Below are 55,556 nucleotides of genomic sequence, written 5' to 3' on the forward strand. Positions count from 1 at the left end.
CGGAGATGCCGAACCCGGCACCGCCCAGGATGATCGCGCCGGCAGCGGCGAGGGAGACCGTGGTCTTGGTGAACTTGCGCATGAGTGAGTCCTTCTGCTTGTCGCGCTCGACGCGCATCTGCTGTGTGCACGCCGAACACACCCCGCATGTGGGTGGAGAACCAGCTGGTTGAGGCTGGTGAGCGCTCCGGGTGTTTCCCGGCCTGTGATGGTGATTCGGTACCCCTCGCCGAACGGATTGGAAGGAGTTCTCCCGATCTGTCCGGAGCCGTCGTCCGTACCGTGGGGCGCATGGCCACTGAGCACCTGCCGACCACCGACCGGATCCGCGCGATCGACGCGTGGTGGCGTGCGGCGAACTACCTCACCGTCGGGCAGATCTACCTGCTGGACAACCCGCTGTTGACGCGCACGATCGAGCCCGACGACGTCAAGCCGCGCCTGCTCGGGCACTGGGGCACGTCCCCCGCGCTCAACCTGGTCTACGCGCACTGCAACGCGCTCATCGCCTCGTCGGCGCGGCAGATGCTGTACATCTGCGGCCCCGGACACGGCGGTCCGGCGATGAACGCGAACGCCTGGCTCGACGGCACGTGGCAGGAGCTGTACCCGGGCACGACCCTGCAGCAGTTCTTCCGCCAGTTCTCGTTCCCCGGCGGCATCCCCTCGCACGCGGCGCCGGAGACACCGGGGTCGATCAACGAGGGCGGCGAGCTGGGGTACTCCCTGGCCCACGCGTACGGCGCCGCGCTCGACAACCCGGACCTGGTCGTGACGTGCGTGGTCGGCGACGGCGAGGCCGAGACCGGGCCGCTCAGTGGCTCGTGGCAGGCGCACACGTTCCTCGACCCGGTGGCCGACGGCGCCGTGCTGCCGATCCTGAACCTGAACGGCTGGAAGATCGCGAACCCGACGATCCTGGCGCGCATCCCCGCCGAGGACCTGACCGCGTACTTCCGCGGCCTGGGGTACGACCCGATCATCGTCGACTCCGCCCGTGTCGGCGACGACCCGTTCGCCGTGCACGCCCTGTTCGACGGCGCGCTCCGCCGGGCGCTGGCCGCCATCGACGACATCCAGGCCGCCGCACGTGGCCAGGCCGCTCGGGCCGCCGCGGGCGAGATGGCCGGTGCATCGGACCTGCGACCACGCTGGCCGATGATCGTCCTGCGCACGCCGAAGGGCTGGACCGGACCGAAGGAGGTCGACGGTCAGCGGGTCGAGGGCACCTTCCGCGCGCACCAGGTGCCGCTGCCGGCCGTCCGGCAGAACGACGAGCACCGTCGGCAGCTGCAGGAGTGGATGGCGTCGTACGGCCCGGCCGAGCTCTTCGACGAGGACGGCACCGGCATCGGGCTGCTCGAAGCGATCCGCCCCGAGGGCGACCTGCGCATGAGCGCGACCCCGCACGCCAACGGTGGGCGGATCCGGACCGCGCTCGACCGTCCCGGGCTCGACGAGTTCCGGGTCGAGGCCGGGTCCGAGGCGTCCTCCACCGGCACGCTCGGCCCGTGGCTCGCCGCACTGGCCGGGCGGAACCCGTCGTCGTTCCGCCTGTTCGGTCCCGACGAGACCGTGTCGAACAAGCTCGACGCCGTGTTCGACGTGACGAACCGGGTCTGGCGCGCCGGCAACGACCCCGAGGACGAGCACCTGGCCCCGACCGGCCGGGTCATCGAGGTGCTGTCGGAGCACCTGCTCGAAGGCCTGCTCGAGGGCTACGTGCTGTCCGGGCGTCACGGGATCTTGAACACCTACGAGGCGTTCGCCCACATCATCGACTCGATGGTCGGCCAGCACGCCAAGTGGCTCGAGTCGTCCCAGGGCATCGACTGGCGGGCCCCCGTCTCGAACCTGACGATCCTGCTGTCGTCGCACGTCTGGCGGCAGGACCACAACGGCTTCTCGCACCAGGACCCCGGGTTCCTGGACGTCGTCGCATCGAAGCAGCAGGACCTCGTCCGCATCAAGCTGCCCGCCGATGCCAACACCCTGCTCGCCGTGACCGCACACGCGATGGAGACGACCGACCGCATCGAGGTGATCGTCGCCGGCAAGCACCCCGAGCCCGTGTTCCTGTCGCTCGAGGACGCGATCGCGCATGCGGACGCCGGGGTGGGCGTGTGGGACTGGGCCGGCACCGAGGAGCGCGTCGGGCACGTCGACGTCGTGCTGGTCAGCGCCGGTGACGTCCCCACGGTGGAGACGATCGCGGCCGCCGACATCATCAACCAGCTGGCGCCCGAGGTCGGCATCCGCGTCGTCAACGTCGTGGACCTGCTGTCCCTGGGTGACACACGCAAGCACTCGCACCCGATCTCCGACGACCGCTACGACGAGCTGTTCCTGCCGGGCACGCCCGCCGTGTTCGCGTTCCACGGCTACCCGTCCCTGGTCCACCAGCTGACCTACCGACGGCACGGTCACGACGACCTGCACGTCCACGGGTTCCTGGAGCAGGGCACGACGACGTCGCCGTTCGACATGCTGATGCGCAACGAGATGGACCGGTTCGCGCTCGCGCACGACGCGCTGACCCGGGTGGATGCGGACCGGTACGCGCGGCTGATCGCCCGGCTCGCCGAGGCACGTGACGCCGCCCGGGCGTACGCCTACGAGCACGGCGAGGACCACCCGTCCGTCGGTGGCTGGCAGTTCTCGGGGTGGCCGCAGGACGAGCCCGCCGCGGACGGGACCGGTGGGGACCCCGGCGAGGGAGAGACCGAGGCGGCGGCTCCGGGGAACTAGTCCTCCACCGATCACCAGGCCCGGTGCGGTCTCCACAGACCGACCGCCGGCCCGTCGGCAGTGCCGTCCCGTCCGCGATGCTGTCCGCATGGACGGGGCGGGGATCGGGTGGGCGAGCGTGCTCGTGTCGGTGTTGAGCGCGTGCGCCGCGGTCGCTGCGACCGTCGTGACGCTGCGCGAAGGCCGCGCGATGCGGCGGAATACGGAGTTCTTGGCGCACCGCGACCAGTGGTGGCAGCGTTGGTCGTGGGTCACGGAACGGGCTCTGTCGGACCAGGCTGATCGCCGTGCGGCCGCCGCGCTGCTGGCGGACGCCCTGGCCACGCGTACCTGGACCACCGATGACGACGAGTGGATGTACGACGCGCTGCGATGGCTCGCAGAGCATCGTCAAGAACGGAAGGACCAAGCATGATCTCGGACAAGTCCGACGCGGAGTTCCAACTCAGCCTCTGGCGGGCGGAACTGTGCATCCCGCGCCTGCTGGCACACCCGCACTACGGCCCGCTGATGCGCGCCAAGGGCAGGGATGTCGAGCTGGCCGAGCTCCGGGCCGAATGGCGCGAGCGCCAGGAGCGCGCTCGCGCTCGGGCGCTCGTGTACGAAGCGTCGTTCGCGGACTGACCGGCACCACGGCGCCCTGGTCTGGCACGCTGGGAACGTGTCCGACCTCGTGATCCCGGCCCCGGCCCTCCCGACCGTCCCGACCAGCACCGGCGGGCGGTTCCCCGTGCGCCGCGTGTTCTGCGTCGGGCGCAACTACGCCGCGCACGCGCGCGAGATGGGCCACGACCCTGACCGCGAGCCGCCGTTCTTCTTCACCAAGCCGGCCGACGCGGTCGTGACCGACGGCGCGGACACGCCCTACCCGTCGATCACCCGGCAGCTCGAACACGAGGTCGAGCTCGTGGTCGCGATCGGCTCCGGTGGCAGCGACATCGCAGCCGCACAGGCACTCGACCACGTGTGGGGCTACGCCGTCGGACTCGACCTGACCCGCCGTGACCTGCAGGCCGAGGCCAAGCGGCTGGGCCGACCGTGGGACATGGCGAAGGGATTCGACGCCTCGGCGCCCGTCGGCACGATCGTCCCCGCGGCTTCGGTCGATCCGACGCGGGGCGCGATCGACCTCGACGTCGACGGCGAGCGCCGACAGCACGGCGACCTCGGCGACCAGATCTGGTCGGTCGCCGAGGTCATCGCCGAGCTCTCCCGCGCCGTGCGACTCGAACCGGGCGACCTCGTGATGACCGGGACGCCCGACGGTGTCGGCGTCGTCACGCGGGGTGCGGTGCTCCGCGGCACCGTGGCCGGGGTCGGGAGTGTCAGCACCCGTCTGGTGTGAGCAGATGTCCCGGGTGTTGCGCGCCGCTGTGAGCGCTCGGAGGGACGCGGGGTATCCGTTGACCAGACGCCGTGCCGGGATCGCGGTGTCCTGATCGGTGTCGGCGGGGTCGAGGGCGACCGTCGCGCGTGCACCGGAGACGAGGTGCGACGTGCTGGACCACGACCTGCTGGCGACGTCCTGGACCTGGGACGGCGACGAACCGATCGACGAGCGTGTCCGCGCGGTCGGTGACGCCGGGTTCGCGGGGATCTCCCTCGCGCTCGACGACCTGCACGAGGTCCGCGCGACGATCGGATTCGCCGAGCTCCGCCGCATGCTCGACGGCGCCGGCATCGTCTGGGTGCAGCTCGGCACCCTCGGCACCTGGTGGACCTGTCCGAACCGGACGACCAGTGCCGATGCCGAGCGCGGTGTGATCCTCGAAGCCGCGGCGTCGCTCAGTGCGTGGCAGGTCGTGGCGCGTGCCGACGTGACCCTGCCGGGCGTCTCCCCCGCGGCGATGCTCGACGACTGGGCAGCGTTGGCCCGGCAGGCCGAGGGCGTCGGTGCGCAGCTCGTGCTCGAACCCGAACCGTGGTCGAACCTGCCGACGGTGGAGCGAGCGTCGCGGTTCATCACGACCGCGGGCGCCGGCGGGCTGCTGCTCGACGCGATGCACGCGCTGCGCGGCGGTTCCACGCTCGCGTCGATCCGTCAGGGCGTGGCCCCGGCGACCCTCGCTGCGGTCGAGCTGAGTGACGGGCTGCTCGCCACCCCGGCCGGCATGACCTTGGCGGAAGAGTCGCGATCCGCCCGGTACCTGCCCGGCGCCGGAGCGTGGGACCTGCCCGGCTTCGTCCGGATCGCGCGGGAACTCGGCCACGACGAGCCGTGGGGTGTCGAGGTCCGGACGCCGGCGCACCGCGCGCTGCCCGTCAGAGACGCACTGCGGATGGCCGCGGCCGCCACCCGGGCGGTGCTCGACGCTGCCGGCGCGTACGGCGCGCCCGTCATGCCGGCCATGCCGAGGACTCCGGCCCCGACGTCCGCCGTCGACTTCGAGCCGGTGCACCGTCCCCGTCGTGAGACCGGTTCAGGTGCTCCCGCGTAACGTCCGGCCCATGAGCGAACAGGCACCCACCGGGGACGACGGACTCCTGCGCGAGTCCCAGCAGGCGATCGACGAGGCCAAGGCCGCGGCGGCCGAGGTCGTCGGGCCCGACGGGGTCGGATCGGACGAGGACACCCCGGCCGAGGTGGACCTGGTCGACGACGGCCTGCCTGCCGCCGCCCGTGCCGAACCCGCGGACGGTCCGGCTCCCGCAGCCTGACCGGTCCCGGTCGGCGCCGAGATCGGTTCAGACGATCTCCACGATCCGCACCACGACCGACGACGGCCGTGTGCCGATGTGGTGCTCGACGGTCGTGACGACGGCGTCGCGGACGGCCCGGGCGCTCTCGATCGCCGACGTCGACGCGGCGACCGCGGCCACCACCCGGACCCGGACGCCCTCGGCGCGGTCCTCGACCAGGACCGCCCCGCCACCCCGCGGCAGGTCGAGCACGGAACGGACGTCGCGCACGAGCACCGCCAGGCTCGGCCCCGGCGGGATCACCGACAGCACGCTGGGGACGGCCAGGACCGCCTCGGTCACGGTCCGCGAGACGGCACGGGTGTCGACGGTCACGATGCGCTCCCCGGGTCGAGGACGTCGGCCACGCGGACCGTCAGTGCCCGCACGGTGAAGGGCGCGTGCACGTCGAGCGCTGCCGCGACGACGACGCGCAGCGCCTCCGCCCGCTCCCGCAGCGGTGCATCGGCTGCGGCGGCGATCGTCACCTCGACGTCGATCTCGGCGCCCGGCGTGGCCAGGTCCCCCGTGAAGCGGGTCCGCCGGACGAGCACACCGGGCACGGCGTCACCGAGTTCACGGATCAGGCCCCGCAGGGCACCCTCGGTGACCACGAGCTGGGCGGCCGGGTCCGGGTCGGGGACGGGGATGTCCCGCCCCGCGTGCGCCGTCGTGCGGATGCTCGCGAGCACCCCGTCGATCCATCCGTCGTGGGTCCGTCCCGCAGCGCGGACGTCGGCGTCGAGCAGGTCCGAGGACGCCGCGCGGAGTCGTTCCAGGCGCCGGAGGGCCTCGGCGGCATCGGGGTCGGCCTCGATGTCGTCGCGGACGGGGTCGCGTCCGGAGTCGAGGTACTCGGAGAGGTCCTCGAGGGTGAAGGCGCCGTAGCGGTCCTCGACGTCGTCGGTCATCGCCACCCCTCCATCTGCTCGAGCACCGTGCGCCTGGCCCGCGCGAGCGACCCCCGGACGGCTGCTGCCGACATCCCGGTCTGCTCCGCGATCTCGGCGTACGACGCTGCCCCGACCTCGCGCAGCACCCACACTGCTCGCTGCGCGTCCGGCAGGTTCCGCACCACCCGTGCGAGTTCGCCGACCTGCATCCGGGTCTCGACGACCTGGTCGACCGTCCGGTCCGCCGCGAGTTCGGGCACGGTCTCGAGGTCGAGGTGCGGGTGGCGTCGCCGCAGACGGTCGAGTGCCTTGTTGGCCGCGATGCGGAACAGCCAGGTCCGCACCCGGTCGGGGTCCTCCACGCGCTCGATCCGCTGCCAGGCCTGCAGCGCCGCCTCTTGGACGGCGTCGTCGGCCTCGCCGTCGCCGTACCCCAGGATGCGGGCCGCGTAGGCGCGCATGAGCGGACCGTACCGGCGGATCAGCACGCCGAACGCCGCTGCATCGCCATCGGCGGAACGCTCGACGAGCGAGGCGTCCGACAGGGACGCGAGCTGCGGCTGGTCGGTCAGGAGGTCGGCCTTTCCGGATCGTGGAACGAGGTGCGTGACGAATCCCCACCTCGACTCGTCGTGAGTACGTGCCTACCATCCGCGTGCTCGCGGACGGTGCTGAGCGCGCCGTGGCCGGTCATCCCTGAACGACCGGTCACGGCGCTCGGCCGGCGGTCCGTGTGTCCCCTGATCCGGCGCACGGGCCGTCCCGGCGGCCGGGTCGGGATCCCGGTGGGGTCAGTCCTCGACCTGGTCCCCGAGGAAGTCGGCGTACGTGACCTCGGCGTCCGTCGCCGTCGCCGTGCCGGTCCGCTCACGAGCCGCGACCCCGCGCGCACCGGGCCTCGGTTCCGCGTCCGTGTCGGCGTCGCCCCCGGAGGCCGCGACGCGCTCGTCCGCGTTGAACGGTGGCAGGTAGTTGCTCGCGCTCATCGCCGCACCTTTCGTCCGGGCGAACGTAACAGCCACGAGCCCGTCCACCACCGGGGCAGACAGATTCGTCCCCCGCCGCCGGGCACGTCGGGGGACGGAAGTTCGCCTCCAGCGGAGCCGATGCGCGCGCATGTTGCTGCGTGCGCGCTCACTCCCGGACGACGTCCTCCGGGGACTTGTCCGCACGCCACCCGCGCCACGACGGTTGCCGGAGTCGTCCGTCGCCCGTCCACTCGGCGAACTCCACCTCGGCGACGTGCACCGGCGTCACCCAGCGGGCATCGCGGGCGTCGGCGCGCGGGACGTCGACGAACGGGGACGTCTGCCGTTCGAGGGTGGCGAGCCGAGCGGCGATCTCGTCGAGGGCACGGTCGCTGAACCCGGTGCCGACCTTGCCGACGTAGACGAGCCCGGCCTCGCTGGGGATGCCGAGCAGCAGCGACCCGACGCCACCCTGGCGACGGCCGCGACCGGGCTTCCATCCCCCGACGACCACCTCTTGCGTGGCATGGTGCTTGATCTTCAGCCAGGCCTCGGACCGACGCCCCTCGGCGTAGCGCGACGAACGCTTCTTCGCCACGACGCCCTCGAGTCCGGCGCGTGCCGACGCCGCGACCGCCGCGTCGAGGTCACCGTCGAAGGCCGCGGGCACGTCGACGACACCGCCAGGGTCCACCACGGTCTCGAGGGCTTCGCGTCGGTTGTCGTACGACAGCCGGGTGAGTTCGTGGCCGTCCGCTTCGAGCACGTCGAACAGCAGGTACCGCACCGGCGTGCGGCGCCGGGCAGCCTCGACCTCGCGCGGCCTGGTGAGACCCATCCGGTCCTGCAGCCGCTGGAAGCTCGGCCGGCCACGGTCGTCGAGCGCGACGACCTCGCCGTCGAACACCCCGTCGACGCCGGCACGGTCGGCGAGTTCCTGCAGCTCGGGGTACTGCGCCGTCAGGTCGTTGCCGTTGCGGCTGCGCAGGGAGACCCGGCCGTCCCGGACCGTCGCGAGCGCCCGGACACCGTCCCACTTCATCTCGACGGCCCAGTCGGCCGGGTCGAGCGTCGGGGTCCCGGCGGCGAGCGTCGCCTGCATCGTCCGCCGTTCGGCCGGGTCGGTGTCCGACGGGGCAGCTCGAGTCACCCGGTCGCGTCGGTCGTCCGAGGGCGGACGGGAGGCCCGCCCCGCGCCGGCCTCGGCGGTCGCGTCCGCCGACGGGTCGGGTTGGTCCTTCGTCAGGTGGATGAGCCAGTTCTTCTCGTCGCCGTCACGCCCACGTCCGCGCCCGCGGGTGTGCAGGATCGCCAGACGCCGGTTGCCGTTGGTCCGGCCGTGCAGCGTGACGATGACCTCTTCGCCCTCGCGCCACTTCTCGAGGTCGTAGGTGCCGTCGTCCCAGAGCGTCACCGTCCCGCCGCCGTACTCGTCGTGGGGGATCGTGCCCTCGAACCCGCCGTACTCCAGCGGGTGGTCCTCGGTCATGACCGCCAGGTGGTTCTTCCCCGGGTCGGTCGGTTCGCCCTTCGGCAGCGCCCAGCTCACCAGCACGCCGTCGTGCTCGAGCCGGAAGTCGTAGTGGTCCCGGGTGGCGTGGTGCTCCTGGATGACGAACGTCGGCCGGCCGTCCTGACGGACCGTCGGGGCGTCCTCCGGCACCGGCTCCGGCGTCTTCGACGCGTCCCGCTTGGCGCGGTAGGCCGTCAGCCGGTCGCGACCCGGCTGCTCCGCGTCGTTCGCACGCTGGGTCCGGTCGTTGTCCCAGTGACCGGAGTCGGGCCTCCCGACCGACAGCGCGCCCGCGGCGACCGGGTGCAGCAGGTCGCCGTGGTCCTGCAACCGCTCGAGCACCTGGTCCAGCGTCAGCTGGGCGAGGCCCTGCTCGGTGAGCTCCTTCCACGAGCGTGGCGCGGCGACGGTCGGGGTCGATCGTCCCCGCAACGAGTACGGCGCGATCGTGGTCTTGTTGCCGTTGTTCTGCGACCAGTCGACGAACACCTTGCCCGCCCGTTCGGCCCGGCTCATCGACGACAACACCAGGTCGGGCAGGTCCTGTTCGAGTGCCTTCGCGAGCTCGTGCGCGACCGCCGACACGTGCTCGGTGGTGGATCGACCGTCGAGGGCGGCGTACAGGTGGATGCCCTTCGACCCGGACGTCACCGGGTACGGGTCGAGTCCCATCCCCTGCAGCACCTGCCGCGCGGCGACGGCGACCTCGACGCACTCCGGCAGTCCGACGCCGTCGCCCGGGTCCAGGTCGAGGACCAGCCGGTCCGGGTTCTGCTGCCCGCCGCGCGGGCCGAACCGCCACTGCGGCACGTGGAGCTCGAGCGCGGCCTGCTGCGCCATCCACACGAGCGTCGGCAGGTCGTCGACGATCGGGTACTCGTTGTCGTGTTCGCTGTGGTGGATCGTGTGGTGCCGGACCCACTCGGGGGCGGAGTCCGGCAGGTTCTTCTCGAAGAAGACCTTCCCGTCGACGCCGTTCGCCCAGCGCTTCCGGGTCATCGGTCGGTCCTTGACGTGCGGGATCATCCACGGCGCGACCCGCTCGTAGTACTCGATCACGCGGCCCTTGGTGGTGCCGGTCTCGGGGTAGAGCACCTTGTCGAGGTTGGTCAGCGCGAGCCGGCGGTCCCCCACGGCGACCGTCGTCCGTCGCGCCCCGGAACTCGACCGCACGGAACTGGGCAGTGCCGGGCTGGACGGCGGCGCGTTCACAGCGCCACCCCGGTCGCTCCCGCCACCGTCAGGGTCGTCCCCGACGTGTACGAGGACTCCGGCCCCGCCAGGTAGACGTAGGCGCTGCCCAGCTCCACCGGCTGCGCGGGACGGCCGAACGGCGTGCCCTGCCCGTACGACGCGATCTCGTCCCCGGGGTAGCTGATCGGCTGCAGTGGGGTCCACACCGGCCCCGGTACCACGGTGTTGGCGCGGATGCCCTTCGCCGTGAGCTGGCGGGCCAGGCCGTTCGTGTACGTGATGATCGCGGCCTTCGTCGCCGCGTAGTCGATCATCCGGCCCTGCGGCTCGTACGCCGAGACCGAACTCGTCGTGACGATCGCGCTGCCCGGCGCCAGGTGTGGCACGGCTTCGCGCACCAGCCAGAACATCGCGTAGACGTTGACCTTCATCGTGCGGTCGAAGTCCTCGGTGGGCTGCTCGGCGACGTCCTCGTGCACCTGCTGGCTGCCGGCGACGAGCACCAGGGCGTCCAGCCCGCCGAGCTCACTGACCGCGGTGCGCACCAGTTCACCGCAGAAGGCCTCGTCCGTCAGGTCGCCCGGCAGCATGACCGCCCTGCGGCCCAGGGCGCCGATCAGGTCGCGGACCTCGGTCAGGTCGTCGATCTCCTCGGGCAGGGCGTTCAGCGCCACGTCGGCGCCCTCCTTGGCCATGGCGATCGCCGCCGCGCGGCCGATTCCCGAGTCGGCACCGGTGACCAGCACGCGGTACCCGGGCATCCGCCCCGTGCCGACGTAGCTGGTCTCACCGTGGTCCGGCGGCGGGTCCATCGCACTGGCACGCCCCGATCCCTGCTGTGTCTGCGCGGGGAACGGCGGCCGGGCGAACTTGGTGCGCGGGTCGTCCTTGTCCAGCTGGCTCATGGCCCCATCGTGCTCGCTCGCTCCCCACGTGTCGTCGAGGGAGCAGGAATCGTCGGGTGATCCGCACCCGGACGACGATTCCTGCTCCCTCGACGCCCGGAAAACCCGCACGCTCCCACCCGCATCCGGGCATCATGAGCGCATGAGGTCGATCTGGAAGGGCTCCATCGCGTTCGGGCTGGTCAACGTGCCGATCAAGGTCTACGCCGCGACCGAGACCCACGACGTGTCGATGCACCAGGTCCACGACGAGGACGGGGCCCGCATCCGGTACAAGCGCGTGTGCGAGCTCGGCCACGAGGTCGAGTACGCCGACATCCAGCGCGCCTACGACGACGGTGAGAAGACGGTCGTGCTCACCGCCGACGACTTCAAGCAGCTGCCGCAGGAGCAGTCGCACGAGATCGAGGTGCTCGAGTTCGTGCCCGTCGACCAGGTCGACCCGATGATGTTCGAGAAGACCTACTACCTCGAGCCCGACTCCCGCTCGCCCAAGGCCTACGTCCTGCTGCGGCGGACGCTCGAGGAGACCGACCGCCTGGCGATCGTGCAGTTCACGCTGCGGCAGAAGACCCGGCTCGGTGTCCTGCGCGTGCACGACGACGTCCTGCTGCTGCAGGGCCTGCTGTGGGGCGACGAGGTGCGGTCCGCCGACTTCACGGCCCTCGACACCTCGGTGAAGGTCAGTGCGAACGAGCTGAAGATGTCGTCGTCGCTGGTCGCGAGCATGTCCACCGACTTCGATCCCGACCGCTACACCGACGAGTACCAGGTCGAGCTGCAGCAGCTCATCGACGCCAAGCTCGAGTCGGGCGACGACATCGACACCGCGGCGACGTTCGGCGAGCGCCCGGACGACGATGGCGACGCCGGCGGTGACGTCATCGACCTGATGGCCGCCCTGCGGGCGTCCGTGGACAAGAAGCGGACGGGAGGCTCGGGGTCGCGTTCGCGGGGTACGTCACGATCCGACGCGTCCGGGTCACAGGACGCGGAGCCCACGACGAAGAAGGCGCCGGCGGCGAAGAAAGCACCAGCCGCGAAGAAGGCACCGGCGGCAGAGAAGGCCCCTGCCAAGAAGCCCGCGGGACGCAAGCGCGCCAGTTAACGGAGCGGGAACGCCAGCAGCTCGAGGCGCTCGAACACGGCGGCGTGTGCGGCTCGGAGCACGTCCCAGCCGGCACCCGTGTCGATCCCGCCGGACAGGTCGACCGGGGCAGCGAAGCCGTGCTGCGCCCGCGGGACCGGCTGCCCGGGCAGCCGCAGTTCCTGCGTGAACGCCCCGGTGTCCGGCGCGAACGTCAGGGTGTGCGCGGCGACGTTGGCGTCCCAGTCCGACGACGGCCAGGACATGAACGCCACGTGCCGCGGCGGCGTGTCCGCGTCGACCGTCGTGGCGGAGACGTAGCACCCGTGGTGGTCCTCGCCCGGCGACAGGATCGTGTACGTCCCGTTGTCGCGGTAGACCAGCAGCGCCTCGGCGAACGGCTTGGCCGAGTACATCGCGGTGTAGCGCAGTGCCTGGGCTGCGATCGGGGCTCCGAGGGGGATGGTCACGGTGTCGCGCGTGGTCACGGGCCGAGCCTACCGAGCGCGTCACGCGCCGGAAACACGACTCGGCGACACTGGTCGGATGACTCCACGAGAGCCTGGGACCCTGCAGTCGTCACCCGAGACCGCCGGGCCGCCCGTCACCGTGTCCATCACCCGTCTGGTCGAACCCGACCGCATCCCCGAGGTCACCCGCTGGGTGCAGTCCGGCGTGAACCTGGCCAACCGCTACCCGGGGTTCCTCGGTTCCGGCTGGGTCCGGTCGCACGGGAGCTCCCGCGAGTGGCACATGCTCTACCGGTTCGCCGACCACGACGCCCTGTCGACGTGGGAGCACTCCGACGACCGGCAGCGCTGGCTCGACCTGGGCCGCGACCTGGTCGTCGAGTCGCGGGTCGAGAAACGCACCGGGATCGAAGGGTGGTTCGACGCCCCGGCAGACACGCCCGCGTCGAGTGCTCCCCCGCGGTGGAAGCAGGCCGTCAGCATCTGGCTCGGCTTCTTCCCGGTGAACCTGGCGTTCACGTACCTGGTCGGGTGGCTCGTGCCGGCGTTCGGCGCACTGCCGGTGCTGCCGCGGGTGCTCGTCACGACGCTGGTGCTCACGCCGGTCATGACGTTCTGGGTGCTGCCGTTCGTGACGACGCTGATCCGGCCCTGGCTGCTCGCCGCTCCTCGGGAGCGCTGAGCAGCCACCGCCGCGCGAGCGGTCAACAGCGCCGCAGCGCAGCGGGCCCGGAGCCCAGTCCCCCTCCGACGATCGTGACGCGCGTGACACCCTGCGACCCCATCGCGTCGAGGACGTCCGACGGCACGCAGGACGGCGGCGCCAGGTAGAGCGGGGTGCTGCTTGCACCGGCCAGAGGTGTCGCCGAGAGCGCGTCGGGGAAGTCGGACCCGTTGACCAGGAACGCGGACCCGGCCGTGGGGTACCGATCGACGTCGACGGCGATGGCCGCGCGGTATCGATCGGTCCCGGTCAGCTGGTCAACGTGCGCCACGGAACCGAGTGCAGCGATGATGCCCGGCGAGACGGACCCACCGGCCACCACGATGCGCTTCGGGTGGAGGGCGCGCAGTGCGCTCAGCGTGGGACCGTCGGCGGTGGGGTCGTCGCCCGGCACCAGCAGCAGCGGGGCGTGAGCAGACCCTGCTGCCGCCCCGGCGACCAACGCGTCGGGGAACTTCGCTCCCGTCGCGACGTAGACGCTGTCCGCTCCGGTCGGGAACCGCTGGGCGACGACCGCCCGAGACACGTCGTAGCGTGTCGCACCGAGCACCCGGGTGACCGTCGCCGTGGGGAGCGTCGATCGGACCTGGTCCACCACCGACTGCTGGACCGAGCCGCCGACGACCACGACCCGCGACGGACGGAGCCGGAGCAGTTCGGCACGGGTTGCCGTCGGCAGCGAGCGGGCTTCGCTGAGCAGCACGGGCCCGCCTTCGACCACCGCGGCGGGAGCGGCGGACAGAGCGTCCGGGAACACCCGGCCCGAAGCGACGTAGGCCACGTCGGCACCGTCCGGGAACGCCCGCTCAGAGGCGCGTGCGGTCGTGGCGAACCGGTCCGGCCCGGCGATCCGGTCGACGGCGACCACGTGCCGGATGAACACCGCGCTCGTGGCGTGCCACGGGTTCAGCGTGACGGTGACGGCGTACCGGTAGGTCCCGGGCGTGGTGGGCGTCCCCGAGACGATGCCCGTCGCCGGGTCGAGCCGCATCCCGGACGGGAGCGTCCCCCCGGTGACGGCGAACCGGGGGTCCACCCACCGGTTCAGGTCCACGGTCCGGAGCGCTGCTTCGGTCCGCGCCACACCGGCGGCGACGACGTCGGCGACGGTTCCGGTCAACGACCCCGGCTCGTCGCGCACCAACCAGGTGTGCAAGTCGGCGCTGTCGACGACGCCCGCGGTGTCTGCCATCCCGATGAACCGGTTCCGCTCCGGGTCCCAGCTGGACTCCGTCACGTCGGCGACGACGTCCCCCAACGTGATGGAGTCCTTCTCGGGCGTCCACGGCGTGAGCCCGATGCCGGCAGAGGTGTCGGTGCGGAACCAGACGATCCCGGTGGCCGGGTCGACGAACTGCGGCCTGACCCAGCGTTCGGGCCCGGACCACGAGGGCACCGAGCCGATCGGCCGCATCGCGAGGTCGAGGATCTGCGACCCGACGTACACCCGGTCCCGCTGCCCGTCGACGGCGATGCCGAGGGCGGAGTACAGGGTCTGGCTCGCGCGGAGCGCACCGTCGGCGTCGTAGCGCCGGAGCGTCCCTCCGGATCGGGGCTGCCCGTTGGCGTCGTCGGGCAGCGGTGTCGTGACGTAGACCGATCCGGACGTGGCGTCGACATCGGCCCGTCCACCCGGTGCGGCGGTCCACTGCACGGTCCCGGATGCGGCGTCGACGACCACGACACCGGACGACCCGGCGAGCACGAGTCGCCCGTGCTGTGGGTCGGCACGCATCGTCCGCTGAGCACCGAGCGTCGTGATCGGGGTCCGCCAGGCGACCACGCCGGTCCGCAGGTCGGTGGCGACGAGGGCGGTGTCCGTCAGGCCGACCAGACGACGACCGACCACGTCGACCGTCAACGCCTGCAGCCCGACCAGGTCGCGCATGCCCGACACGGTGCCGGTCCGCCGCATCGTGTCGCCGTCCCACACCGAGACCTGCGAGGTGGGCATGGTCCCGCGGCGTTCGTGGACGTAGGCCCGGTGTGACACCGGGTCCACCGCCGAGACCGAGGTGGCGTCCGCGTCGTCCACGCGCGCGGTGCGCGAGTGCCCGACGGGCGGCGCTGCCGTGACCTCGGTGTCGGGTGCCGCCTGGGCGACCTGCGGCACCACGAGCACGCCGCCGAGCAGCGCGAGGACGAGCGCCGTGCTGGGCACGACGGAGCGGAGACGGAGCACGGACATCGACCTCTCGTGGACGGGACCGCCTGAGCATAGGGCCGGTCCGGCTCCCTCCGAGACGCCCCGAACAGGGGCGTCAGGGCGTCCCGAGCACCGACAGCTGGTCGAGCCGCTCGAGGATCACGCCCTCGCGGAGCGCCCACGGGCAGATCTCGAGCGCGGGCAGGTCGAAGATGTCCAGGCACGCCTCGGCGACGAGCGCCCCGGGGACCACCTGGTGCGCCCGGCTCGGCGAGACCCCGGGCAGCGCCGCGAGCTGCTCGACCGACATCGTCAGCAGCTCCGGCAGCGTCCGTCGCAGCACCGCTCCGTCGAGCGATCGCGGCACGAGCGGACCGGCGGCCGACGGTGCCGAGCCGCAGATGCGGGCGATGGAACGGAAGGTCTTGGACGTGGCGACGGCACGGTCCGGTGCACCGGAGCGCAGCAGCTTGCCGGCGTCGCGGGCGATCTCGACGCGGATGTCGTGGCGCAGGCGGCGGACGTCGTCCTCGGTCGGGGTCCCCTCGGCGAAGAACGACCGGGCGAGCCGCGCGGCACCGATCGGCATCGACCACGCCACGTCGGGCGCTTCGTCGGCGCCCCCGGCGATCTCGAGCGAACCACCGCCGATGTCGAACACCGCCAGGCGTCCCGCCGACCAGCCGAACCAGCGGCGCACGGCCAGGAACGTCAGGCGTGCCTCGTCCGAGCCGGACAGCACGGCGAGCTCGACCCCCGTGTGTTCCTCGACGTGGGCGAGCACGGCGTCGGAGTTGACCGCGTCCCGCACGGCCGAGGTCGCGAACCCGAGCATGTCCTCGCAGCCGCGCTCCTCGGCGACCCGCACCGACTCGGCGACGAAACCGGCCAGGGCGTCGATGCCGACCTGGGTCACGGCACCGCGGTCGTCCAGGTGCTCGGCCAGGCGGAGTGCCTGCTTGAACGACGAGGCCGGCAGTGGCGCGGCGCCACCGTGGGCGTCGACCACCAGCAGGTGACCGGTGTTGGACCCGATGTCGAGGACTCCCACGCGCATGTATGCAAGATACCGGCACGGAGGCGCGTGCTACGACCCGAGGAACGCCGCCAGCTGGTCCGTGGTCGGGTACGACGCCTGCGCGCCCACCCCCGTCGCGGCGTACGCCCCGACCCCGGCGGCGAACCGCGCAGCGTCGACGAGGGCGTCTCCGGCCGCCAGCCGGAGCGCCACCGCGCCCATGAACGCGTCGCCGCACCCCGTGGTGTCGACCGCGTCGACGGGGACCGCGGGCACCTCGACCGGCGCGGCGTCCCCGTCGTGCACGACCGACCCGGCACCGCCGCGAGTGACGATCGACCGGGCGACGCCGTGGTCGCCGAGCATCTCAGCCTCGTGCTCGTTGACCAGCAGCACGTCCGTCAGCTCGAGCAGCTCACGCGGCACGTCGCCGAACGGCGACAGGTTGGTCAGCACCGTGACACCGGCCCGGCGTGCTGCCCGGGCGGCAGCGAGCACCACGTCGAGCGCGACCTCGAGACAGAGCCCCAGCACCGCCGCATCACTGAACGCGTCGGCGGGGACGTCGTCCGGCGTCAGGGTGGCGTTCGCGCCGCCGGAGATCACGATGGTGTTCTCGCCCTGACCGTCGACGGTGATGACGGCCGTGCCGGTGGCCGTGTCCGGTCGGACGGCGACGTGCGTGGTGTCGACACCGGCGGCCGCGACGGAGTCCCGCAGCAGCACACCGTTGCCGTCGTCACCGACCGCACCGATCATGCGCACGGCTCCCCCGAGCCGTGCGGCCGCGACCGCCTGGTTGGCGGACTTCCCGCCGGGCAGGGTCTGCAGGTCGGACCCGTGCAGGGTCTCACCGGGTTTCGGGAAGCGCTCGGTGCGGACCACCAGGTCCGCGTTGAGCGACCCGACGACGACGATCGTGTTCACCGGACGGTCTCCTTCTGGGGTGCGGGGGCGGTCGTCTCGGCCTCGACCGGCCGCGGGATGAGGAACGACACGGCGAGCGCGGCGATCGTGATGACGGCACCGAGGAGCATGCCACCGGAGTACCCGGCGGTGCCGGAGGACCCTCCGACCCCGAGGGCGATCTGCAGCGCGGGCAGCACGGCGAAGCTCACGCCGGCGCCCAGGTTGAACGCACCGGCGTTGAGCCCGGGCAGGAAGCCGGGGTTCGACGCGGGCGACAGCACGATGCCCAGGCCGTTCAGGATGATGTTCGCGATGCCGGCGTAGGTGATGCCGATCAGCACCGTCGCAGCGACGAGCACCGGCAGCGAGTGCACCCCGACGAACGCCATCAGCAGGGTCGCCAGGATGCTGCCGACCAGGCCGACGCGAAGGATCGCGCGGTAGCCGATGGTGGGCGCGAGCCGACCGGCGAACGGGCCGACGATCCAGCCGACCAACGCGTACGGCGTGAGGAACACGAGCGAGGCGAGGTCGGCCTCCATCCCGAACCCGGCGTCCGGGTTCTGTGCGAGCGAGGTGACCAGCCCGTTGACCACGGCGAAGACGCCCGTCATCGTCAGGAACGTGGTGGCGAGGAGCGCCCACGTGCCCCGGCGCTTCAGGAAGCGTGTCTCGACCAGGGGCTCGCGGACCCGGGACTCGACGGCCCAGAACACGGCGAAGGCGGCCAGGGCGACGACGATGCCGCCGATCACCAGCGCCGGGTTCGCGGCACCGAGCTTGCCGGCCTCGTTGAACGCGGTCAGCAGCGCACCGACCGAGACGACCAGCGGCACGACGCCGACCCAGTCCATCCGGGTGCCCTTCGAGGGGTGTGACTCGACACCCCACACGACGACGAACAGCAGGGCGATGACCGTGACGACGGCGATCACCCAGAAGATGCCGCGGAAGCCGAAGTTCGTGGCGATCCACCCGCCGGCCAGCGAGTCGATGCCCGCGATCCCGCCGTTGACCGCGGTGAGCAGGCCGAGGGACGCCCCGTAGCGCTTCGGGTCGCTGATCTCGTTGCGCAGCACCAGCAGGCAGATCGGGACGACCGGCCCCGTGACACCCTGGATGATGCGGCCGGTGAACAGCATCGGCACGTTGACGGCGAGCGCGGCGACGATGCTGCCGACCAGCATCACGGCGAGCATGGCGACCAGCACGCGCTTGCGCCCGACGATGTCGGACAGGCGCGGCAGGAACAGCGAGAACAGGGCGGCGAGCGTGAAGTAGAGCGTCTGCGACAGGCCGATCGTGGCATCGTCCGTGTGCAGCTCGCGCGCCATGGTGACCAGGGCGGGGCTGAGCATGCTGGCGTTCAGCTGGAACGCGATGCACGCTGCGAGGAGCGCCGCGGTGAGGGCGCCGATCGACTTCTTCGTCGATGTGGTGGTCATGGGTCTCAGATCTCCGTGGTCGCGTTGGTGGTCGTGGTCGTGGCGGCGCGGGGCGTCCAGCCGGTGTCGGGGGTCTCGCCGATGCGCTCGAGGGCGTCGACGACCAGGTCCCAGAAGCGGGCGTGGTCGAGTTCCAGGGCTGCGCTCGTGCGGCAGTCCTCGGGCGCCGGGGCGCGGAAGTCGGCGACGGTCATGCCGAGCGTCAGGGTGCCCTGGGTCTCGATGTGGATCGGGACCCGCACGGCACGGACGATCGTCGGGTCGATGACGTAGGCGACGGCGCACGGATCGTGCACGGGCGGGGCGTCGAAGCCCTGCGCGTCCTTGTACGTCTGGCCGAAGAAGTCCAGCAGTTCGCCCACGAAGGCGGCCGGTGCGGTGCCGACGGCGGCGATCCGCTCGGCGACCTCGGTGGTGGCGAGTGCCTGGTGCGTCAGGTCGAGGCCGACCATCACGACGTCCCAGCCGGCCTCGAAGACGATGGACGCGGCCTCGGGGTCGATGACGATGTTGAACTCGGCGACCGGGCTCCAGTTGCCGACGTGCACGCCGCCGCCCATCAGCACGACCTGCTTGACGCGGTCGACGATGCGGGGCTCCTTGCGTGCCGCCAGGGCGATGTTCGTCAGCCCGCCGGTCGGCACGAGGGTGACGGTGCCAGGCTCGTGCGCCATGACCGTCTCGATGATCAGGTCGACCGCGTGCCGCTCGTCGAGCGCGAACGACGGCGCGGGCAGCATCGGGCCGTCGAGCCCGCTCTCGCCGTGGATGTCACCGGCGACCTCGATCTGGCGCAGCAGCGGGCGGTCGGCGCCGGCGGCGAAGGGCACGCCCGTGATGCCGGCGATGCGGGCCACGGCGAGGGCGTTGCGGGTGACCTTCGGCAGCGTCTGGTTGCCGACGACCGTGGTGACGGCGAGCAGCTCGATGTCCGGGTTGCCGTGCGCCAGCAGCATCGCCACGGCGTCGTCGTGCCCGGGGTCGCAGTCCAGGATGATCTTCTCGGGCACGGGTGCTCCACTTCGTCGGGGATCGAGCGCGTCGGCTCGGGGTGGGATCGAGCGCGTCGGCTCGGGGTGGGATCGAGCGCGTCGGCTCGGGTACTGGGGCCTGACGCGCCATGCACGCCGCGTCAAGCGTTTGACATCACACAGCATCAAACGCTTGACGTCAAGTCGGGACGGCCGGTCGCTACGATCGGTGCGTGTCGACCCCCGCTCCGAGCACCCGCCGCGTCACCGCGGCCATGGTCGCCGAGCGCGCCGGCACCAGCATCGCGACGGTCTCCCTCGTGGTGAACGGCAAGGACCGCGGACGGGTGTCCACGGCGAACGTCGCCCGGGTGCGCGCCGCGGTGGACGAGCTCGGGTACGTGGTCGACCACGCCGCCAGTTCGCTGGCGCGGGGCAGCGGCGACCTGGTCGTGCTCATCGCGCCCGACCTGTCGAACCCGTTCTTCGCCGAGGTCATCCGCGGCGTCCGCGACACCCTGGGCGATCGCTTCCAGCTGGTCCTGTCCGTCACGGAACGCGGCGCCCAGCCGGGGATCGCCGACGTCCGGCGCTTCGAACGGCTCCGGCCCGCGGGCATCCTCGTCGACGCCCCGGCCGCCGACCAGCCGATGACCGCCAGCGTCCCCGTCGTGCTGCTCGACGCCCCCGGAGGCGCCGACGCCGTCAACTACGACCTGACCGCGGGGGTGTCGGCGCTCGTCTCGCACCTGGGCGCTGCCGGACACCGCCGCATCGCGTACCTCGACGGGACCTCGCGCGCGACGACGTTCGCGCTCCGCCGTGCGATGTTCGAGCAGGCGTGCGGCGACGCCGGCATCGCCGTGTCGCCGGTGTCGGCCAGCGCCGACCTGACGATCGACGCCGCCGCGACCGCTGCCGATCAGGCCGTCGACGCCTGGCTGCGGGACGGAGCCACGGCCGTGGTCGCCGCCGCGGACACCCTGGCGTACGGGGTGCTCCGGGTCGCCGCGGCACGGGGCATCGCGGTGCCGGGGACCCTGGCGGTGGCCGGGTTCGACGACCTGCCCTCGTCGTCGGTCACCGCTCCGGCGCTGACGAGCGTGGCGTTGCCGGGCGCCGACCTGGGGCGGGCGGCGGCGCTTCGGCTGGCGGCGATGCTCGACGGCACGGAGCTGCCCGCGCCGGCACTGCCCACGCGGCTGGTTCCGCGCGCGAGCACCGGCGGCTGACGCGCGCGACACCACCCGCCGCGCGACACCGACGACGTCGTACGACATCGCGCTCGTCGTACCACCGGCACGCAACCGCCCCCGCGACACCGTCGCTGTCGTACGACATCGGGAACGTCGCGCCGGACGCGACCCCACGACGGACGGGAGGCCCGGTGCCAGCTGGCACCGGGCCTCCCGTCCGTGGGTGGTCGCGTCTACTCGTCGCGACGCGTCGTCGGGACCGACCCCGTCGCGGAGCCGACCGGCTCCGCCGGCGCCTCGTCCGCTCCCCCGCGCTGCGCGCGGTCGAGCTCGTCGGCCTCGGCCCCGCCGACTGCCTCGCCGCGGGCGACCATGCCGGCCACGTCGTTGAGCTGCATCTGCGGGATGAACAGCGCGAGCACCAGGGCGATCGCGATGAAGGGCAGCAGGTACCAGAACACCGGCGACAGGGAGTCGGCGTAGGCGTTGACGATGCCGTCCTGCACCGCCTGCGGCAGCTTCGACAGCTGCGTCGGGTCGATGCTGGCGCTCGCGTTCGCCGCCTGCGAGGCACTGCCACCGGCGCTGGTGAACACGTCGGTGAGCTTGTCCGTCAGTCGCGACGTGAAGATCGCGCCGAAGACGGCGACGCCGAGCGACGCCCCGACCTCGCGGAAGTAGTTGTTCGTGGACGTCGCGGTGCCGACCTGCTCGGCAGGGACCGCGTTCTGCGCGACGAGCACCACGACCTGCATGATCAGGCCCAGGCCGGCGCCGAAGACGAACAGGTAGACGCAGATCAGCGGGATCGGGGTGCTGGCGGCCAACGTCGTCATGCCGAGCATCGCGAGACCGACCACGATCGTGCCGATGATCGGGTACATCCGGTACTTGCCCGTCTTCGTGATGAGCGTGCCGGACAGGATGGACGTGCCGATCAGCCCCGCCATCATCGGGAGCATCAGCAGCCCGGAGACCGCCGCCGAGGTGCCCGAGGCCATCTGCAGGAACGTCGGGACGAAGCCGATCGCGGCGAACATCCCCAGGCCGAGCACGAAGCCGATCGCCGTCGCGGTGACGAAGGTGCGGTTGCGGAAGAACGACAGCGGGATGATCGGGTCCTGCGCACGCGCCTCGACGAACACGAACAGCGCGGCGGCGACGACGAACCCGGCACCCCAGGCCCAGGTCTCCGGCGCACCCCAGCCGTGCTGGCGGTTGCCGCCGAACTCGGTGAAGAAGACCAGGCAGGCGGTGGTGGCGGACAGCAGCGCGACACCGAGGACGTCGATGCGCTTGGTCGCCTTCTTGTTCGGCAGCGTCAGCGCGAACCAGGCCACGAAGAACGCCGCGATGCCCACGGGGATGTTGATCCAGAACGCCCAGTGCCAGGTCATGTGGTCGACGAAGAAGCCGCCGAGCAGCGGGCCGCCGACGGCGGACAGGCCGAAGATCGCACCGAGCGGGCCGAGGTACTTGCCGCGCTCGGACGCGGGGACGATGTCGGCGATGATCGCCTGCGACAGGATCATCAGGCCACCGCCACCCAGGCCCTGCATCGCGCGGAACACCACGAACTGCCAGAAGTCGGTCGACACCGCGCAGCCGAGCGACGCCAACGTGAAGAGCGCGATCGCGATGAGGAACAGGTTGCGGCGTCCGAGCACGTCGCCGAACTTGCCGTAGATCGGCATGACGATGGTCGACGCCAGCAGGTACCCGGTCGTGATCCAGGCCTGGTGCGCAACGCCGCCGAGGTCACCGACGATGGTCGGCATCGCGGTCGAGACGATCGTCTGGTCGAGGCTGGACAGCAGCATGCCGGCGATGAGCGCGGCGAAGATGATCCAGATCCGGCGCTGGGTCAGCAGGAGCGGCCCGTCCGTCCCGGGCCGGGTGCGCTTGGCGGCGCGCGGCGCTGATGTGCTCATGGGGTGTCGTCCTGTCGGGTGGTGATGGCCGCCCTGAGCAGGCGGAGGTTGGTGGTGAGCAGCTCGTCGAAGGACGGGCCACCCGCGACGTCGAAGGCGTCGTCGAAGTACTGGTCGGCCGAGACCTTGAGCACGCCGGCCGCTGCCTCGGCGACCAGTCGGGCGCGCGGATCGTCCGGCGCCGTCCAGCCGAAGCGGGAACGCAGGGCATCGGCCACGCGGGCGAGCTGCACGTCGGTGGCCGACAGGAACCGGGCCAGGAGCGCCGGCTCGCGCTCGAGGACCTGGCGCATCAGCACCTCTTCGGACCGGTCGAGCTCCATCGTGCGCACCTGTTCGACCGCGAGCGCCACGAGTGCGGCCAGCGGGTCGAGGTCACGCGCCACGACGTCACCGTGGGCGAATGCCTGCAGCACCTCGGTGTCGGCGTGCAGCTCGATGCCGAGGACGACGTCCTCCTTCGACGCGAAGTGGTTGAAGAACGTGCGGCGCGAGACACCGACCGTCTCGCAGAGCTGCTCGATGGTGAAGCCGCCGAGCCCGTCCGCCACCGTCGCCCGACGGGCTTCGACGATCATCTGTCGCCGCAGGGTGCGGGTGCGTTCGGCGGTGCTCACCGGTAGAGAATTGCACTCCACGCGCCAGAGTGCAATTCAGTGTCGGCGGATCCGCAGGAACCGCGGCCTAGATCGCCTTGTCGAAGCAGAACGACCACGGCATCGTCGCGGCGTACGGCGGGTAGACCGGGATCTGCCGCCAGCCGGTCTTGCGGTACAGCGCGACGGCATCGGGCTGCTTGTCACCCGTCTGCAGGATCAGCCGGGTCGCACCGACCTCGCGGCCGACCTCGGCGCAGGCATCGAGCAGCGCCGTCGCCGCACCCTTGCCCCGTGCGCTCGACAGCACGATCAGGCGCTTCAGCTCGACCTCGTCGCCGAGCCAGCGGACCGCGATGTGCGCGATCGCCGCGCCGGACTCGTCGACCGCGAGCAGCGAGGTGATGACCCGAGCCGGGTCGACGGCGAGCGCCCGGTCGCGTTCGGCCGTCACCGCCGGGTCCTCGTCGCGCTGGGCCGAGCCGTACCGCTCGTGCATCTCGTCGTCCATCCGGTTCCGGAGTTCGACGGCGCGGGGGTCGTCCCAGGCAACGCGTTCGATCGTGATCACGATCACCGATCTTCCCACGCGAGCACGCGGCCGGACGACGCTCGCTCAGCGCCCGAGCGCCCCGATCGGTCCGTCGTCGATCCCGGCCAGCACCGCCGCAGCGTCGTCGTACACGGCCGCCGCCCCGGCACCGCGTAGCTCGTCGCCCCCGATGCCACCGGTCATCACGCCGATGCAGGCGACGCCGACCGAGCCCGCGGTCTCGACGTCCCACATCGCGTCCCCGATCATCACGGCGTTCGACGGGTCGACGCCGGCACGGTCGAGCGCGACCTGCACGATGTCCGGGGCGGGCTTCGCCTGCTGAACGTCCGCGCCGCTCGTCACGACGCTGATCCACTGCTCGGCGTCGAGCAGCTCCCGCAGGCGGACGAGTTCGTTCGCCGAGGCGCTCGTCGCGAGCACCACCGCGTGGCCCCGCGCTGCCACGGCCTGCAGGAGTTCACGGGCGCCCGGCAGCAGGCGCAGACGTGGCATGTGTTCGGCGAAGTAGGCCGACTGGTACTGCTTCGCGGTGTCGCGGTCCTCGTCCGACATGTCCGGCACGAGTTCGTCAAGCAGTCGGGCGCCGTCCATCCCGATGAACCGGTGGATCCGCCACGCGTCGACCGACGCGCCAACGACCCGGAACGCACGCCACCATGCGTCGACGTGGGCGTAGTTCGAGTCGACCAGGGTGCCGTCGATGTCGAAGAGGACCGCGGTGGTGGGAGCGTCTGCCATCCGACCAGGATGCTCGTGCAACCCGTGATTTCGCGCAGCCTTCCGCGTCTACCGCTGTTCGAAGTCCGATGTTTGTCTCGAAGTAGTCGACGCGCAATCGAAACTCCGAGGAGAGCTTAGATGTTCGGTCATTCGAGCGTCGCAAGGTCGGACATCAACATCGCCACTCGTTCCGGGGCCCGATTCACTGCCCTACCGACCTCGCGATGTAGATCCCGTAGACCATTCCGGATACTTACGAGATCATCGGCAGAAATTCGATTGGCAGGAGTTTGAATTTGATCGAATATTTTTCCATCTCGCCAAATCTCCAAGAAGAACGGTGAAACCCCATCTCCGTCGACAGCGCCCAAGGTGTACACCGTCTCGCCAACCGCAGCGCGGTAGTAAGAGTTGCCCTCCGAGTCGTCTTCTACCTGCACTTCCTCCCAGGACAGAGAACGCTTGGCGGTAACCGCCTCGAGTCGCTCAATGAGATTTGCCCATTCACTGTCATTCAGAAGCATTAGTAGACACTCGCATTCTCATATTTGTGGTACTTGCTGCCAGTTGGCCAGTTAATTCGTCAAAGTCTTTTGCAACATCAATGATCGCCGCAGCGACGCTCGGAGCGTCTGCGAGCTGATCCTTCGCTGCGAGGCTCGATTTAACTACTCGCCGCAGCAGACGCGCTAACTTTTTTTGTTCTAGAACGTCGAAACTGTCATCCGCCACGAGTAAGAGCGCCTCGCTCGACCGATTATGCAATCGCAGCAGCGCGAATCGGGCAACTGACATGTCATCGTTTGCTTCTGCCCAATTCAGTTCACCTCTGGTGTCAGCGAGAGATGCCGGCAACGCGAACAGGGCGTCCATATGCAGCCGCTTCTCAGCGCGTGCGAGCGCCTCAGACGCCGCAGCAGCAACTCGGCGAGCGCGAGTCGCCTGGATGATCGCGACGAGAAACCCAACAACCGTCAGCACGAGCCCGAGCCAGTCAGCCCATCCAGGTGCAGCGCTTGTGTCGAGCAGTGGCATGAGCAGTGAAGACGCTTTCTGTGAACCATGTTGTGGGGGAAACGCTACCGCGAAGCCCGGACGAAGATCCTAAAGCGCACCCTACCCTACTTACGAGGATTCCTCTTGCACTGCTCACCGAGTCGCATCACGGACACATCGGTAAGTTCTTACGGCCCTACTGAGAAGCGGAAAAACGTGAACTATTCAGAGCCAGCTGAAACCGCCTCACCTGCGGATGCAGGACCTCAAGTCCTCGTCCGACGAACGGCGCGCGCGACCATTGCCGCAAGAGGCAACCAGCGACAAGTCCTATACCGTCGGGTCGCGTCCTGCGCGGCGCCTCAAGCCCGGCGCGACAGCGTGGCGCCGCCCTTGGCTGCGGCGCGACGCCCTTACCCGCATCCTGCCTTTGGTGACCAAGGGGCTGGCGAGCTTCGTTCGAAACGGACGGCTCGTCCCCCGTCTTGATTGAAGTGGCGGCAAGCGACATTGAGCTACCCCACGCCACCGCCCGGCCCGCTCTCCGCAAAGCATGACCAGCTTCCGCGGGTCGCGCCGCGCGGATAGCTGGGGACGCTTCCCCGCACATCACAACGATCCGGTGACGGGGCAGTCGGACCGTCCGGGCTCCTCCTAGAGTCGTCCTCATGAACTGGGGGACGACGATGCACAGGACACGACTGACGGCATTCGCGGGGGCGGTCGCGGCGGTGCTCGTGCTCGCCGGGTGCGCGACCGGTGCGGCGGTCACCGGGACCTCGGCGAACCCGACGACCGCCGCCCCCACCACGTCGGCCAGCGCCACAGCCAGTGACACGTCCGGCACACCTCGTCCGAGCTCGACCATCACCGCGGCCCCGGGCTCCGACGACGACGCCGGCACGGTCCCGGCCACCTGCGACGGGTTGATCACGGCGGGCAAGTGGGACTTCACGTCGGCCCCGCTGAACGACCCGGCCGTCGTCGGCGACCCGGTCGTCCGACCGAAGTCCGCGTTCGACACGGTGGTGCAGCCCGACGGCAAGCGGCTGTACTGCGTCTGGAAGGACCCCCGCACGGACATCTCGTACCTGTCGATCGCGGTCGACGTCGTCGACTCGGCCAGGGCCCTCGGCGCACTGCAGGCGCTGCAGGGGTACGACTGCGACCACGATGCCGAGGGCTACCGCTGCCAGCGCGTCACGACCGACGAGCAGTACCAGGTGCCCGTCGGCGACACGTACTTCACCCGCGGTGACATCGGCATCGAGATCAACCAGGCGAACGTGCCGACGACCGGTCTGCTCGACGACGTCATGGCGCACGTGTTCTGACCCGGGACGGCGCCGGGATCACCCCGCGGGACGCATCCGCACGTGGGCCCGCTCGCCCTGCGGGCCGAACAGGCAGAGCACCTCGGTGACCTGGTCGGTGACGTTGCCGATCCAGTGCGGCGTGTGCGTGTCGAACTCGACGACCTCACCCGGTCCCAGGTCGAGGTCACGCTCCCCCAGCAGCAGTCGCAGGCGCCCGGACAGCACGTAGAGCCACTCGTACCCCTCGTGCGTCTGCAGACTCGGCTCACCGGCCGGCGAACGGGGCGGGAAGAGCTGCTTGAACGAGCGCACCCCACCCGTCCGGCGCGTCAGTGGGATCACCACGCGTCCGCCGTGCGACTCGGGCTTCAGGTGCACCCGCGGGTCCCCGGTCTGCGGCGCCCCGACCAGGTCGTCGAGCGGCACCTGGTACGCGCGTGCCAGCGGGAGCAGCAACTCGAGGGTCGGCTTGCGTTGCCCCGACTCCAGCCGCGACAGCGTGCTGACCGAGATGCCCGTCTCCGTCGCGAGCGCAGCGAGCGTCACGTCGCGCCGCTGTCGGAGGGCGCGCAGCCGTGGGCCGACCCCGTCGACGACCTGTGCCGTCGTCCGCGAGGCGACCGGAGCCTGGTGTCCGTGTGTCATGGCCGCCATGTTGCCAGAGCAGCAAGGAAGATTGCCAGGACCGACATCGGACCGGACGATGGTGCGCATGTCTGACACCACTGATGTCCTGGTCGTCGGCGGCGGTGCCGCCGGCCTCGCTGCCGCCCTCATCCTCGGCCGGTCCCGCCGCTCCGTGCGCGTCCTCGACGCCGGCGAACCGCGCAACGCCCCCGCAGCAGGGGTGCACAACTACCTCGGACAGGAGGGCACCGGTCCGCGCGAACTCGCCCGCATCGGTCGCGCCGAGGTCGCGCAGTACGGCGTCCGCGTGACGACCGGGAGGATCGTGGCCACCTCCACCGGACCCGTCACCGACGGCGACCCGGTCGGCTTCACCGCCACCCTCGCGTCCGGCGAGACCGTCTCGGCCCGCCGGGTGGTCGTCGCCTCCGGCGCCGTGGACGTCCTGCCGGACGTGCCGGGCCTTGCAGAGCAGTGGGGCCGCGGGGTCGTGCACTGCCCGTTCTGCCACGGGTGGGAGGTCCGCGACCAACACATCGGCGTGCTCGTGACCACCCCGTTCGGCGCGCACCAGGCACTCATGTGGCGGGCGCTGAGCGACCGCGTGACGGTGTTCGTGACGGACCCGGCGCTGGTGAGCGACACCGACCTGGCGGGTCTGCGCGCCCGGGGCATCGCGGTCGTCGACGGGCCCGTGACGTCCGTGGTGTCGGAACGGGCCGACGCGTCCGGCGTCGGTGTGCTGCGTGGCGTAACGCTCGGCGACGGCTCGACCGTGGCGCTCGATGCGCTGGCGGCGGCGAGCTCGGCCGAGGCGCGCGTCGACGGCCTGGCGGGGCTCGGGCTGGTCGCGGTGGACCAGTTCATGGGCGACCACCGGTTCGGCAGCGCGGTGCCCGTGGGGCCGACCGGCGCGACCGACGTCCCCGGGGTGTGGGCGGTGGGCAACGTGTCGGCGCCGATGGCCACGGTGATCGTGTCCGCTGCTGCCGGGACGACCGCGGGCGCGGCCGTGCACGGCGACCTGATCCAGGCGGACCTGGCGGCGGCGCTGCGCACCGTTCGCGCTTGACGCCGCGGTGCGGTTGACGGCGCGGTGCGGGGTTGAACGCCTCGTGCGTCGACGGCGCCGCTGAGCACGGTGCGAGGTCGACGGCCGGTGCGAGGTTGACCGCCCCGTGCGAGGAACCAACCTCGTACCACGCGATCAGCCTCGCACCACCCCGGCCGCCGGGACCGCCGAGCGCAGCCCGCGGCCCGCTCGACCTCAATCGACGCGGTACCCCGCCTGGGCCGCGAACAACGGCGCCAGTGTGAACAGCTGGTCGGACGCGATCGTCGCCCCGCGGAACCCCTCGAGCCGCTCCACCCGGTCCAGGTCGGCCCCGCGCAGGTCCACGTGCGCGATGCTCGTGTTCGACCCCTCGGCAGCGCGGATCCTGGTGCCCTCGAAGGACACGCGCAGCAGCCGGGCGTCGGCGATGTCGAGCTCGTCGATGACGCAGTCGCGGAACAGCACGTCGGTGACGGTCGCCCCGCGCAGGTTCACGAACCCGAGCTTCATCCCGACGAACTCGACCCCGTTCAGGCCCGCGTCGTAGAGCTCGGCGGAGCCGATGCGGCCGCCGCCGATACGGACCTCGCGCCAGGTGCTGCTCGACGCGCGGAGCACCGGCGCGTCGAGGTGCTCGACGACGCTGTCGTGCACCCGGACACCGCGCAGGTCGGCGCCGTCGGCGTGCAGCTGCTCGATGACGCACTCCTCGATCTCCAGGTCCGGCACGCGTTCCCCGTCGATGTCGAGTCGCGCGATCCGCCGACCGTCGATGCGGTCGCCCGACAGCACGTCGCCGGGTCCGGGCTGCCAGTCCGTCAGGTCGACGGGCTCGGTGCTGGTGATGCGGGGGGCGTCGGTGCCGGAGGACCGGCCAGGGGTGCGAGCCATGCGATCAGTCTGCCGCGTGGGTCCGACCCTCGAGCACGCTGTCCAGCCGGAGGTCCTTCGCCGGACCACGTGCGTCCCACCGGACGGTCCACCGCGACGTGTCGCCGGCGAGCGCACCAGTGTAGTCGTCCGGGGCGCACGCATGGGTCACCGGGGCGCCCCACACCCAGTCGTGGAAGACCCGGCCGTCGGCGAAGTGCACGGTCCAGGAGTCGTCGGGGGCACGGCGCACGACCAGCGTCCGGGACACCGGGACGGAGCGCCCGTCGAAGGTCATCGTGCCCGCCTCGGTCCAGGCCACCTCGTCCGCCGCGACCCGTCGGAGCGAGGTCGTGCCGACGACCGATCCGGACGTGCCCGCGCGCCGGTCGAGCAGGCTCCGCCGCAGCGTCCACGTGCCCAGCAGGTCGGTCGGCAGCATCCCAGCAGGCTACCGTCGAGCGACGCGGAGAGCGCCGGCGCGACGACCGCCGACGCGAGGACCGCACGGCGCGAGGACCGCACGGCGCCGTGTGGACTACCCGCGCAGCGGACCGGACCCCGGGACGTTCGTCCCCTCGGCGAAACCGGCCACCAGGTCGGCGAGCGCGTCCGTGGCACTGTGCCGAGCCTCCCAACCGAGCACCGTGCGCGCCCGGTCGGTCGACATGACCGGCACCGACGCGGCGATGTCCAGCCACCCGGCGTCCGTCGGCTGCAGGCGGAGCCGCCACGTCAGCGTCACGATCCCGCGCAGCAACCGGAACGGGATGCGGACCGCACCGCGCATGCCGAGCACCCGCGCGATCCGTGGCGGTGTGAGCACCGGCGTCGCGGCGATGTTGAACGCACCGCCGGCACGCCGGTCGATCGCGCGCCAGAACGCATCGGCGAGGTCGTCGGCGTGCACGGCCTGGAACACGAACGCGTACGGCAGCGGCAGCACCGCCCAGCGGATCCACCGCACGATGCCCATCGGGACGAGCGGTCCGAGGAACAGCCCGCGGAGCTCGGCGGCCACGGGCTTCTGGAAGACCAGGCCCGGCCGCAGCCGCGTCACGACCACCGACGGGTTCGCGGCGGCGAAGACGTCCAGGACCCGCTCGTTCTCGGCCTTGTGGACGGCGTAGGTCGCGGTGGGGATGCCGTCGGTCGGGAACGACTCGTCGACCCGCTGCCGCTTCCCCTCGACGTCGACGCCACGGTAGGCGCCGACGGACGACGCCACGACGACCTGCGGCACACCGGCCCGGGCGACGGCGGCCAGCACGTTCGCCGTCCCGACCACGTTGGTCCGGTACTGCGCGGGGATGTCGTGCGTCGGCTGGAGTGCCCACGCCAGGTGCACGACGGCGTCGGCGCCCTGGAACACGGCGGCCAGCTGGTCGACCGCGTCCGGCGCACCGACGTCGACGGCGTGCCAGAGGGCGTCGTCGTACGGCGCGGTGTGCGCGTCGGGCAGGCGTCGGGCGACCCCGACCGCCTGGACGTCCGACTCCGCCGACAGGCGGCGGAGCACGACGGTCCCGACGTTGCCGGTGGCACCGACGACGACGACGCGGGTCACGCGGAGACCGGCGAACCCGCGGTGCGCGAACCCGCGGCCATGGCGGGGTCGAGGACGACCTTCACGCAGTCGTCCTGCTTCTTCTGGAAGACCTCGTACATGTGCGGGGCGTCCTCTAGCGAGACGCGGTGCGACGTCAGGTCGAGCGTGCCGAGCGAGTCCGACGGGTCGGCGACGAGCGGCATGATGTCGTCGATCCAGCGCTTCACGTTGCACTGGCCCTCGCGCACGGTGATCTGCTTGTCGAACAGCGTCATCATCGGCATCGGGTCGGCCATGCCGCCGTAGACGCCGCTCAACGAGACGGTGCCACCGCGGCGGACCAGGTCGATCGCTGCGTGCACGGCCGCCAGCCGGTCGATGCCCGCCGTCTCGATCGCCTTCTGCGCGAGCTTGTCGGGCAGCAGCCCGGCCGCCCGCTGTGCGAAGCCGGCGACGGGGTTGCCGTGGGCCTCCATGCCGACCGCGTCGACCACGCCGTCGGGGCCGCGGCCGTCCGTGGCGTCGACCAGCTCGGCGACGACGTCCTTGGTCAGGTCGTGGGTCTCGACGCCGTACTTCGTCCCGAGGTCACGGCGCACCGACTCGGGGTCGACGGCGAGCACCCGGTAGCCCAGGTGCTTGCCGATGCGGGCCGCGAACTGGCCGACGGGGCCGAGGCCGAGCACCGCGAGCGTTCCGCCCTCGGGCACGTCGGCGTACTGCACGGCCTGCCACGCCGTCGGCAGGATGTCGCTCAGGAACAGCCACCGGTCGTCGGGGGTGCCGTCGTCCGGGATCACGATGGGCCCGTAGTCGGCGTGCGGCACCCGCAGGTACTCGGCCTGGCCGCCGGGGACCTGGCCGTACATCTTCGTGTAGCCGAAGAGCGCGGCGCCGCTGCCGTACTCCGTGACCTGCGTCGTCTCGCACTGGGACTGCAGCCCGCGCTGACACATGTAGCAGTGCCCGCAGGAGATGTTGAAGGGGACGACGACACGGTCGCCGACCTTGAGGTTCGTGACGGCGGAGCCGACCTCCTCGACGATGCCCATCGGCTCGTGGCCGAGGACGTCGCCCTTGTCGATGTACGGGCCGAGCACGCGGTACAGGTGCAGGTCGGAGCCGCAGATCGCCGTGGAGGTGATCCGCACGATCGCGTCGGTCGGCTGCTGGATGGTGGGGTCGGGGACGGTCTCGACGGACACCTTCTCGGTGCCCTGCCAGGTCAGTGCGCGCACTGGGCGCTCCTCTCGTCGCGGGGCGGGCCGACCGGGAGGGTCGACTCGCGTCCGGTTCCTGGCTACCCGGCCGCCCCGTGGCGGCTTCCCAGCCCTGGCCGCGTGCCGCAGCCGCCGGCCGGCGGGCCGGCGCGGACGCCGGGCCGGCGCGGACGCCGGGCCGGCGCGGACGCCGAGTCTCGGCCAGGCGGACAGGATGCACCGTCCGCGGGCCGCGTTCTGTCCGCGGGGCCGAGACTCGGGCGCGGCACCGCGCCCCGCCCCGCCGGATGGCCGGTCGGCCATCCGGGATCGTCCTCGGTGCTGATGTGCGGCTCGCCGACACTCGTGAGGATGGTTCGACGATGACCCATCGACCTGCCCGGACCCCGTCCCGACGCGCGCTGTTGTCCGGCGTCGGTGGAGCGGTGCTCGCGGGGACGCTGGCGGCCTGCTCGGAGACACCCTCGCCGCGTGCCAGCACCACCGCGACCACGACGGACGCGACGCCGAGCACGAGCCCCACACGAACGCCCACACGAACGCCCACACCGACCCCCACGCCGACCCCGACCCCGACAAGGCCCGCCCTGCAGCGACAGCCCCTGCCGCACGGCACGGTCACCGGCCTGCCGGAAGGCACACCGGGCATCGCGTGGACGGTCGACGACGGCGCCTCGAGCGAGGTCGTCGAGGCCTACGCCCGGTTCGCCGCCGAGACGGGCACGCGCCTGACCTTCTTCGTCAACGGTGTCCGCCCGTCGTGGACCGACCACGCGGACCTGCTCCGGCCGCTGGTGGCCTCGGGGCAGGTGCAGCTCGGCAACCACACGTGGGACCACCCGGCGCTGACGAAGCTCTCCGACCAGGGGATCATCGACCAGCTCACGCGCAACCACGACTTCATCCAGGACACCTTCGGCGTGAGTGCCAAGCCGTACTTCCGCCCGCCCTTCGGGTACCACGACGCCCGGGTCGATGCCGCCGCCGCCCGTGCCGGGTACACGACGCCGCTGCTCTGGTACGGGTCGCTCGCCGACTCGGGCGACATCACCGCGGACCAGATCGTCGGGTTCGCCGAGCAGTGGTTCCTGCCGGCCCACATCGTCATCGGCCACGCCAACTTCCCCGGCACGATCGGCGCCCTGCCGCGGCTGCACGAGCTCCTGCAGCAGCGCCAGTTGGCCACGTACACCCTGGACGACGTCTTCACGCGGTAGCACCGCCCGGTGCCGTACGGCCGCGGGCTCGGCCGTGTCGCCCAGCAGGTCTATCGCGCGGCCGTCACGAGCCGGTCGCGCTCCGCAGCGGGCAGGTGCTCGGTCGCCGTCGTCAGCGCACCGGGGGTCAGGAACCGCCCCTGCTGCTCGAGGAACGCGACGAGCGCCGGCTCCGACGCCCGCTTGCCCACCTCGCGCAGGACCCAGCCGAGGGCCGACTGCACGACGTCGCCCTTCTCGCGGACCAACCGGCCAGCGACCGCGAGCGGCACCTCGGCGTCGCCCTGCTTCACGAACGCCAGGGTCGCCACCACAGCGATCCGCCGCACCCACGGCACGTCCGACTTCGCGAGCGCGAACAGCGGCCCGGTCGACCCGCCCAGCATCGGTGCGCCGACGAGTTCCTCGGCCGCCAGGTCCACCAGCTCCGCCCGGTCGATCCGCTCCGCCCGCGCCGCCGACAGGTACTCGTCGGTCAGCTCCGGGTCGGCCCGTTCGCGCATCGCCTGCACGAGCAGCACCACGGCCACCAGCCGCGCGCCGGGGTCCTCACTCCACAGCAGCGCGGACCGCTCGCCCTGGTCCAGGTCGGCGAACTGCCGCGCCACCCGCCGCGCGGCCGCGACGTCACCCGGCGTCCGTGCGAACGCGACCAGGACGTCTTCGGCGCTCGCACGGCTCATGCGGCGACCACCCACCGGACGCGGGTCGCGTCGTCGACGCGTGCAAAGCCTCCCGGGAGGCCCGTCACCGGTCCGCCACGCCCGTCGCCGACTCGGCGGCGCCCTCCAGACCGCCGGGCCCCGGCTGCGCACCGGCGCGCGCCGAGCGCAGGCCACGGCGCACCACGATCACCGCGACGACCACCAGGAACGCCGCGAACAGCCACGTCCCCACCTGCGGGTCGACGATCCGCGCGAGTGCTGCACCCGCCGGCGAGCAGATCGCCGCCGTGATGCCGACGGTCAGCCCGACACGCAGGTCGACCGCGCCCCGGCGCAGGTTGGCGACAGTGCCGGAGACCGTGGTCGGGATCATCGTCAGCAGCGACGTCCCCTTGGCCAGCAGGTCGCCCGCGCCGAGCGCCAGCTCCATGCCCGGGACGATCACGACCCCGCCACCCACGCCGACCAGGCCGGACAGCACCCCGGACAGCAGGCCGATGCCCAGCAGCACGAGCGCCTCGACGACCCCGAAGTGCACGTCGCCGGTGCGCGTCGGGGTGTTCGTGAACAACGACACCAGCACCACGGCGATGAACCCGACGAACACCCACGGCAGCACGCGCAGCGAGATTGCGCGGAGCAGCCTGGCGCCGACCGGTGCGCCGATGACGCCGCCGACCGCCAGCGTCAGCGCGGCGAGCCAGTGGACCTCACCCTGCACGGCGTAGGTGACGGCCCCGACCACGGCCGCGGGAGCGATCGCCACGAGCGAGCTGGCCGACGCGCTGCGCTGGTCCATGTGCAGGAAGGCCATGAGTGCCGGCACGACGATGACGCCACCGCCGACGCCGAACAGGCCGGAGAGCACGCCGGCCAGCACGCCGATGACGATGAGCACGAGGAGTCTGGCGGTGCGTGAGGTCATCACGTCCAGGGTACGGCGCGGGTACCGCTGCAGCGCGCCGGCGGTGTGCGCGTCCCGAGCCCCTCAGCGGTCGGAACGCTCAGACCTCGTACCGCGCGACCGTGCCGCGCAGGTGGTCGGCGTGCAGGTAGATGTCGTCGAGTGCCTCGATCGGGTGCTTCGTCTCGACCTTGTCATCGTCGAACAGCCCGAGGTACTTCTGCTTCTTGCCGTTGAACCACAGGCGAGCGATGGGCTTCCGGTTGTTGTCGTCGAGCAGCACGGCGAAGTACGACTTCTGGTCCCGGTGCGCGATGCGGTCCGGCTTGACTTCACTGCAGGCGATGGCCTTGACGATCTGGTACCCCTCGAGCTCTTCGAGCGTCGTCTCGATCTCGGTGTCACGGTCGATGTCGTCCTGCGCGACGGCTTCGCTGGTCACGACCCCCTCAGACGCTTCGACGCTCACCGGCGCGGAGTAGGAAGCGCCGAGCGCGGTCTTCAGCCGGTCGTTGACCTGTTCGTTGAGGAACTGCTTCGATGCCTTCGCGACGAGCGTCGTGAACTGTGACCGGACCTCCTGGGTGACCCGGCGGCCTTCGTAGACCCTGGAGGTGAAGAGCTTGACGAACGCCTCGTCCGGTTCGCGGAACTGGCTGGCGATCTCACGCTTGATCGCACCGACGTACTTCAGCTCCTCAGCTGCGTTGATGACCGAGTCGAGGTCGAAGACGTCCTTCGTCAGCTTGCGGAGTTCCGGCAGCAGGGTCTCGTCGATGTCTGCGAGATCGAGGACCAGGAACGGACGGTCGTCCATCTTGTTCGGAGCGTCCAGGTCCGTGTAGAAGTTGTAGACCTCACCGTTCGTCAGGACCGCGATACGGGCGTTCGTCACCGAGAAGTAGCGGAACAGCTGCGACGCGTGCTCGATCTTCAGCGGCTCGGTGGACTTCTTGCACTCGATGAGGATCTGCACCTCGCCTTCCCGCATGATCGCGTAGTCGACCTTCTCGCCGCGCTTGACGCCGACGTCGGCGGTGAACTCCGGCACCACCTCGAGCGGGTTGAACACGTCGTACCCGAGGATCGTCGAGATGAACGGCATCACGAACGCGTTCTTCGTCGCTTCCTCGGTCTGGATGGCATCACGTTGGTTGCGCACCTTCGTCGCCAGCGCTGCAAGTCGTTCTTCGAACTCCACGGTCTCTCCCTCGATCACTGCGACCGTAGTTGAACAACCGTCAGTACAGGTAGTCGTGCGGGCCCCCAGTTCTCGGGCCGGTGCCGCACTACGCCACTCAAGGTGCCCGCAGCACTGTTGATACGACATGTTCGTTGTGACGCGGCACCGACAGTCGCTACGGTCGAATCACCCCCCGGGGTGCCGTCAGTGGCTAACCGGTCAGGAGCCCCGCTCGCCGAGCGGGGCTCCTGCGTTTCGCCAGCTTCGCGGGCGGGCGAACCCTCCGAGCTCATCCACGAGACGGTCAGGGAACTGACTGTCCCGAATGGTCGCCGGCCGGACGTGCCGGAGATGATCAGGCCGCACCTCGAGCAACGTCCGCGCTGGAGCGTTCTCGGTCGGGACGATCAACCCGATCTCGTGACGGGTCCGCTCTCGCACGAGCCGCAGGGCGTCGACGAAGTCAGAGTCGTTCGAGAGCAGGAAGTACGCGTCGGCAGACCCGCTCATCGCATCGGCGACCATGTGGGCGGCGAGACTGACGTCCGTGCCCTTCTCTTCGATCTTCCGGACCCGGACGCGCTTCGGAGCACCATCGTCGTCCAGCTCGAGCGGCGACACCGCCATCCACCGTTTGTCCGCGCGGAAGGTCCCGAAGTGGACGGAGACGGACGGCAGGGTCCCGAGCGCCCGCAGGTAGGCCTCCTGGTGCTGGGGTGACCGTGGGTCCTTCCCCTCGACGTGTCGCACGCGTGCGGTGAAGTACCGGATCTGCCCGGCGTCGAACGTCGGGAGCAGCCGCTCGCACAGCAGCTCGAGGTCGAGCCACTTGCGGTCGTGATGGCCCTGCAACGCCCGGCGGAACAAGTTGAAGCCGTCGACGTGGACGAACGCGGTGGGCCGGTCTGAGCGGAGCGGGAAGGGTGCCATCGCGCGATCTTGCCGGACCACGCACTGGGGCACCGAACATGTTGCATTCGCGGCGCCCACCCGCTGGGACCAGCGGAAGTGCAGCTGCGTCAACGGGGCCTTCGAGGTGCCGTTGATCCGCGTCTCGACGTGCACGTGGGGCCCGGTGGACCGGCCGGTGTTGCCGGACTCGGCGATCTCGGTCATCGACGAGGCAGTGTCCCGAGGGCCCGCAGGTACCGTTCCTGGATCTGCGGCGCTCGTGGGTCGTTCCCCTCGACGTGCCGGACGCGGGCCGTGACGTACCGGATGCCGAGACCGACCTGCGGACAGCATCGGTTTTACACACTCGAAACACATTGTGTACAAGCCGGTCCAATCACGTGTGATTGTATGCAATCACAGCATCTCCTGAGCGCGATCCCACAAGGAACGCCACAGCCCACCAGCATCAGGAACTCCATGTCCCGGATCAGCTCCCGACGCCGTCGCACGCTCATCGCGCTGCCCGCCGTCGTCATCGCAGCGACACTCGCCCTGACGGCGTGCGTCCCCGTCCAACGCTCGAAGGCCGGCGGCACGACCGCCGGCACCGTCACCACGACCCCGATCGGCGACCAGCAGGTCCGCGAGGGCGGTGACCTCGTCATGGCGCTGTCGGCCGAGCCGGACCGTCTCGACCCGACCACGTCGTCGTCGCTGTACACCCGGTACGTCATGGAGACGATGTGCCAGAAGCTCTACGACATCGACGCCGAGGGGACGATCGTGCCGATGCTCGCGACGGCCCTGCCGACGGTGTCCGACGGTGGCAAGACGGTCACGTTCCCGGTCCGGACCGGCGTGCGCTTCGCCGACGGCACCCCGTTCGACGCCGCGGCCGTCGTGACGACGCTCGAGCGGAACCTGACGAAGGAGGACTCGAGCCGCAAGAGCGAGATGGGTCCGGTGTCGCGGGTCGAGGCCGTCGACGACAAGACGGTGCGCCTGCACTACGACACCCCGTTCGCCCCGATCACCGCGGCGCTCGCGGACCGTGCCGGCATGGTGATGTCCCCGACGGCGCTGCAGCGAGAGGGTGACGCGTTCGGGGACGCCCCGGTGTGCGTTGGACCGTACAAGTTCGTCAAGCGCGTCCCGCAGACCTCGATCCAGGTCGAGAAGGACCCGGAGTACCACGACCCGGCGAGCGCCCACTTCGACACGATCACCTACCGGATCATCACGGACGCCAGCATCCGTGCCGCCAACCTGCGGTCCGGCGACGTGCAGGTGGCGGACACGATCTCGACCCAGGACGTCGACGACCTGCGGAAGCGGAAGGACCTGAGCGTCCTGCGCGTCGGGTCGCTCGGCTACCAGGGCATCACCGTGAACATCGGCAACCAGGACGGCGTCGGGACGGACCCGAAGCAGATCGACACCCCGTTGGCGAAGCGCGCCGACGTGCGCCGGGCCCTGTCGATGTCGATCAACCGCGCCGAACTCGTGCAGAGCGTCTTCCACGGGTGGGCTGACGTCGCGTGCTCGCCGGTCCCGGACACCAGCGTGTTCGCCACGAAGGCCAGCACGGCCTGCCCGGCGTACGACCCGGACCAGGCCAAGCGGATCCTGGCGAAGGCGGGTGTGCAGCAGCCGTTCCCGATCGCGATGGAGGTGACGAACACCCCCGACACCGTCCGCTTCGCCCAGGCGCTGCAGTCGCAGGCCCGGGCCGGCGGGTTCGCGATCACGATCACCCCGGTCGAGTACACGACCCTGCTGGACGACCAGACCCGCGGCGACTTCCAGGCGCTGCAGCTCGGCTGGTCCGGCCGCGTCGACCCGCACGGCAACATCGGCGGGTTCCTGGCGACCGGCGGCGGCAACAACTACGCCGGGTACAGCAACCCCGACGTCGACGACCTGATCGACCGCGCCGCGCAGGCCACCGACGAGCAGGAGCGCGCTGCCCTGTACGGCGAGATGACCGCGATCGTGCAGCAGGACGACCCGATCATCTACCTCTACCGGACCCGGAGCATCACCGGCGTCCGGAACGACATCGCGGGCGTCTCGACGTACGCAGACGGTGTGGTCCGGCTCAGCCAGGCCGCGTTCGTGGAAGGCGGCAGCAAGTGATCCGGTACGTGACCACGCGGCTCTGGCAGTCCGCGATCACCCTCGTGCTCGCGTCGATCGTGGTGTTCGTCGGTGTCCGGCAACTGCCGGGCGACCCGGCACTCGCGTTGGCCGGCGAAGAGGCGAGCCCCGAGCGCCTGGCGGTGGTCCGACAGCAGCTCGGCCTCGACGACTCGATCCTCGTGCAGTACTGGCGCTTCGTCGTGAACGCGCTGCAGGGCGACTTCGGTCGCTCGACCCGCACGGGCACCCCGGTCACCGAACTCCTGGGCGGCACGCTCCCCGTCACGCTGTGGCTCGCGCTCTACGCCATCGTCGTCGCGGTCGTCGTCGGCGTCGCCCTGGGCACGATCGCCGAGCGGTACCGCGGTCGGTGGCCCGAGTGGATGGCGAACGCCGCTGCCCTGGTCGGCCTGTCGGTGCCGAACTTCTGGCTCGGCATCCTGGCGATCGTGTGGCTCGCCGCCGGCCTGGGGTGGTTCCCGGCGTCGGGCTACGTCCCGATGACGACGAACCCGGCGAGCGCGATCTCCCACCTGACCCTGCCGGCGCTCATCCTCGGCACGTCGCTCGCCGCGGTCATCATGCGACAGACCCGCGCGTCGATGATCGAGACGATGAAGACCGACTTCGTCCGCACCGCCCGCGCGAAGGGCCTGAGCCGGGGCCGGGTGCTGCTCCGGTACGGCCTGCGGAACTCGATGATCGTGGTCGTCACGATCGTCGGCCTGCAGCTCGGCGGCCTGATCTCGGGCGCCGTCGTCACGGAGCGCATCTTCGCGCTGCCGGGCTTCGGCAAGCTCACCCTCGATGCGGTGTTCACCCGCGACTACCCGGTGATCCAGGCCGTGGTGCTGGTGATCACCGTCGGGTACGTGCTCATCAACCTGGCCGTCGACGTCCTGTACTCGGTCATCAACCCGAAGATCCGCGTGGGAGGCACCCAGTGACCGCCGTGACGACCACCTTCGACCTCGGTTCCAGCCGGGGCCGCGTCTGGAAGCAGGTGCGGGCGAACCGGCTGGGCCTGACCGGGGGCGTCATGCTCGCCGTCGTCGTGCTGGCCGCGATCGCCGCCCCGCTCATCGCGCCGCACGACCCCACGCAGACGCACTTCGACCTGCCGTTCCAGGTGCCGTTCACGGTCGGGTTCGGCCTGGGCACCGACGACCTGGGGCGCGACATCCTGTCCCGCACGCTGTACGGCATCCAGGTCTCGCTGATCGTCGGAGCGCTGTCCGTGCTGGTGTCGGTCGTCGTCGGCACCCCGCTCGGCCTGCTCGCCGGGTACTGGCGGTGGCTCGACGCGATCATCTCGCGCCTGACCGACGTGGCGCTGGCGTTCCCGTTCCTGATCATCGCGGTCGGGCTCGCCGCCATCAGCGGTCCGAGCCTGTCGAACGCGGTCATCGCGATCGGTGTCTCGCACGTGCCGGCGATGATCCGCATCGTCCGCGGTGAGACGCTCCGGATCACGAGCGCCGACTTCGTGACGAGCGCGAAGACGCTCGACGCCGGCGGCGCACGGATCATCGCGCAGCACGTCCTGCCGAACTGCTTGTCGGCGATCATCGTGCAGGCCACCGTGATCATGCCGGTCGCGGTGATCGGCGAGGCCCTGCTGTCGTTCCTGGGGCTCGGCATCCAGCCGCCCACGCCGAGCCTCGGCATCATGCTGTCCGACGCGCAGCAGTACCTCGGCCAGGCACCGTGGGCCGCCGTCGTGCCGGGTGTCGCGATCGCCGTGATCTGCCTCGGCTTCAACCTGTTCGGGGACGCCCTGCGCGACGCCCTCGACCCGACCGCCTCCGACCGGAAGTAGCACGCACCATGAGCTCCAACCCCGCCTTCGTCGAACCCGGTGTCGAGACGACGAGACCGGACCTGCAGGGCACGTTCGGCATGGCCGCCGCGACGCACTGGACCGCAGCATCCACCGCACAGTCCGTCCTGGAACGCGGCGGCAACGCCTTCGACGCCGCCGTCGCGGGTGCGTTCGTCCTGCACGTCGTCGAACCGCACCTGAACGGCCCGGGCGGCGACATGACGGCGGTCTTCGCGACCGCTGCCGACAAGGTCCCCACGGTCCTGTCCGGCCAGGGCCCCGCCCCAGCGGCCGCCACACCGGAGCACTTCCGATCAGAGGGCCTCGACCTGGTCCCCGGCGCCGGTGCGCTGGCCGCTGCCGTGCCCGGCGCCGTCGACGCCTGGTTCCTGCTGCTCCGCGACCACGGCACGTGGGAACTCGCCGACGTGCTGGCGTACGCCATCGGGTACGCGCGCGACGGTCATCCTGTCGCACCGCGCGTGGCCGCGACGATCGCGACGGTCGCGGACCTGTTCCGGGACCACTGGCCAACCTCGGCCGACCGGTGGCTGCCGGGAGGCTCGGCACCGGTCCCCGGCACCGTCCTGCGCAACGAGACCTGGGCCGCAGTGCTCGACCGACTGGTCGACGCGGGTTCCGGCACCAACGGGGACGGCCCGGCGGACCGCGCTGCGCGCATCGACGCCGCGCGCGACGCGTGGGCGACGGGCTTCGTCGCTCAGACAGTCGACCGGTTCGTGCGCGACCCGCACCGCCATGCGTCGGGCACCGACCACGCAGGCGTGATCCGGGCGAGCGACATGGCCGCCTTCCGGGCGTCGTACGAACCGGCGACGACCGCCGAGTTCCGCGGGTGCACGATCGCCAAGACGGGGCCGTGGGGACAGGGCCCCGCGCTCCTGCAGACGCTGCGGCTGCTCGACCCGCTGGACGACGCGCTGCTCGACCCGTCGACCGTCCGGGGTGCGCACACGATCGTCGAGGCGCAGAAGCTCGCCCTGGCCGACCGCGAGGCGTACTACGGCGACGGCGACGTCCCGATGGACCAGCTGCTCGCCGACGACTACTCCGACGCCCGTCGTGCCCTGATCGGCGACCGCGCCTCGCACGAGCTCCGTCCGGGCATCGTCACGGCGCCGGCCGGAGCGCTGCCGCCGCTGCGCGAGACCTACACGCCCGGCGGCGAGCCGATCGCCGGCGTCGGCGAGCCCACCGTGCCCGGTGCCCGCGGCGGGACGGCGGCACCCGCCGAGGACCGCGGCGAGCCGATCGTGATGGAGACCGGCGAGACGCGCGGCGACACGTGCCACATCGACGTCGTCGACCGCTGGGGCAACATCGTCAGTGCGACACCGTCTGGCGGCTGGCTGCAGTCGAGCCCGACGATCCCCGAGCTCGGGTTCTGCCTGGGCACCCGCCTGCAGATGACCTGGCTCGAAGCGGGCACCGCGTCGACGCTGCGCCCCGGCGAGCGCCCTCGCACGACGCTCACCCCGACGCTCGTGCTGCGCGACGGCGAACCCGTCATGGCGCTCGGCTCGCCGGGCGGTGACCAGCAGGACCAGTGGCAGCTGCTGTTCCTGCTGCGCACCATCGTCGGCGGGTACTCCCCGCAGCAGGCGATCGACGCCCCCGCCCTGCACACGACGTCGTTCCCGGGGTCGTTCTGGCCCCGCACGTGGACCCCCGGCGGCCTGGTCGTCGAGGACCGCCTCGGTGACGACGTGATCGCGGGGCTCGAGCATCTCGGCCACGTCGTCACCCGCGCGGGCGACTGGTCGCTCGGCCGCCTGTCGTGCGTGACGCGCGACCCCGCCACCGGCGTCCTCGGCGCCGCCGCCAACCCCAGAGGAGCACAGGGCCATGCCACAGGACGCTGACGACCGCCACCCGACCGCCGGGGCCGAACCGGGCCTCCCGACCGTCGTCGACCACGGCGACCCCCTGCTGTCGGTCCGCGACCTGCGGGTCGCGTTCGGCGACCGCGAGGTCCTGCACGGCGTCGACCTCGACGTCCGGCGCGGCGAGCGCGTCGCGATCGTCGGGCAGTCCGGGTCCGGCAAGTCCACGCTCATCGCAGCCGTGCTGCGGCTGCTGCCCGGCGCCGGGCACATCACGGGCGGCTCGATCCACCTGGGCGCCGTCGACATCGGCGCGGCGGACGAATCGGTGATGCGTCCGGTCCGTGGCGGCCGCATCGGGCTGGTGCCGCAGGACCCGTCGACCAACCTCAACCCGTCGATGCGGGTCGGCGCGCAGGTCGCCGACACACTCCGGGCCGGTGGGATGCGCGGACGGGCAGCGATCCGCGACCGGGTCGTCGCGCTCATGACCGAGGCCGGCATCCCCGAGGCGGCCCGGCGCGCGGACCAGTACCCGCACGAGTTCTCCGGCGGGATGCGGCAGCGCATCCTCATCGCGATCGCCCTGGCACGGCAGCCCGAGCTGCTGATCGCGGACGAACCGACCAGCGCACTCGACGTCACGGTGCAGCGGCAGATCCTCGACCACCTGCAGACGCTCGTCGACCAGCACGGCACCACGCTGCTGTTCGTGACGCACGACCTGGGCGTCGCCGCGGACCGCACCGACCGGATCGTGGTGATGCTCGACGGCGAGGTCGTCGAGCAGGGTGCTCCCGAGGCGATCCTGCGCGACCCGCAGCACGAGTACACGAAGCGCCTCATCGCGGCAGCACCCGCACTGTCCGGGGGCACGGAACCGGCGACCGACGCCGGGGACCCGATCCTCGTCGTCACCGACCTGGTCAAGGAGTACCGGGTCCGTGGACGTGGGGCGGGGACGCTCCGAGCGGCGGACGGCGTCTCGTTCCAGGTCCGCCGCGGCACGACGACCGCGGTCGTGGGCGAGTCCGGTTCGGGCAAGACGACCGTTGCCCGGGTCCTGCTCGGGCTCGAGGCCCCCACCTCGGGCACGGCGCTCGTCGACGGGCACGCGATCGGGACGGCTCGCGGTGCCGAACGACGGGCGATCCGGCGCCGCGTGCAGCCCGTGTTCCAAGACCCGTACGGGTCGCTCGACCCGACCTCGACCATCGAGCGGATCGTGGACGAACCCCTGCGGGTGTTCGGTGTCGGCGACCGCGCCTCGCGGACCGAACGCGTGGCGACGCTGCTCGACCAGGTCGCCCTGCCCCGGTCGGTGGCACAGCTGCGGCCGAACGAGCTGTCCGGCGGGCAGCGGCAGCGCGTGGCCATCGCGCGGGCGCTCGCGCTCGAGCCCGAGGTGCTCATCCTGGACGAGGCGGTGTCGGCGCTCGACGTGCTGGTGCAGGAGCAGATCCTGGCGCTGCTCGAGGACCTGCAGGACCGCCTGGGTCTGAGCTACCTGTTCATCACGCACGACCTGGGGGTGGTCCGGCGGATCGCCGACGACGTCGTGGTGATGCGCCGCGGGACGGTCGTCGAACGGGGCTCGGTCGCCGACGTGTTCGACGACCCGCAGGAGCAGTACACACGTGACCTGCTCGACGCCATCCCCGGGAGGGGTCTCGCCGAGGCAGTCGCGTGAGACGCTGGTGCACGTGCTGAACGGTGGCGGGGTCCTCGACGCGATCCGTCGCGACATCGTGTCGGGCGCCCTGCAACCGGGGACCCGGGTGACGGAGGCGTTCCTGTCCGAGCGGTACGGCGTCTCACGGGTGCCCGTCCGCGAGGCGCTGCGAGGGCTCGAGGGCGAGGGCTTCGTGGTGTCGCGGCCGAACGTCGGGTCACGGATCGCCGAGATCCCCTTCGACGAGGCCGACGACCTGTTCGCCGTCCGTGAGTCCCTCGAGATCGCCACGGCGCGACGGGCAGCGGTCCGCGCCCGGACCCTGTTCGACGGAGACGCCCCACCATCGGACTGGTGGCGGGTCCGTCGCGCACTCGGTGCCGTGCTCGACGACGGGGACGCCGCGGTGGACCGGGACGAGCTCGACCTGCTCGTCGACCTCAACGAACGCTTCCACCTGCTGGTCGCCGAGTTGTCCGGCAGCAGCACGCTGGCGACCCTGCTCGTGCAGCTGTCCCGCAAGATCGAGTGGCTGTACGCGCTCGACACGTCCTCGCGTGGCAAGCGGCTGTGGCCGGACCACCGCCGGATCCTGGCCGCCATCGACGCCGGTGACGTCGACCAGGCGGCGGAGCGCATGGGGCGGCACGTCCGCGAGAGCCGGATCGGCTACGCGGCCAGGTCCTCGTCCGACCGCGCGGCCGAGCTGCGGACGGCCGGCCCGACGGCCTGACGGTCGGACAACCGGACGGCCCGACGGCCCGACGGCCCGACGGCCCGACGGCCCGACGGTCGACTAGCGGAACTGCAGGACCGTCAGCGGGTCGGTCAGGTTCCCGTTCACCCGGACCTCGACGTGCACGTGCGGTCCGGTCGACTGCCCGGTGTTGCCGGACTTCGCGATCTCCTGCTCGGCGCGGACGGTCTGCCCGGTGGACACCTCGATCTGACTGAGGTGCGCCGTCAGCACGGTCGTCACGCCGTAGGTGACCACGACGTAGTTGCCGTACGAGGGGTCGTTGGCGACGGTCTTGGACACGGTGCCCGGCGCGGACGAGTACACCGGCGTGCCGATGCCGACGGCGGCGTCGGTGCCCTGGTGGTAGCGCGGGACGTGTCCGGCGCCGCGGTCGTCCCCGTAGCGGCCGCTGATGACGCGACTCACGACGGGCCACTGCAGCGTGGTGACCGCGCGTGCGGACCACACCCGCGTGCCCGCCTTGCCGTACAGCACGATGTTGCCGTCGACCTGCAGCAGCAGGGTCCCCCCGCCGGCGCGGTGGGTGCCGGTCGACCAGATGGCCTTCTTGTCGGCGCGGTAGACGACGAAGTTGCCGTCCGTCTGCATCGCCGCCCACGCGCCCGGGTTGTTGTTCGTCCGGGTGGACCAGGTCGGCTTGCCGTTCGTGTACTGCACCAGGTTGCCGTCCGGCTGCATGGTGACGACCTGCGCCGTGCTGGCGCTCGGCCGGAGGGTCGTGCCCGCGAGCAGGACCGATCCGGCGGGGACGCGACTCTGGAACGACGCGATCGACCACAGCACCTGCTTCGCCGTGTTCATCGACCGCATGGTGCCGTCGGGACGGACGCCGAAGTCCAGGCCGCGCGTGGTGCTCGTGCCCCACTGCTTGAACGCCCTGCCACCGAGCTGGAGCGTCATCACGCCATCCGTGCCGAAGACCGCCACCGCGCCGGGCTTGTTCGCCGTGTCCGACGCGTAGAGGACGACGTTGCCCACCCCGTACTCGACCAGGTTGCCGTCTCCCTGCATGACGAGGCGGAACTGTCCGTTGTTCGAGGTGACCTGGTCACCCGGGACGAGCGTCGTCCCCGCCTTCATGGTGCCCACGTGCGTGGTGGCTGCGTGTGCGGGCGCGGCGACGAGCGCGCCGGTGAGGGCGACCGCCATCGCGGCGACGGCGGTGACGGCCCTGGTCCAGATCGTGGTCCTGCGCATGGTTCCCCTGCTCCCGCGGAGAACGGCGCGGGCCGCCGACCCGCAAGTGGGTCGTCCGACGCGCCCTGTTCGCGTCGCCGAACGATCGTCACAAGTGCACGCGATCGCCCACAGCCCCAGTTGCGGGGGTGGCACGCGGGCCGCAGACGTGCAGGCGCGGTCAGGCCGACGGGACCACGACCGCGCGCCCGGACAGCTCGCCGGCCTCGAGCTTGCGGTACGCCGCGAGCGCGTCGTCCATCGCGTACCGCTCGACGTCCGGCACGATCTGACCCGCGCGGTACATCGCGACGACCTCGTGCAGGTCCTCGATCGTGCCCCAGTACGTGTTCGTGATGGTCGACTCGTACGGCGTCGAGAAGAAGTTCCACGTCGTCGTGCCGCCCGCGATGCCGACGACGGTGAACCGCCCGCCGACGGCCATCGACGCCTGGGCGACCGTGATCGTGGGCGCCGCGCCGACGAAGTCGAAGGCCGCGTCGACACCCCGCCCGCCGGTGAGCTCACGGATGCGGTCGGCCTGGTCGGGGCCGCCGGGGACGGTCAGCGCTCCCCGGGCGGCGGCGCGGTCCATGGCGTCCTGCTTCATGTCCGTCGCGATGACGGTCGCCCCGGTCAGGGTAGTCAGGATCTGCACGGCGATCTGGCCGAGTCCGCCGAGGCCGACGACCAGGGCGAAGCGTCCGCCACCGGCCAGGTTCGGCAGGGCGTTCTTGATCGCGTGGTACGGCGTCAGGCCGGCGTCGCTGAGCGGTGCGGCGGCGATCGGGTCCGCATCTCCGAGTGGCACGAGGTTCCGAGCGGGCACGACCACGTACTCGGCCATCCCGCCGTCGCGCCCGAGTCCGATGCCGGCCGCCGGGTTGGTGGCCGCGTTCACGCAGTAGGTGTCCTGCCCCTTCGAGCAGAAGGTGCAGTGGCCGCAGCCGGTGGGGCCGTAGACCAGGTGGGCGTCGCCCTCGGTGAACCCGGTCACGCCGTCGCCGACGGACTCGACCCACCCGGAGTTCTCGTGTCCCAGGACGAACGCGGGCGCCTGGGCACCGGGCTGCCCCTGCTGGAACTCGCGGTACACGGCGACGTCGGAGTGGCATGCGCCGGCACCGGCGACCTTGAGCAGGACCTCGCCCGGACCCGGTGTCGGCTTCGGGACCTCGGTCAGGGACGGGAAGGTCTGGTACTGCTCGAAGACGACTGCACGCATGCGCGTCACGCTACACCTGTCGTTTAGTCCGAGGCGTGCGGAGACCGGACCGGAACGCGTCGGCCAGGCTCGGGTCGAACCGCGCGCCGCTCGACCGGGGCTCGCGGAGGACCATCACGACCAGGACCAGCCAGCCGATCGGACCGGTGAACACCAGCAGCAGGATCCAGAGTCCGGTGTGGTCGCGGTCGTGCAGCCGGCGCACCAGCAACGTCCACCGTGGCAGGGCGGTCAGCGCCAGCCCGACGATCACCACGGTGTCCCACGGGTTCGGTGCGACCCGGACCCCACCGCCGAAGCCGAACTCGACGCCGCGAGACGGATCGCCGAACAGGGCGAAGTGCACGGCCGGCGAGGGCACGATGCCGAACGGGTCGCCGTACGCGTCCCAGCGCCAGGGCGTGCCCAGCCAGATCGGCAGACCGACCAGCAGCACCACCAGCACGAGTTCGGGCACGAGCGGCCACAGGAACTCGGACCGGCTGGCACGCCCGTGGAACCGCCACCCCTGCGTCCAGAACCGGGCCCACGCCAGCAGCGGCCCTGTACCCCGGACAGCGCCGGGCACCATCGCGCGTTCGCGGAACGTCCACTCCCCCATGCCGCGATCGTAGCGAGACTGCGTCTTCGCCGAGAACGGCTTGCGAGAACGGTCGTTCTCCGATTGACTCGGCTGCGACGGACCCGCTCGGGTCCGCACCCCCACACGAAAGGAGCGCCCATGCCCACGCGCACCGCTCGCACCGCCTGGAACGGCGGCCTGAACGACGGCTCCGGCCAGGTCGAACTCTCCAGCTCCAAGGTCGGCACCTACGACGTGTCGTTCCCGAAGCGCGCCGCCGAGGACGCCGGCGGCACGACGAGCCCGGAAGAGCTCATCGCCGCCGCGCACTCCGCGTGCTACGCCATGCAGTTCTCCGCGGTCCTCGGCGAGGCCGGCGGCACGGTCGAGGCCCTCGACGTCAAGGCCGACGTCTCGCTCGGCCCGGACAGCGCGGGCGGGTTCAAGCTCACCGGCATCGTCCTGACCGTCCACGGCGAGGTCTCCGGCATCGACGAGGCCGCCTTCCTCAGGGCCGCCGAGGACGCCAAGGCGACCTGCCCCGTCAGCAAGGCGCTGACCGGGGTCGACATCTCGCTGAACGCGACGTTCGAGCAGTAGTCGTCACCACCTGATTGACAGGAGGCGCGGTGCTGGCTGGCACCGCGCCTCCTGTTGCGTCGGTCGGTACGCTCGAGGGCATGACGGCCCGCCCCCGCCCCTGGACCCACGTGACGCTGTGGCTCGGCATCGTCGCCGTCGTCGCCGGTGTGGTCGTGGCCGCGACGGCGCCCTCGTCACCGGCGTCGTTCGGCTGGTACGCGTACGCGCCGTTGTCCGACTTCGCCTTCGTCGCCGGCACCACGCCCTGGCAGCTGTGGACCGGCGTCGGCCTCGCCGTCGTCGGTGCGGTCGCCGCCGCGTTCGCGGCCGGGCGGCTCAGCGTCCGTCCGCCGCGCTGAGCCGGGCGTCCGCCGCGGCGATCGCCTGACGCATCCGCTCCGCGTCGCCGTCGGGCCACCCACCGGACCCGGCGAGCGGCAGCTCGGTCATGAACCGTCGGCGCGCCGCGGGGAAGGCACGCACGACGCGGTCCGGGTCCTCGAGCACCGTGCGGTACAGGTTCGGTCCGTCCGCGTAGTACGGGTCGGTCAACACGAGTCGACCGTCCGCACCCCGCATCACGTTCGCCGGGTTCGCGTCGAGCGGGCCCCACCACGGCTGCTCGACGGCACCGCGTGCGTGCACCTGGCGCACGTGCCCTGCCAGCTCCGCGACCTCGGGAGCACCCGCGGCGACGGCGTGCAGGAACGTCGACGCTTCCGGTTCGGGAACCGGGCCGAGTGGCTCCATCAGGGTCAGGTCGCCGCCGCCGTCCAGCACGCGGTGGCCGAACAGTGCCGGGACCTGCCCGGTGTCGGACGCCTGGCGGTAGAACATCGCTGCGTACGGTGCGGCGGGGTCGAACGGGCTGATCCGCGCGACGACGGAACCGTCCGGCGAGCGCAGCGCCCACGCCCAGTCGCCGGTGCCGCACGGCGTCCACCCGGCCGCTCGAAGCGACGCGTCCACGTCACGGTGGGTGGCCCCGGGATCGAGCTCCTGCAGCAGCGCGCGGGCGGTCTCCGTCGACGTCGATGGCATACCCGACACGGTAGGGCATGCGTCCAGGCCGCGTGCAGGACGCGTGGATGACGCATGCGGCGGACGCCAGGCACAATGGCGTGATGCCCGATCCGCTCCACCCTGTTCCCCGGACGGGCCGGCCGCCTCGTCCTCCGCACCGTGCTCGCGCGCGCAGTGTCGCCCAGCACGACCTGCGCGACATCCGCGCTCGGCTCCGTGGCTCGATCTACGAGCACGTCGAACCCGACCGGCAGGCCGCCGCGCAGTACACCGCGGTGCAGATCGTCGACTTCTGTCTCGACGTCGCCGAGGTCATGCTCGCCTCTGGCGCGGACACCCGCAGCGTCGAGATCGCCCTGGTGGCCGTGGCGACCAAGTGGAACCTGGCGCCGCTCGAGCTCGACTTCACGGGCAGTTCGGTGACGATCCAGTACGCCCCCGCCGAGGGTCCGACCCTGGTCAAGATCCGCACGGTCCGCTCGGACGGGTCCGACCTGAACCGACTGGCGTGGGCGAACCAGATCGTCGACGACGTCATCCACGACGAGCGCGACATGACCTCGGCGGTCAGCGCCCTGGTCGCGGTGCTGCGGATGCCGCCGCGGTGGCCGATGTGGGTCGCCGACGTGGGGTTGGCGATCCTCGGCACCTCGGTCGCGATGCAGGCCGGTGGCGGGTGGCGTGCGGGCGTCGGCGCCTTCGTGCTCATGCTCGGGATCATCGTCTCCGGGCGCTGGCTGACCGGACGCGGGTACCCGCAGTTCTTCGTGTCCGGCGCGCAGGGCGCCGTGGCGTCGGTGATCGGCACCCTGGCGATCGGCGCCGGGGTGCTGCAGCCGGCCGGGGCGGCCACGATGGTCGCCGCCCTGGTGGTGCTGCTGCTGCCGCACGTGTCACTGGTCACGTGGGCGCAGGACGCCATCTCCGGCTTCCGGGCGATGGCGGTCGCCCGGGCGTTCTACATCGGCCTGGTGATCGCCGCGATCGTCGTGGGGGTGCCGGCCGGCATCGCGCTGACGACGTGGTTGCACCTGGAGATCGACCCGTCGGGCATCGTCACGCAGACACTGCCGCTGTGGGCGTCGCTGTCGCTGACGGTCGTGTCGGCCGGCGCGAACTGCTTCGTGCAGCAGGCGAGCGCGCGGGTGATCCCGGTCGCGGTCGTGTTCTCGGTGGCCGCGGGCGCGTCGCTGTGGGGGCTCCGCCAGCTCGGGATCCCGCTGCTCGGCGCGACCTTCGTGGCGGCGGTGCTGCTCGGTGTGCTGTCGACGTACGCCGCGGTCCGGATGCGCACCGCGGTGTCGGCGATCTCGGTCCCGGCGTTCTGCGGCGCGCTGCTGCCCGGTGTCGCGGTGTCGAACGCGCTGCTGAACGTCATGTCGGGCAGCTCGAGTGCCGCGCTGGACTTCGTCGCGGCGGTGTCGGTGGCGCTCGGCATCGGCGCCGGACTCGTGCTGGGCGGGCTCTTCGCGACCCCGGGGGCACGACGGGCCCTGCGCCGGACGCGACGGGTCGTGGTGCACTCGGTGCACAACGACACCACCGCGCTGCGGGTCATCCGCGACAGCGGGTACGACCCCGGCAACGGCACCGTGCCGCGGCTGCCGCGCACGCACTGAACCGTGCGGGCGCGCACCGTGTGCAGCGGGCGGACGACGCGAGCGCCCCGCGTCTGCGCCGCAGGCGGACTACAGGTCCCAGCCGTCGTCGGACCACGTCGACAGCCGACGGACGGCCTGCGGCTGGTACCGCTCCATCCACCCGCGCTCGAGTCGGCCGACGGCCCGGTCGAACGCCGGCACCAGGTCCAGGTCGGCACGCAGCAGTGCCTGCAGCTGCAGGCCCTCGTACAGGGCGATGAGCTGCTCGGCGCCGCGTCGGGGTTCCATCGTGTGCGGCGCGCGTCCGACGGCGACGTCGTGTTCGAGCCCGCGCTTGATCTGCGCGAAGAAGAGCTGGTAGCGGGACCGCAGGTACGACGACATCGGGTGTGCGGGGTTCCCCGCGACCGACAGCAGCGCGACGAGCAGGCGCATCAGGGCCGGGTCCTCGGCGTTCGAGGCGACGATCCCGCGCAGGAGCTGCACGGTGCTGCCGTCGCCGACCTCGCGCGTGACCTCGTCCATCCGCGCGCCGTTCCACCGGTCCAGCGCGGCGAGCACCAGGCCGTCCCACGACGGGAAGTGCTGCTGCAGTTCGTGCACCGTGATGTCGAGCCGCTCGGCGACGGCGTCGGGCCGCGCCTCGTGGAACGGCACGTCCCGGAGCAGGTCGACGGTGGCCCCGACGATCGTGATCCGCAGGTGCAGGGTCGCGGCCGCTGCGGCGGCTGCCGCGGTGTCCGCGCTGGTGTCCTCGAGCATCATGCCCTCCGTCGATCCGGGACGGCGGGTCGACGTCAGTGGGACCCGTGTCCGATCGCGGACGTCCTGTCCGCATCCCTCAGCCTGACGTGTTCCGGGGCGCAACAGAATCCCCGGTACGGGGGTCGGCATTCTGGAGGACAGGACGGTCGTGCGCACCTGGCGTGTTCCCGGTCGGCTGTGTGACGATGCCCGCATGACCCCGGACCACCCCACCGCCCAGGGCCTGGCGACCATGGCGTCCGCCGGCTTCGAGTTCGGCGGCGACCCCGACCAGGTCGCGCACGACGTCCGGACGATGTGGCAGCAGCTCGGACGGCCGCAGGGCGCGTTCGAGGCGGCCGCGCAGGCGATCGCCGTCCTGCCGCAGCGACCCGAGGTGCCGGTGGCCGCCCAGGCCGAACGGCGGCGCCTCGAGCGGGCGTTCGGCATCAACCCGGTCGAGGTCGAGCTGGCGGCGGCGCTGTCGGCCCGCGAGCTCCTCGAGCGCCTGGCACGGAGCTGCAGCGTCGGCTGACGCGCCACGTCGGCACCACACACCGGACGGGAGGCCCGGTGCCAGCTGGCACCGGGCCTCCCGTCCGTCCCGTGGGGACCCGGACCGCTACGGCGTCGGCATCCCACCGTCGACGTGCAGCGTCTCCCCGACGACGTACGACGACTCGCCGCTCGCCAGGAACACGTAGGCCGGCGCGAGCTCGGCCGGCTGGCCCCAGCGGCCCAGGTAGGTCTGCTCGCCCGCGGACGGCAGCGCCTCGGGCGGCTGACCACCGGCCGGCTGCAACGGGGTCCAGATCGGCCCGGGTGCGACGGCGTTCACGCGGATGCCCTTCGGTGCGAGCTGCGCGGCCAGGCCCTTCGCCAGGTTGTTCACGGTCGCCTTGGTGGCCGCGTAGTGGACCAGGTGCGGCGACGGCGCGTACGCCTGGATCGACGTCGTGTTGATGATCGTCGAGCCGGGCTGCAGGTGCGGCACCGCGGCCTTCGTGATCCGGAAGGTCGCGTACACGTTCGTCTTGAAGGTCTCGTCGAACTCCTCGTCCGAGATGTCGACGATCGACTCGACGTTCTGCTGCTTGCCCGCGTTGTTCACCAGGATGTCCAGTCCACCGAGTTCCTGCACCGCGGTGGCGACGAGCTGCTCGCAGAACGCGAGCGAGGTGATGTCGCCCGGGATCGCGACGGCCTTGCGCCCGGCAGCCTCGATCAGCCCGACGATGCGGTCGGCGTCCTCCTGCTCCTCGGGCAGGTAGCCGATCGCGACGTCGGCACCCTCGCGGGCGTAGGCGATCGCGACCGCAGCACCGATGCCCGAGTCGCCGCCCGTCACGAGCGCCTTGCGGCCGGCGAGTCGACCGGCGCCGCGGTAGGTGTCCTCGCCGTGATCGGCCGGCACGTTCTTCGCCATCTCCTCGTCGGTCCCGGCGCCGGGGAGGTACTGCTCGTCCGGCTGCTTGTCGGCGTACATCGTGGTCGGGTCCTGCATTGCGTACTGGTCGATCTGCTGGTCCGTCATCGTCACGACGCTACGCAGCGGGGCCTCTCCGTCCCGTCAGGCGGGTGTCCCCCGCTCGCGGCGGTCCCGCCCGGCCGCCCGGCCACTCCGTTCAGGAGGCCCGGGGCCGGTCCGTCGCGCCGCTCCGGACAGCCCGTGGCGAACATCACGGTCCGGTGACGGCGCGGACCCGATTCGGTAACACCCGTCGCCGAGCAGGACCCGTGGTCGTACGGTCGGACGGTGACCGCTCGGACCTGCATCGCGCTCGGCGCTGCCGCACTCGCCATCGTGGCCGGTGCGACGACCGCCGACCTGTCGCACGGGCACGCGCTCGACGACCGGGCCGTCGCCGCCGAGGTCACCCCCGGGCCCGACGCCGCGCACGTGTCGAACGCCAAGCTCCGACGTGTCGACGGCCTCGAGCTCGATGCCGAGTCGATGACCCTGCGCCGCGGCGACCGGACCGTCGCCGTCGCGTCGATGCGCAACGCGGACGAGACCGTCGCGCTGCTCGACCGACTGTTCGGCACGCCGTCGCGCACCCAGACCGCCGAGGGTGACGGCGGCCGGTGCTTCCCCGCCGGTGTCACGTACACGTGGGGCGGCGGGTTCCGCGTGGCTGCACTCACCACCCCCTCCGACCTCGGCAACGCGCTCGAGGTCCGCATCCTCCGCTCCGAGGTCCGCGCGCGCACCGGCGGGCTCGTCGAGCTGAGCGGACCCGATGACGTGCAGGTCGGCGACGACGTGCACGACCTGATCGACGACGCGCGGCAGCGCGACCGCGAGTCCCTCGGGTCCGGCGACGCCACGGCCTGGCAGGTCCTGCTCGCCGAGGGGTGGCCGTCGGACCGGGCGGGCGCCGGCACGAACGGCGTCTCGGCGCTGACGGACGACACCACCGTCACCGTGATCGGGTCGCCGATGCCCGTCAACGCCGACCACGGCTGCTGACGCCGACTCAGATCCGCAGGCGCGCCACCACCGGGAAGTGGTCGCTGGCGAACCAGGTCTCCGGCCCGTCGTGGTCGATCACGACCCGGTCGACCGCGGTCACGCCCCTGGTCAGGACCCAGTCGATCCGCTCGCCGGAACTGACCGGCGGCGCCCAGTCGTTGAACGTCGCCGTCCGGTCCTCGGGATCACCGGCGACGACCCACGCGTCGGTGAACCCGCCCTCGGCGAACACCCGCGACGCCGCACCGGCACCGGCCGGCTCGTTGCAGTCGCCCGCGAACACGACTGGTCCGTCGACGCCCGCGAACCGCTCGACGATCAACGCTGCGCTCCGTGCACGGACGTCGTCACCGTGCGCGGTGTCCTCGTGGTCGAAGTGCGTCGTCACGAGCGTGAAGTCGTCGCCCTGCAGGTCGAGGAACCGGGCGTGGTTCGCGATGCGCGGGAAGACGCTGCCCCAGGTGTTCGACACCGGCTCGTCGGGGGTGTCCGACAGCCAGAAGGAGCCCTCGTCGACCGGGCGGAGCCGCGCGGTCCGGAAGAACACGGCGGCGTGCTCGCCCGCTGTGCCACCCTCGCGTCCCTGGCCGACGTCGACGTACCCGGGCAGCCCCTGGCGCAGGTCGTCCATCTGGTGGTCGAAGGCCTCCTGCACGCAGAGCACGTCGGGATCGTGCCGGCGGACGACGTCGAGCAGGACGGGCAGCCGCGCCGGCCAGTCGTGGGCCGGGTCCGGGTTCTTGATGTTGTAGGTCACGAGGGTGATCGG

57 protein-coding genes (1 of these 57 running past the window's edge) are annotated in these 55,556 nt (G+C 71.6%); 23 read left to right on the plus strand and 34 right to left on the minus strand.

Annotated elements, in window-relative coordinates; translation table 11 throughout:
* Window positions 1-291: 291 nt before the first annotated feature.
* The 6 genes from ACLBWP_RS17585 to ACLBWP_RS17610 all read left to right on the plus strand — a co-directional run bounded on the left by ACLBWP_RS17585 (window position 292) and on the right by ACLBWP_RS17610 (window position 5,406).
* Complete coding sequence (locus ACLBWP_RS17585) at window positions 292-2,748, plus strand: phosphoketolase family protein (protein WP_447656138.1); 2,457 nt, start codon at window positions 292-294, stop codon at window positions 2,746-2,748.
* A 118-nt stretch (window positions 2,749-2,866) separates the two neighbouring features.
* The gene (locus ACLBWP_RS17590; protein WP_447656139.1) at window positions 2,867-3,163 is read left to right on the plus strand and encodes a hypothetical protein; all 297 of its coding nucleotides are present in this window, start codon (window positions 2,867-2,869) and stop codon (window positions 3,161-3,163) included.
* Window positions 3,160-3,372 carry a hypothetical protein gene (locus tag ACLBWP_RS17595; protein ID WP_243564333.1) on the plus strand — a complete coding sequence of 71 codons (213 nt, stop codon included), beginning with the start codon at window positions 3,160-3,162 and terminating at the stop codon, window positions 3,370-3,372. Before ACLBWP_RS17590 ends, ACLBWP_RS17595 begins: the two co-directional genes overlap by 4 nt.
* A 37-nt stretch (window positions 3,373-3,409) precedes the next feature.
* A complete protein-coding gene (locus tag ACLBWP_RS17600; protein WP_243564332.1) occupies window positions 3,410-4,093 on the plus strand; it encodes a fumarylacetoacetate hydrolase family protein in 684 nt (227 codons plus the stop codon).
* Between the two features lie 151 nt (window positions 4,094-4,244).
* Window positions 4,245-5,186: a sugar phosphate isomerase/epimerase family protein gene (locus ACLBWP_RS17605; protein WP_447656140.1), complete on the plus strand. Its 942-nt coding sequence runs from the start codon at window positions 4,245-4,247 to the stop codon at window positions 5,184-5,186.
* A gap of 10 nt (window positions 5,187-5,196) precedes the next feature.
* The gene (locus tag ACLBWP_RS17610) at window positions 5,197-5,406 is read left to right on the plus strand and encodes a hypothetical protein (RefSeq protein WP_447656141.1); all 210 of its coding nucleotides are present in this window, start codon (window positions 5,197-5,199) and stop codon (window positions 5,404-5,406) included.
* 27 nt (window positions 5,407-5,433) lie between these two features.
* On the opposite strand, the gene ACLBWP_RS17615 is transcribed toward ACLBWP_RS17610, so the two are convergent.
* The 6 genes from ACLBWP_RS17615 to ACLBWP_RS17640 form a co-directional block, all read right to left on the minus strand.
* Window positions 5,434-5,763, minus strand: a complete 330-nt coding sequence (locus ACLBWP_RS17615; RefSeq protein ID WP_243564329.1) for a hypothetical protein — start codon at window positions 5,761-5,763, stop codon at window positions 5,434-5,436.
* On the minus strand, window positions 5,760-6,338 hold the full coding sequence (locus tag ACLBWP_RS17620) for a hypothetical protein (protein ID WP_447656142.1): 579 nt from the start codon (window positions 6,336-6,338) through the stop codon (window positions 5,760-5,762). Before ACLBWP_RS17620 ends, ACLBWP_RS17615 begins: the two co-directional genes overlap by 4 nt.
* Window positions 6,335-6,892, minus strand: a complete 558-nt coding sequence (locus ACLBWP_RS17625; RefSeq protein ID WP_447656203.1) for an RNA polymerase sigma factor — start codon at window positions 6,890-6,892, stop codon at window positions 6,335-6,337. Before ACLBWP_RS17625 ends, ACLBWP_RS17620 begins: the two co-directional genes overlap by 4 nt.
* 219 nt (window positions 6,893-7,111) lie before the next feature.
* Window positions 7,112-7,306, minus strand: a complete 195-nt coding sequence (locus tag ACLBWP_RS17630) for a hypothetical protein (protein WP_243564327.1) — start codon at window positions 7,304-7,306, stop codon at window positions 7,112-7,114.
* Between the two features lie 148 nt (window positions 7,307-7,454).
* Window positions 7,455-9,974, minus strand: a complete 2,520-nt coding sequence (locus ACLBWP_RS17635) for an ATP-dependent DNA ligase (RefSeq protein WP_447656204.1) — start codon at window positions 9,972-9,974, stop codon at window positions 7,455-7,457.
* Window positions 9,975-10,009: 35 nt separating this feature from the next.
* On the minus strand, window positions 10,010-10,900 hold the full coding sequence (locus tag ACLBWP_RS17640; protein ID WP_447656143.1) for an SDR family oxidoreductase: 891 nt from the start codon (window positions 10,898-10,900) through the stop codon (window positions 10,010-10,012).
* 142 nt (window positions 10,901-11,042) lie between these two features.
* Between ACLBWP_RS17640 and ku the strand changes: the two genes are divergently transcribed.
* Window positions 11,043-12,008: a non-homologous end joining protein Ku gene (gene ku / locus ACLBWP_RS17645; protein ID WP_447656144.1), complete on the plus strand. Its 966-nt coding sequence runs from the start codon at window positions 11,043-11,045 to the stop codon at window positions 12,006-12,008.
* Here ku and ACLBWP_RS17650 read toward each other — a convergent pair.
* The gene (locus tag ACLBWP_RS17650; RefSeq protein WP_447656145.1) at window positions 12,005-12,475 is read right to left on the minus strand and encodes a hypothetical protein; all 471 of its coding nucleotides are present in this window, start codon (window positions 12,473-12,475) and stop codon (window positions 12,005-12,007) included. The two genes, ku and ACLBWP_RS17650, sit on opposite strands and share 4 nt — an antisense overlap.
* A gap of 58 nt (window positions 12,476-12,533) precedes the next feature.
* On the opposite strand from ACLBWP_RS17650, the gene ACLBWP_RS17655 reads away from it, so the two are divergent.
* Complete coding sequence (locus tag ACLBWP_RS17655) at window positions 12,534-13,139, plus strand: antibiotic biosynthesis monooxygenase (RefSeq protein WP_447656146.1); 606 nt, start codon at window positions 12,534-12,536, stop codon at window positions 13,137-13,139.
* A gap of 22 nt (window positions 13,140-13,161) precedes the next feature.
* Here ACLBWP_RS17655 and ACLBWP_RS17660 read toward each other — a convergent pair whose 3' ends face one another.
* The 5 genes from ACLBWP_RS17660 to uriH form a co-directional block, all read right to left on the minus strand.
* Complete coding sequence (locus ACLBWP_RS17660) at window positions 13,162-15,369, minus strand: cell wall-binding repeat-containing protein (protein ID WP_447656147.1); 2,208 nt, start codon at window positions 15,367-15,369, stop codon at window positions 13,162-13,164.
* Window positions 15,370-15,442: 73 nt separating this feature from the next.
* Complete coding sequence (locus ACLBWP_RS17665) at window positions 15,443-16,384, minus strand: Ppx/GppA phosphatase family protein (protein ID WP_447656148.1); 942 nt, start codon at window positions 16,382-16,384, stop codon at window positions 15,443-15,445.
* 30 nt (window positions 16,385-16,414) lie between these two features.
* Window positions 16,415-17,272 carry a ribokinase gene (locus ACLBWP_RS17670; RefSeq protein ID WP_447656149.1) on the minus strand — a complete coding sequence of 286 codons (858 nt, stop codon included), beginning with the start codon at window positions 17,270-17,272 and terminating at the stop codon, window positions 16,415-16,417.
* Entirely contained in the window at window positions 17,269-18,699 is a 1,431-nt protein-coding gene (gene uriT / locus ACLBWP_RS17675; RefSeq protein WP_243564318.1) for a uridine transporter UriT, read from the minus strand. Before uriT ends, ACLBWP_RS17670 begins: the two co-directional genes overlap by 4 nt.
* Window positions 18,700-18,704: 5 nt before the next feature.
* Complete coding sequence (gene uriH / locus ACLBWP_RS17680; RefSeq protein WP_447656205.1) at window positions 18,705-19,757, minus strand: uridine-preferring nucleoside hydrolase UriH; 1,053 nt, start codon at window positions 19,755-19,757, stop codon at window positions 18,705-18,707.
* A 146-nt stretch (window positions 19,758-19,903) separates the two neighbouring features.
* Between uriH and ACLBWP_RS17685 the strand changes: the two genes are divergently transcribed.
* The gene (locus tag ACLBWP_RS17685; protein ID WP_447656150.1) at window positions 19,904-20,902 is read left to right on the plus strand and encodes a LacI family DNA-binding transcriptional regulator; all 999 of its coding nucleotides are present in this window, start codon (window positions 19,904-19,906) and stop codon (window positions 20,900-20,902) included.
* 197 nt (window positions 20,903-21,099) lie between these two features.
* Here the strand turns inward: ACLBWP_RS17685 and ACLBWP_RS17690 are convergent, their stop codons facing one another.
* The 6 genes from ACLBWP_RS17690 to ACLBWP_RS17715 form a co-directional block, all read right to left on the minus strand.
* Window positions 21,100-22,797 carry an MDR family MFS transporter gene (locus ACLBWP_RS17690; RefSeq protein WP_243564316.1) on the minus strand — a complete coding sequence of 566 codons (1,698 nt, stop codon included), beginning with the start codon at window positions 22,795-22,797 and terminating at the stop codon, window positions 21,100-21,102.
* On the minus strand, window positions 22,794-23,414 hold the full coding sequence (locus ACLBWP_RS17695) for a TetR/AcrR family transcriptional regulator (protein ID WP_447656151.1): 621 nt from the start codon (window positions 23,412-23,414) through the stop codon (window positions 22,794-22,796). Before ACLBWP_RS17695 ends, ACLBWP_RS17690 begins: the two co-directional genes overlap by 4 nt.
* A gap of 67 nt (window positions 23,415-23,481) precedes the next feature.
* Window positions 23,482-23,964 carry a GNAT family N-acetyltransferase gene (locus tag ACLBWP_RS17700; RefSeq protein ID WP_447656152.1) on the minus strand — a complete coding sequence of 161 codons (483 nt, stop codon included), beginning with the start codon at window positions 23,962-23,964 and terminating at the stop codon, window positions 23,482-23,484.
* 45 nt (window positions 23,965-24,009) lie between these two features.
* Window positions 24,010-24,687 carry an HAD family hydrolase gene (locus ACLBWP_RS17705; protein WP_447656153.1) on the minus strand — a complete coding sequence of 226 codons (678 nt, stop codon included), beginning with the start codon at window positions 24,685-24,687 and terminating at the stop codon, window positions 24,010-24,012.
* Between the two features lie 128 nt (window positions 24,688-24,815).
* Window positions 24,816-25,193 carry a hypothetical protein gene (locus tag ACLBWP_RS17710; RefSeq protein ID WP_447656154.1) on the minus strand — a complete coding sequence of 126 codons (378 nt, stop codon included), beginning with the start codon at window positions 25,191-25,193 and terminating at the stop codon, window positions 24,816-24,818.
* Window positions 25,180-25,704 carry a hypothetical protein gene (locus tag ACLBWP_RS17715; RefSeq protein WP_447656155.1) on the minus strand — a complete coding sequence of 175 codons (525 nt, stop codon included), beginning with the start codon at window positions 25,702-25,704 and terminating at the stop codon, window positions 25,180-25,182. Before ACLBWP_RS17715 ends, ACLBWP_RS17710 begins: the two co-directional genes overlap by 14 nt.
* Before the next feature lie 629 nt (window positions 25,705-26,333).
* Here ACLBWP_RS17715 and ACLBWP_RS17720 point away from each other — a divergent pair.
* Window positions 26,334-26,999, plus strand: coding sequence for a hypothetical protein (locus ACLBWP_RS17720; protein ID WP_447656156.1), 666 nt, complete (start codon window positions 26,334-26,336; stop codon window positions 26,997-26,999).
* Between the two features lie 18 nt (window positions 27,000-27,017).
* Here ACLBWP_RS17720 and ACLBWP_RS17725 read toward each other — a convergent pair whose 3' ends face one another.
* Window positions 27,018-27,635 (minus strand): helix-turn-helix domain-containing protein, encoded by a 618-nt coding sequence (locus ACLBWP_RS17725; protein WP_447656157.1) that lies wholly within the window; start codon window positions 27,633-27,635, stop codon window positions 27,018-27,020.
* Between the two features lie 58 nt (window positions 27,636-27,693).
* Between ACLBWP_RS17725 and ACLBWP_RS17730 the strand changes: the two genes are divergently transcribed.
* Window positions 27,694-28,680, plus strand: coding sequence for an NAD(P)/FAD-dependent oxidoreductase (locus ACLBWP_RS17730; protein WP_447656158.1), 987 nt, complete (start codon window positions 27,694-27,696; stop codon window positions 28,678-28,680).
* 195 nt (window positions 28,681-28,875) lie between these two features.
* Here ACLBWP_RS17730 and ACLBWP_RS17735 read toward each other — a convergent pair whose 3' ends face one another.
* The 4 genes from ACLBWP_RS17735 to ACLBWP_RS17750 all read right to left on the minus strand — a co-directional run bounded on the left by ACLBWP_RS17735 (window position 28,876) and on the right by ACLBWP_RS17750 (window position 32,319).
* Window positions 28,876-29,553, minus strand: a complete 678-nt coding sequence (locus tag ACLBWP_RS17735; protein ID WP_447656159.1) for a pentapeptide repeat-containing protein — start codon at window positions 29,551-29,553, stop codon at window positions 28,876-28,878.
* A 4-nt stretch (window positions 29,554-29,557) separates the two neighbouring features.
* Window positions 29,558-29,974: a DUF6314 family protein gene (locus ACLBWP_RS17740; RefSeq protein WP_447656160.1), complete on the minus strand. Its 417-nt coding sequence runs from the start codon at window positions 29,972-29,974 to the stop codon at window positions 29,558-29,560.
* Window positions 29,975-30,070: 96 nt separating this feature from the next.
* Window positions 30,071-31,099, minus strand: a complete 1,029-nt coding sequence (locus ACLBWP_RS17745) for an NAD-dependent epimerase/dehydratase family protein (RefSeq protein WP_447656161.1) — start codon at window positions 31,097-31,099, stop codon at window positions 30,071-30,073.
* Window positions 31,096-32,319 (minus strand): zinc-dependent alcohol dehydrogenase, encoded by a 1,224-nt coding sequence (locus tag ACLBWP_RS17750; protein ID WP_447656162.1) that lies wholly within the window; start codon window positions 32,317-32,319, stop codon window positions 31,096-31,098. The genes ACLBWP_RS17745 and ACLBWP_RS17750 overlap by 4 nt, the downstream gene beginning before the upstream one ends.
* A 344-nt stretch (window positions 32,320-32,663) precedes the next feature.
* On the opposite strand from ACLBWP_RS17750, the gene ACLBWP_RS17755 reads away from it, so the two are divergent.
* Window positions 32,664-33,518: a polysaccharide deacetylase family protein gene (locus ACLBWP_RS17755; protein WP_447656163.1), complete on the plus strand. Its 855-nt coding sequence runs from the start codon at window positions 32,664-32,666 to the stop codon at window positions 33,516-33,518.
* A gap of 50 nt (window positions 33,519-33,568) precedes the next feature.
* Here ACLBWP_RS17755 and ACLBWP_RS17760 read toward each other — a convergent pair whose 3' ends face one another.
* The 4 genes from ACLBWP_RS17760 to ACLBWP_RS17775 all read right to left on the minus strand — a co-directional run bounded on the left by ACLBWP_RS17760 (window position 33,569) and on the right by ACLBWP_RS17775 (window position 37,386).
* A complete protein-coding gene (locus tag ACLBWP_RS17760) occupies window positions 33,569-34,201 on the minus strand; it encodes a DNA alkylation repair protein (RefSeq protein ID WP_447656164.1) in 633 nt (210 codons plus the stop codon).
* A 64-nt stretch (window positions 34,202-34,265) separates the two neighbouring features.
* A complete protein-coding gene (locus tag ACLBWP_RS17765; protein ID WP_243564303.1) occupies window positions 34,266-35,108 on the minus strand; it encodes a sulfite exporter TauE/SafE family protein in 843 nt (280 codons plus the stop codon).
* Window positions 35,109-35,187: 79 nt separating this feature from the next.
* A complete protein-coding gene (locus ACLBWP_RS17770) occupies window positions 35,188-36,288 on the minus strand; it encodes a type I restriction endonuclease (protein ID WP_447656206.1) in 1,101 nt (366 codons plus the stop codon).
* 201 nt (window positions 36,289-36,489) lie between these two features.
* Window positions 36,490-37,386, minus strand: coding sequence for an NYN domain-containing protein (locus ACLBWP_RS17775; RefSeq protein ID WP_447656165.1), 897 nt, complete (start codon window positions 37,384-37,386; stop codon window positions 36,490-36,492).
* 255 nt (window positions 37,387-37,641) lie between these two features.
* On the opposite strand from ACLBWP_RS17775, the gene ACLBWP_RS17780 reads away from it, so the two are divergent.
* From ACLBWP_RS17780 to ACLBWP_RS17805, 6 genes are read left to right on the plus strand one after another with little or no spacing between them, the layout of a single operon-like run.
* Window positions 37,642-39,300, plus strand: coding sequence for an ABC transporter substrate-binding protein (locus tag ACLBWP_RS17780; protein ID WP_447656166.1), 1,659 nt, complete (start codon window positions 37,642-37,644; stop codon window positions 39,298-39,300).
* Window positions 39,297-40,250 (plus strand): ABC transporter permease, encoded by a 954-nt coding sequence (locus tag ACLBWP_RS17785; protein ID WP_447656167.1) that lies wholly within the window; start codon window positions 39,297-39,299, stop codon window positions 40,248-40,250. The genes ACLBWP_RS17780 and ACLBWP_RS17785 overlap by 4 nt, the downstream gene beginning before the upstream one ends.
* On the plus strand, window positions 40,247-41,122 hold the full coding sequence (locus tag ACLBWP_RS17790) for an ABC transporter permease (RefSeq protein WP_447656168.1): 876 nt from the start codon (window positions 40,247-40,249) through the stop codon (window positions 41,120-41,122). The genes ACLBWP_RS17785 and ACLBWP_RS17790 overlap by 4 nt, the downstream gene beginning before the upstream one ends.
* Window positions 41,123-41,130: 8 nt before the next feature.
* The gene (locus tag ACLBWP_RS17795; protein ID WP_447656169.1) at window positions 41,131-43,008 is read left to right on the plus strand and encodes a gamma-glutamyltransferase family protein; all 1,878 of its coding nucleotides are present in this window, start codon (window positions 41,131-41,133) and stop codon (window positions 43,006-43,008) included.
* Window positions 42,992-44,659, plus strand: coding sequence for a dipeptide ABC transporter ATP-binding protein (locus tag ACLBWP_RS17800; protein WP_447656170.1), 1,668 nt, complete (start codon window positions 42,992-42,994; stop codon window positions 44,657-44,659). The genes ACLBWP_RS17795 and ACLBWP_RS17800 overlap by 17 nt, the downstream gene beginning before the upstream one ends.
* A 13-nt stretch (window positions 44,660-44,672) precedes the next feature.
* Window positions 44,673-45,374, plus strand: a complete 702-nt coding sequence (locus tag ACLBWP_RS17805; protein ID WP_447656171.1) for a GntR family transcriptional regulator — start codon at window positions 44,673-44,675, stop codon at window positions 45,372-45,374.
* Window positions 45,375-45,437: 63 nt separating this feature from the next.
* On the opposite strand, the gene ACLBWP_RS17810 is transcribed toward ACLBWP_RS17805, so the two are convergent.
* The 3 genes from ACLBWP_RS17810 to ACLBWP_RS17820 all read right to left on the minus strand — a co-directional run bounded on the left by ACLBWP_RS17810 (window position 45,438) and on the right by ACLBWP_RS17820 (window position 48,403).
* Complete coding sequence (locus ACLBWP_RS17810; protein WP_279397206.1) at window positions 45,438-46,598, minus strand: peptidoglycan DD-metalloendopeptidase family protein; 1,161 nt, start codon at window positions 46,596-46,598, stop codon at window positions 45,438-45,440.
* Between the two features lie 160 nt (window positions 46,599-46,758).
* The gene (locus ACLBWP_RS17815) at window positions 46,759-47,802 is read right to left on the minus strand and encodes an NAD(P)-dependent alcohol dehydrogenase (RefSeq protein WP_447656172.1); all 1,044 of its coding nucleotides are present in this window, start codon (window positions 47,800-47,802) and stop codon (window positions 46,759-46,761) included.
* Window positions 47,803-47,812: 10 nt separating this feature from the next.
* The gene (locus ACLBWP_RS17820; protein WP_447656173.1) at window positions 47,813-48,403 is read right to left on the minus strand and encodes a DUF805 domain-containing protein; all 591 of its coding nucleotides are present in this window, start codon (window positions 48,401-48,403) and stop codon (window positions 47,813-47,815) included.
* 120 nt (window positions 48,404-48,523) lie between these two features.
* On the opposite strand from ACLBWP_RS17820, the gene ACLBWP_RS17825 reads away from it, so the two are divergent.
* Window positions 48,524-48,964, plus strand: coding sequence for an OsmC family peroxiredoxin (locus tag ACLBWP_RS17825; RefSeq protein ID WP_447656174.1), 441 nt, complete (start codon window positions 48,524-48,526; stop codon window positions 48,962-48,964).
* Window positions 48,965-49,044: 80 nt separating this feature from the next.
* Window positions 49,045-49,305 carry a hypothetical protein gene (locus tag ACLBWP_RS17830; RefSeq protein ID WP_447656175.1) on the plus strand — a complete coding sequence of 87 codons (261 nt, stop codon included), beginning with the start codon at window positions 49,045-49,047 and terminating at the stop codon, window positions 49,303-49,305.
* Here ACLBWP_RS17830 and ACLBWP_RS17835 read toward each other — a convergent pair.
* Window positions 49,283-49,987 (minus strand): hypothetical protein, encoded by a 705-nt coding sequence (locus tag ACLBWP_RS17835; protein ID WP_447656176.1) that lies wholly within the window; start codon window positions 49,985-49,987, stop codon window positions 49,283-49,285. The genes ACLBWP_RS17830 and ACLBWP_RS17835 overlap by 23 nt on opposite strands.
* A gap of 83 nt (window positions 49,988-50,070) precedes the next feature.
* On the opposite strand from ACLBWP_RS17835, the gene ACLBWP_RS17840 reads away from it, so the two are divergent.
* A complete protein-coding gene (locus tag ACLBWP_RS17840) occupies window positions 50,071-51,588 on the plus strand; it encodes a threonine/serine ThrE exporter family protein (RefSeq protein ID WP_447656177.1) in 1,518 nt (505 codons plus the stop codon).
* A gap of 69 nt (window positions 51,589-51,657) precedes the next feature.
* On the opposite strand, the gene ACLBWP_RS17845 is transcribed toward ACLBWP_RS17840, so the two are convergent.
* Window positions 51,658-52,332: a TetR/AcrR family transcriptional regulator gene (locus ACLBWP_RS17845; protein ID WP_447656178.1), complete on the minus strand. Its 675-nt coding sequence runs from the start codon at window positions 52,330-52,332 to the stop codon at window positions 51,658-51,660.
* A 196-nt stretch (window positions 52,333-52,528) separates the two neighbouring features.
* Between ACLBWP_RS17845 and ACLBWP_RS17850 the strand changes: the two genes are divergently transcribed.
* Window positions 52,529-52,849 carry a hypothetical protein gene (locus ACLBWP_RS17850; RefSeq protein ID WP_243564288.1) on the plus strand — a complete coding sequence of 107 codons (321 nt, stop codon included), beginning with the start codon at window positions 52,529-52,531 and terminating at the stop codon, window positions 52,847-52,849.
* An 87-nt stretch (window positions 52,850-52,936) separates the two neighbouring features.
* Here the strand turns inward: ACLBWP_RS17850 and ACLBWP_RS17855 are convergent, their stop codons facing one another.
* A complete protein-coding gene (locus ACLBWP_RS17855; protein WP_447656179.1) occupies window positions 52,937-53,848 on the minus strand; it encodes an SDR family oxidoreductase in 912 nt (303 codons plus the stop codon).
* A gap of 222 nt (window positions 53,849-54,070) precedes the next feature.
* Between ACLBWP_RS17855 and ACLBWP_RS17860 the strand changes: the two genes are divergently transcribed.
* Window positions 54,071-54,784: a hypothetical protein gene (locus ACLBWP_RS17860; protein WP_447656180.1), complete on the plus strand. Its 714-nt coding sequence runs from the start codon at window positions 54,071-54,073 to the stop codon at window positions 54,782-54,784.
* 7 nt (window positions 54,785-54,791) lie between these two features.
* Here ACLBWP_RS17860 and ACLBWP_RS17865 read toward each other — a convergent pair whose 3' ends face one another.
* A protein-coding gene (locus tag ACLBWP_RS17865; RefSeq protein ID WP_447656181.1) for an endonuclease/exonuclease/phosphatase family protein crosses the window boundary here: on the minus strand, window positions 54,792-55,556 show its 3' portion. The gene runs 18 nt beyond the window's last position; the window shows 765 of its 783 coding nt (coding positions 19-783); the start codon falls outside the window, past its right edge; its stop codon occupies window positions 54,792-54,794.

The organism is Microbacterium sp. M1A1_1b (assembly GCF_053345565.1).

Excerpts from the sequence above, each read along its gene's own strand:
- ACLBWP_RS17585 (WP_447656138.1), top strand. The coding sequence starts at position 292 with ATGGCCACTGAGCACCTGCCGACCACCGACCGGATCCGCGCGATCGAC.
- ACLBWP_RS17595 (WP_243564333.1), top strand. The coding sequence starts at position 3,160 with ATGATCTCGGACAAGTCCGACGCGGAGTTCCAACTCAGCCTCTGGCGG.
- ACLBWP_RS17610 (WP_447656141.1), top strand. The coding sequence starts at position 5,197 with ATGAGCGAACAGGCACCCACCGGGGACGACGGACTCCTGCGCGAGTCC.
- ACLBWP_RS17620 (WP_447656142.1), bottom strand. The coding sequence starts at position 6,338 with ATGACCGACGACGTCGAGGACCGCTACGGCGCCTTCACCCTCGAGGAC.
- ACLBWP_RS17630 (WP_243564327.1), bottom strand. The coding sequence starts at position 7,306 with ATGAGCGCGAGCAACTACCTGCCACCGTTCAACGCGGACGAGCGCGTC.
- ACLBWP_RS17640 (WP_447656143.1), bottom strand. The coding sequence starts at position 10,900 with ATGAGCCAGCTGGACAAGGACGACCCGCGCACCAAGTTCGCCCGGCCG.
- ku (WP_447656144.1), top strand. The coding sequence starts at position 11,043 with ATGAGGTCGATCTGGAAGGGCTCCATCGCGTTCGGGCTGGTCAACGTG.
- ACLBWP_RS17655 (WP_447656146.1), top strand. The coding sequence starts at position 12,534 with ATGACTCCACGAGAGCCTGGGACCCTGCAGTCGTCACCCGAGACCGCC.
- ACLBWP_RS17660 (WP_447656147.1), bottom strand. The coding sequence starts at position 15,369 with ATGTCCGTGCTCCGTCTCCGCTCCGTCGTGCCCAGCACGGCGCTCGTC.
- ACLBWP_RS17665 (WP_447656148.1), bottom strand. The coding sequence starts at position 16,384 with ATGCGCGTGGGAGTCCTCGACATCGGGTCCAACACCGGTCACCTGCTG.
- uriT (WP_243564318.1), bottom strand. The coding sequence starts at position 18,699 with ATGACCACCACATCGACGAAGAAGTCGATCGGCGCCCTCACCGCGGCG.
- ACLBWP_RS17690 (WP_243564316.1), bottom strand. The coding sequence starts at position 22,797 with ATGAGCACATCAGCGCCGCGCGCCGCCAAGCGCACCCGGCCCGGGACG.
- ACLBWP_RS17705 (WP_447656153.1), bottom strand. The coding sequence starts at position 24,687 with ATGGCAGACGCTCCCACCACCGCGGTCCTCTTCGACATCGACGGCACC.
- ACLBWP_RS17710 (WP_447656154.1), bottom strand. The coding sequence starts at position 25,193 with ATGCTTCTGAATGACAGTGAATGGGCAAATCTCATTGAGCGACTCGAG.
- ACLBWP_RS17715 (WP_447656155.1), bottom strand. The coding sequence starts at position 25,704 with ATGCCACTGCTCGACACAAGCGCTGCACCTGGATGGGCTGACTGGCTC.
- ACLBWP_RS17720 (WP_447656156.1), top strand. The coding sequence starts at position 26,334 with ATGAACTGGGGGACGACGATGCACAGGACACGACTGACGGCATTCGCG.
- ACLBWP_RS17725 (WP_447656157.1), bottom strand. The coding sequence starts at position 27,635 with ATGGCGGCCATGACACACGGACACCAGGCTCCGGTCGCCTCGCGGACG.
- ACLBWP_RS17730 (WP_447656158.1), top strand. The coding sequence starts at position 27,694 with ATGTCTGACACCACTGATGTCCTGGTCGTCGGCGGCGGTGCCGCCGGC.
- ACLBWP_RS17735 (WP_447656159.1), bottom strand. The coding sequence starts at position 29,553 with ATGGCTCGCACCCCTGGCCGGTCCTCCGGCACCGACGCCCCCCGCATC.
- ACLBWP_RS17740 (WP_447656160.1), bottom strand. The coding sequence starts at position 29,974 with ATGCTGCCGACCGACCTGCTGGGCACGTGGACGCTGCGGCGGAGCCTG.
- ACLBWP_RS17755 (WP_447656163.1), top strand. The coding sequence starts at position 32,664 with ATGACCCATCGACCTGCCCGGACCCCGTCCCGACGCGCGCTGTTGTCC.
- ACLBWP_RS17760 (WP_447656164.1), bottom strand. The coding sequence starts at position 34,201 with ATGAGCCGTGCGAGCGCCGAAGACGTCCTGGTCGCGTTCGCACGGACG.
- ACLBWP_RS17765 (WP_243564303.1), bottom strand. The coding sequence starts at position 35,108 with ATGACCTCACGCACCGCCAGACTCCTCGTGCTCATCGTCATCGGCGTG.
- ACLBWP_RS17775 (WP_447656165.1), bottom strand. The coding sequence starts at position 37,386 with ATGACCGAGATCGCCGAGTCCGGCAACACCGGCCGGTCCACCGGGCCC.
- ACLBWP_RS17780 (WP_447656166.1), top strand. The coding sequence starts at position 37,642 with ATGTCCCGGATCAGCTCCCGACGCCGTCGCACGCTCATCGCGCTGCCC.
- ACLBWP_RS17795 (WP_447656169.1), top strand. The coding sequence starts at position 41,131 with ATGAGCTCCAACCCCGCCTTCGTCGAACCCGGTGTCGAGACGACGAGA.
- ACLBWP_RS17800 (WP_447656170.1), top strand. The coding sequence starts at position 42,992 with ATGCCACAGGACGCTGACGACCGCCACCCGACCGCCGGGGCCGAACCG.
- ACLBWP_RS17810 (WP_279397206.1), bottom strand. The coding sequence starts at position 46,598 with ATGCGCAGGACCACGATCTGGACCAGGGCCGTCACCGCCGTCGCCGCG.
- ACLBWP_RS17815 (WP_447656172.1), bottom strand. The coding sequence starts at position 47,802 with ATGCGTGCAGTCGTCTTCGAGCAGTACCAGACCTTCCCGTCCCTGACC.
- ACLBWP_RS17820 (WP_447656173.1), bottom strand. The coding sequence starts at position 48,403 with ATGGGGGAGTGGACGTTCCGCGAACGCGCGATGGTGCCCGGCGCTGTC.
- ACLBWP_RS17825 (WP_447656174.1), top strand. The coding sequence starts at position 48,524 with ATGCCCACGCGCACCGCTCGCACCGCCTGGAACGGCGGCCTGAACGAC.
- ACLBWP_RS17830 (WP_447656175.1), top strand. The coding sequence starts at position 49,045 with ATGACGGCCCGCCCCCGCCCCTGGACCCACGTGACGCTGTGGCTCGGC.
- ACLBWP_RS17835 (WP_447656176.1), bottom strand. The coding sequence starts at position 49,987 with ATGCCATCGACGTCGACGGAGACCGCCCGCGCGCTGCTGCAGGAGCTC.
- ACLBWP_RS17840 (WP_447656177.1), top strand. The coding sequence starts at position 50,071 with ATGCCCGATCCGCTCCACCCTGTTCCCCGGACGGGCCGGCCGCCTCGT.
- ACLBWP_RS17845 (WP_447656178.1), bottom strand. The coding sequence starts at position 52,332 with ATGCTCGAGGACACCAGCGCGGACACCGCGGCAGCCGCCGCAGCGGCC.
- ACLBWP_RS17850 (WP_243564288.1), top strand. The coding sequence starts at position 52,529 with ATGACCCCGGACCACCCCACCGCCCAGGGCCTGGCGACCATGGCGTCC.
- ACLBWP_RS17855 (WP_447656179.1), bottom strand. The coding sequence starts at position 53,848 with ATGACGGACCAGCAGATCGACCAGTACGCAATGCAGGACCCGACCACG.